The 57,671-nt window shown below is 66.8% G+C and carries 48 protein-coding genes, 1 tRNA gene and 1 pseudogene (2 of these 50 only partly in view); 22 read left to right on the top strand and 28 right to left on the bottom strand.

All coding sequences use genetic code 11. From position 1 onward, the window contains the following. The 8 genes from ACMAUO_RS09065 to ACMAUO_RS09030 all read right to left on the bottom strand — a co-directional run. Positions 1-205, bottom strand: the beginning of a protein-coding gene (locus ACMAUO_RS09065) for a TonB-dependent receptor (RefSeq protein WP_420356587.1). 2,192 nt of this gene lie to the left of the window's left edge; the window shows 205 of its 2,397 coding nt (coding positions 1-205); the start codon lies at positions 203-205; the stop codon falls past the left edge of the window. A 253-nt stretch (positions 206-458) separates the two neighbouring features. Then, a complete protein-coding gene (locus ACMAUO_RS09060; protein ID WP_420356586.1) occupies positions 459-1,175 on the bottom strand; it encodes an MgtC/SapB family protein in 717 nt (238 codons plus the stop codon). 169 nt (positions 1,176-1,344) lie between these two features. Next, the gene (locus tag ACMAUO_RS09055; protein WP_420356585.1) at positions 1,345-1,974 is read right to left on the bottom strand and encodes a 2OG-Fe(II) oxygenase; all 630 of its coding nucleotides are present in this window, start codon (positions 1,972-1,974) and stop codon (positions 1,345-1,347) included. Positions 1,975-2,034: 60 nt separating this feature from the next. Continuing rightward, positions 2,035-2,397: a hypothetical protein gene (locus ACMAUO_RS09050; RefSeq protein ID WP_420356584.1), complete on the bottom strand. Its 363-nt coding sequence runs from the start codon at positions 2,395-2,397 to the stop codon at positions 2,035-2,037. Between the two features lie 283 nt (positions 2,398-2,680). Continuing rightward, positions 2,681-3,427 carry a pirin family protein gene (locus tag ACMAUO_RS09045; RefSeq protein WP_420356583.1) on the bottom strand — a complete coding sequence of 249 codons (747 nt, stop codon included), beginning with the start codon at positions 3,425-3,427 and terminating at the stop codon, positions 2,681-2,683. A gap of 19 nt (positions 3,428-3,446) precedes the next feature. Then, positions 3,447-4,991, bottom strand: a complete 1,545-nt coding sequence (locus tag ACMAUO_RS09040) for an efflux transporter outer membrane subunit (protein WP_420356582.1) — start codon at positions 4,989-4,991, stop codon at positions 3,447-3,449. Beyond that, the gene (locus ACMAUO_RS09035; RefSeq protein ID WP_420356581.1) at positions 4,978-6,054 is read right to left on the bottom strand and encodes an HlyD family secretion protein; all 1,077 of its coding nucleotides are present in this window, start codon (positions 6,052-6,054) and stop codon (positions 4,978-4,980) included. The genes ACMAUO_RS09040 and ACMAUO_RS09035 overlap by 14 nt, the downstream gene beginning before the upstream one ends. 19 nt (positions 6,055-6,073) lie before the next feature. Then, complete coding sequence (locus ACMAUO_RS09030; protein WP_420357243.1) at positions 6,074-7,651, bottom strand: MFS transporter; 1,578 nt, start codon at positions 7,649-7,651, stop codon at positions 6,074-6,076. A 238-nt stretch (positions 7,652-7,889) separates the two neighbouring features. Between ACMAUO_RS09030 and ACMAUO_RS09025 the strand changes: the two genes are divergently transcribed. After that, on the top strand, positions 7,890-8,810 hold the full coding sequence (locus tag ACMAUO_RS09025) for a LysR family transcriptional regulator (protein ID WP_420356580.1): 921 nt from the start codon (positions 7,890-7,892) through the stop codon (positions 8,808-8,810). A 378-nt stretch (positions 8,811-9,188) separates the two neighbouring features. Further along, positions 9,189-9,890: a DUF6624 domain-containing protein gene (locus ACMAUO_RS09020; protein ID WP_420356579.1), complete on the top strand. Its 702-nt coding sequence runs from the start codon at positions 9,189-9,191 to the stop codon at positions 9,888-9,890. A 90-nt stretch (positions 9,891-9,980) separates the two neighbouring features. Here the strand turns inward: ACMAUO_RS09020 and ACMAUO_RS09015 are convergent, their stop codons facing one another. The 3 genes from ACMAUO_RS09015 to ACMAUO_RS09005 form a co-directional block, all read right to left on the bottom strand. Further along, on the bottom strand, positions 9,981-10,325 hold the full coding sequence (locus ACMAUO_RS09015) for an acyl-CoA thioesterase (protein WP_420357242.1): 345 nt from the start codon (positions 10,323-10,325) through the stop codon (positions 9,981-9,983). 108 nt (positions 10,326-10,433) lie between these two features. Continuing rightward, on the bottom strand, positions 10,434-11,891 hold the full coding sequence (locus ACMAUO_RS09010) for an AMP nucleosidase (RefSeq protein ID WP_420356578.1): 1,458 nt from the start codon (positions 11,889-11,891) through the stop codon (positions 10,434-10,436). A 60-nt stretch (positions 11,892-11,951) separates the two neighbouring features. Then, positions 11,952-13,097: an energy transducer TonB gene (locus ACMAUO_RS09005; RefSeq protein WP_420356577.1), complete on the bottom strand. Its 1,146-nt coding sequence runs from the start codon at positions 13,095-13,097 to the stop codon at positions 11,952-11,954. A gap of 212 nt (positions 13,098-13,309) precedes the next feature. Here ACMAUO_RS09005 and ACMAUO_RS09000 point away from each other — a divergent pair, with 212 nt between their 5' ends. Continuing rightward, complete coding sequence (locus ACMAUO_RS09000; protein ID WP_420356576.1) at positions 13,310-13,969, top strand: DNA-3-methyladenine glycosylase family protein; 660 nt, start codon at positions 13,310-13,312, stop codon at positions 13,967-13,969. A 49-nt stretch (positions 13,970-14,018) separates the two neighbouring features. Here ACMAUO_RS09000 and ACMAUO_RS08995 read toward each other — a convergent pair whose 3' ends face one another. Next, entirely contained in the window at positions 14,019-14,810 is a 792-nt protein-coding gene (locus tag ACMAUO_RS08995) for an alpha/beta fold hydrolase (RefSeq protein WP_420356575.1), read from the bottom strand. Between the two features lie 73 nt (positions 14,811-14,883). Then, the gene (locus tag ACMAUO_RS08990; RefSeq protein WP_420357241.1) at positions 14,884-15,870 is read right to left on the bottom strand and encodes an NAD(P)H-quinone oxidoreductase; all 987 of its coding nucleotides are present in this window, start codon (positions 15,868-15,870) and stop codon (positions 14,884-14,886) included. Between the two features lie 180 nt (positions 15,871-16,050). On the opposite strand from ACMAUO_RS08990, the gene ACMAUO_RS08985 reads away from it, so the two are divergent. Then, positions 16,051-17,901 (top strand): chloride channel protein, encoded by a 1,851-nt coding sequence (locus tag ACMAUO_RS08985; protein ID WP_420356574.1) that lies wholly within the window; start codon positions 16,051-16,053, stop codon positions 17,899-17,901. A gap of 174 nt (positions 17,902-18,075) precedes the next feature. Here the strand turns inward: ACMAUO_RS08985 and glnA are convergent, their stop codons facing one another. Both glnA and ACMAUO_RS08975 read right to left on the bottom strand, forming a co-directional pair. Next, the gene (gene glnA / locus ACMAUO_RS08980; protein ID WP_420356573.1) at positions 18,076-19,536 is read right to left on the bottom strand and encodes a type I glutamate--ammonia ligase; all 1,461 of its coding nucleotides are present in this window, start codon (positions 19,534-19,536) and stop codon (positions 18,076-18,078) included. Positions 19,537-19,681: 145 nt separating this feature from the next. After that, positions 19,682-20,020, bottom strand: coding sequence for a P-II family nitrogen regulator (locus ACMAUO_RS08975; protein ID WP_420356572.1), 339 nt, complete (start codon positions 20,018-20,020; stop codon positions 19,682-19,684). A 201-nt stretch (positions 20,021-20,221) separates the two neighbouring features. Here ACMAUO_RS08975 and ACMAUO_RS08970 point away from each other — a divergent pair, with 201 nt between their 5' ends. From ACMAUO_RS08970 to ACMAUO_RS08960, 3 genes are all read left to right on the top strand, one after another. Further along, positions 20,222-21,394, top strand: coding sequence for an aminotransferase (locus ACMAUO_RS08970; protein WP_420356571.1), 1,173 nt, complete (start codon positions 20,222-20,224; stop codon positions 21,392-21,394). Positions 21,395-21,488: 94 nt separating this feature from the next. Further along, a tRNA-His gene (locus tag ACMAUO_RS08965) sits at positions 21,489-21,564 on the top strand. 253 nt (positions 21,565-21,817) lie between these two features. Further along, positions 21,818-24,433, top strand: a complete 2,616-nt coding sequence (locus tag ACMAUO_RS08960; protein ID WP_420356570.1) for a hypothetical protein — start codon at positions 21,818-21,820, stop codon at positions 24,431-24,433. A gap of 18 nt (positions 24,434-24,451) precedes the next feature. On the opposite strand, the gene ACMAUO_RS08955 is transcribed toward ACMAUO_RS08960, so the two are convergent. Beyond that, on the bottom strand, positions 24,452-25,321 hold the full coding sequence (locus tag ACMAUO_RS08955; protein WP_420356569.1) for an SDR family oxidoreductase: 870 nt from the start codon (positions 25,319-25,321) through the stop codon (positions 24,452-24,454). Beyond that, positions 25,321-26,664, bottom strand: coding sequence for an aq_1923 C-terminal domain (locus tag ACMAUO_RS08950; RefSeq protein WP_420356568.1), 1,344 nt, complete (start codon positions 26,662-26,664; stop codon positions 25,321-25,323). Before ACMAUO_RS08950 ends, ACMAUO_RS08955 begins: the two co-directional genes overlap by 1 nt. A gap of 216 nt (positions 26,665-26,880) precedes the next feature. On the opposite strand from ACMAUO_RS08950, the gene rplM reads away from it, so the two are divergent. From rplM to ACMAUO_RS08925, 5 genes are all read left to right on the top strand, one after another. Further along, entirely contained in the window at positions 26,881-27,363 is a 483-nt protein-coding gene (gene rplM / locus ACMAUO_RS08945) for a 50S ribosomal protein L13 (protein ID WP_182949949.1), read from the top strand. Positions 27,364-27,367: 4 nt separating this feature from the next. Further along, complete coding sequence (gene rpsI, locus ACMAUO_RS08940) at positions 27,368-27,868, top strand: 30S ribosomal protein S9 (protein ID WP_182949950.1); 501 nt, start codon at positions 27,368-27,370, stop codon at positions 27,866-27,868. A gap of 271 nt (positions 27,869-28,139) precedes the next feature. Next, the gene (locus ACMAUO_RS08935) at positions 28,140-29,363 is read left to right on the top strand and encodes an MFS transporter (protein ID WP_420356567.1); all 1,224 of its coding nucleotides are present in this window, start codon (positions 28,140-28,142) and stop codon (positions 29,361-29,363) included. Positions 29,364-29,532: 169 nt separating this feature from the next. After that, positions 29,533-30,312: an AraC family transcriptional regulator gene (locus ACMAUO_RS08930; protein ID WP_420356566.1), complete on the top strand. Its 780-nt coding sequence runs from the start codon at positions 29,533-29,535 to the stop codon at positions 30,310-30,312. A 269-nt stretch (positions 30,313-30,581) separates the two neighbouring features. Beyond that, the gene (locus tag ACMAUO_RS08925) at positions 30,582-32,795 is read left to right on the top strand and encodes a TonB-dependent siderophore receptor (RefSeq protein WP_420356565.1); all 2,214 of its coding nucleotides are present in this window, start codon (positions 30,582-30,584) and stop codon (positions 32,793-32,795) included. Positions 32,796-33,035: 240 nt separating this feature from the next. Here ACMAUO_RS08925 and ACMAUO_RS20920 read toward each other — a convergent pair. Further along, positions 33,036-33,140, bottom strand: a pseudogene (locus ACMAUO_RS20920) (hypothetical protein); the annotation flags it as partial. 315 nt (positions 33,141-33,455) lie between these two features. Between ACMAUO_RS20920 and ACMAUO_RS08920 the strand changes: the two are divergent. The 3 genes from ACMAUO_RS08920 (at position 33,456) to gst (ending at position 39,133) form a co-directional block, all read left to right on the top strand. Next, on the top strand, positions 33,456-35,879 hold the full coding sequence (locus tag ACMAUO_RS08920; protein ID WP_420356564.1) for an ABC transporter permease: 2,424 nt from the start codon (positions 33,456-33,458) through the stop codon (positions 35,877-35,879). Between the two features lie 5 nt (positions 35,880-35,884). Further along, entirely contained in the window at positions 35,885-38,317 is a 2,433-nt protein-coding gene (locus tag ACMAUO_RS08915) for an ABC transporter permease (protein ID WP_420356563.1), read from the top strand. Positions 38,318-38,431: 114 nt separating this feature from the next. Further along, positions 38,432-39,133, top strand: coding sequence for a glutathione transferase, Atu5508 family (gene gst, locus ACMAUO_RS08910; RefSeq protein ID WP_420356562.1), 702 nt, complete (start codon positions 38,432-38,434; stop codon positions 39,131-39,133). Between the two features lie 66 nt (positions 39,134-39,199). Here gst and ada read toward each other — a convergent pair whose 3' ends face one another. Both ada and ACMAUO_RS08900 read right to left on the bottom strand, forming a co-directional pair. After that, on the bottom strand, positions 39,200-40,288 hold the full coding sequence (ada, locus tag ACMAUO_RS08905) for a bifunctional DNA-binding transcriptional regulator/O6-methylguanine-DNA methyltransferase Ada (RefSeq protein ID WP_420356561.1): 1,089 nt from the start codon (positions 40,286-40,288) through the stop codon (positions 39,200-39,202). Between the two features lie 74 nt (positions 40,289-40,362). After that, positions 40,363-40,596 carry a hypothetical protein gene (locus tag ACMAUO_RS08900; protein ID WP_420356560.1) on the bottom strand — a complete coding sequence of 78 codons (234 nt, stop codon included), beginning with the start codon at positions 40,594-40,596 and terminating at the stop codon, positions 40,363-40,365. Here ACMAUO_RS08900 and ACMAUO_RS08895 point away from each other — a divergent pair. Beyond that, positions 40,561-41,649 carry an MFS transporter gene (locus tag ACMAUO_RS08895; RefSeq protein ID WP_420356559.1) on the top strand — a complete coding sequence of 363 codons (1,089 nt, stop codon included), beginning with the start codon at positions 40,561-40,563 and terminating at the stop codon, positions 41,647-41,649. The two genes, ACMAUO_RS08900 and ACMAUO_RS08895, sit on opposite strands and share 36 nt — an antisense overlap. 41 nt (positions 41,650-41,690) lie before the next feature. Here the strand turns inward: ACMAUO_RS08895 and ACMAUO_RS08890 are convergent, their stop codons facing one another. The 5 genes from ACMAUO_RS08890 to pxpB form a co-directional block, all read right to left on the bottom strand. Next, complete coding sequence (locus ACMAUO_RS08890) at positions 41,691-42,866, bottom strand: MFS transporter (RefSeq protein WP_420357240.1); 1,176 nt, start codon at positions 42,864-42,866, stop codon at positions 41,691-41,693. Positions 42,867-43,024: 158 nt separating this feature from the next. Beyond that, complete coding sequence (locus tag ACMAUO_RS08885; RefSeq protein ID WP_420356558.1) at positions 43,025-43,948, bottom strand: DMT family transporter; 924 nt, start codon at positions 43,946-43,948, stop codon at positions 43,025-43,027. A gap of 74 nt (positions 43,949-44,022) precedes the next feature. Next, positions 44,023-44,790, bottom strand: a complete 768-nt coding sequence (locus ACMAUO_RS08880) for a LamB/YcsF family protein (protein WP_420356557.1) — start codon at positions 44,788-44,790, stop codon at positions 44,023-44,025. Continuing rightward, positions 44,790-45,791, bottom strand: coding sequence for a 5-oxoprolinase subunit C family protein (locus ACMAUO_RS08875; RefSeq protein ID WP_420356556.1), 1,002 nt, complete (start codon positions 45,789-45,791; stop codon positions 44,790-44,792). Before ACMAUO_RS08875 ends, ACMAUO_RS08880 begins: the two co-directional genes overlap by 1 nt. Next, positions 45,788-46,474, bottom strand: coding sequence for a 5-oxoprolinase subunit PxpB (gene pxpB / locus ACMAUO_RS08870; RefSeq protein ID WP_420357239.1), 687 nt, complete (start codon positions 46,472-46,474; stop codon positions 45,788-45,790). The genes ACMAUO_RS08875 and pxpB overlap by 4 nt, the downstream gene beginning before the upstream one ends. A 347-nt stretch (positions 46,475-46,821) precedes the next feature. Here pxpB and ACMAUO_RS08865 point away from each other — a divergent pair, with 347 nt between their 5' ends. Genes ACMAUO_RS08865 through ACMAUO_RS08850 form a run of 4 tightly spaced genes read left to right on the top strand, consistent with a single transcriptional unit; the run spans position 46,822 to position 49,809 of the window. After that, entirely contained in the window at positions 46,822-47,577 is a 756-nt protein-coding gene (locus ACMAUO_RS08865; RefSeq protein ID WP_420356555.1) for an SDR family oxidoreductase, read from the top strand. A 5-nt stretch (positions 47,578-47,582) separates the two neighbouring features. Then, on the top strand, positions 47,583-48,020 hold the full coding sequence (locus tag ACMAUO_RS08860) for an acetyl-CoA carboxylase biotin carboxyl carrier protein (RefSeq protein ID WP_420356554.1): 438 nt from the start codon (positions 47,583-47,585) through the stop codon (positions 48,018-48,020). Beyond that, entirely contained in the window at positions 48,017-49,384 is a 1,368-nt protein-coding gene (gene accC, locus ACMAUO_RS08855) for an acetyl-CoA carboxylase biotin carboxylase subunit (protein ID WP_420356553.1), read from the top strand. Before ACMAUO_RS08860 ends, accC begins: the two co-directional genes overlap by 4 nt. Next, the gene (locus ACMAUO_RS08850; protein ID WP_420356552.1) at positions 49,381-49,809 is read left to right on the top strand and encodes a biotin/lipoyl-containing protein; all 429 of its coding nucleotides are present in this window, start codon (positions 49,381-49,383) and stop codon (positions 49,807-49,809) included. Before accC ends, ACMAUO_RS08850 begins: the two co-directional genes overlap by 4 nt. Positions 49,810-49,949: 140 nt before the next feature. Here the strand turns inward: ACMAUO_RS08850 and ACMAUO_RS08845 are convergent, their stop codons facing one another. Then, positions 49,950-51,152, bottom strand: coding sequence for a pyridoxal phosphate-dependent aminotransferase (locus ACMAUO_RS08845; RefSeq protein ID WP_420356551.1), 1,203 nt, complete (start codon positions 51,150-51,152; stop codon positions 49,950-49,952). A 198-nt stretch (positions 51,153-51,350) separates the two neighbouring features. Between ACMAUO_RS08845 and ACMAUO_RS08840 the strand changes: the two genes are divergently transcribed. Then, a complete protein-coding gene (locus tag ACMAUO_RS08840; protein ID WP_420356550.1) occupies positions 51,351-52,778 on the top strand; it encodes an aspartate ammonia-lyase in 1,428 nt (475 codons plus the stop codon). A 75-nt stretch (positions 52,779-52,853) separates the two neighbouring features. On the opposite strand, the gene ACMAUO_RS08835 is transcribed toward ACMAUO_RS08840, so the two are convergent. Then, complete coding sequence (locus tag ACMAUO_RS08835; RefSeq protein ID WP_420356549.1) at positions 52,854-53,789, bottom strand: LysR substrate-binding domain-containing protein; 936 nt, start codon at positions 53,787-53,789, stop codon at positions 52,854-52,856. A 342-nt stretch (positions 53,790-54,131) separates the two neighbouring features. On the opposite strand from ACMAUO_RS08835, the gene ACMAUO_RS08830 reads away from it, so the two are divergent. Then, positions 54,132-56,825, top strand: coding sequence for a TonB-dependent receptor plug domain-containing protein (locus ACMAUO_RS08830; protein ID WP_420356548.1), 2,694 nt, complete (start codon positions 54,132-54,134; stop codon positions 56,823-56,825). Positions 56,826-56,840: 15 nt separating this feature from the next. Here ACMAUO_RS08830 and ACMAUO_RS08825 read toward each other — a convergent pair whose 3' ends face one another. Continuing rightward, positions 56,841-57,671, bottom strand: partial view of an IS110 family RNA-guided transposase gene (locus ACMAUO_RS08825; protein ID WP_420356547.1) — the 3' portion only. 150 nt of this gene lie beyond the right edge of the window; the window shows 831 of its 981 coding nt (coding positions 151-981); the start codon falls outside the window, past its right edge; it ends in the stop codon at positions 56,841-56,843.

The following is a 57,671-nucleotide window of genomic DNA, read 5'->3' as shown; positions in this document are numbered from 1 at the left end:
CGGCGCGCACTGGGGTGCCGGTCGCCGGAACGGCGCGGGCGGGCACCGGCGCGGCGGCGGACGGAGTCCTGGTCGTGGCCTGACTGTTCTGCCCGGTCGCCGCGCGCGCGCCCTGCGGCGCGGCGGCGATACAGAACACGCCGGCCAGGCAGGTCATCGCCTGCAACCGGCCCCGCAGTCCGGGCATGCGGGAGAGATACGTCATTCCACGATCCTTTTCAGTTCGTCCTTCGCGCGTCCGGTGCGTGCCGGCCGCGGGTCGCGCCACCCATGATGCCGAGACGGGCGAGGCTGATAGCCCGTCTTGCTACGAAAGGCGAATGATCGCCCTCCGGATCGGTTCGTCATCGAAATTACGGAGGCGGCGCAGGCACCTCAAGGATAAAAGAAACATCAGTCTGTTGCCGTTTTGAGCACGCCTGTCGGCCGGGCCCCGGGGCCCGCCGGCCCGGCCCCGATCAGGATTCGGGCGTCACCAGCCAGCTCGCATGCGCCACCGCATGCGCGGCGCTCAGATGGGCGATCACCCGTTGCAGTTCGGCCCGGTCCACGGCGGTGCTGGTCAGCGTGGCGGCGATCTCCACCTGGTCCGCGCCCCGCTCGGTCAGTTCGACATCGGCCACGGGAAAGCGGGCCTGCTCCAGATGCGCCACCAGCAGGTCGCGCAGCGTGTCGACATGCGCGCGGTCGGTCAGCAGGCTGACGGTATAGCTCGCCTCCACCCCGCGCCCCTGGAGCGGAATGCGGTCGATGGCATTCACCAGCGGCCGCAGCAGCGTGTTGCCGGCAATGACGAACACCGTCAGCAGCCCGCCCTCGGCCAGCATGTCGCAGCCGGTGCAGGCGCCCACGGCGGCCGAACACCACAGGGTGGCGGCGGTGTTCAGCCCCTGCACATTGGTGCCGTCCTTCATGATCACCCCGGCGCCCAGGAAGCCGATGCCCGACACGACGTAGGAAATCACGCGCACGGCCTCCACGTCGCCGGCAATCCGCTGCGCCAGGTCCACGAAGGCGGCGGCCCCCACCGCCACCAGCACATTGGTCCGCAGCCCCGCCGTGCGCTGCCGGTACTGGCGCTCGGCACCGATCAGCGTGCCGAACAGGAAGGCCGAGAGATAGCTGACGATCGTGTCGAGGAAGGCCGGCCCGTTGAATGTCTGGATAAAATGCATCGCGTGAGGGCCTCCTGGAGGCAGTTTCAGGAATGCCGGTTGGCGTCGACGGTTACTATTACGGTGGCGCGGGGCCGTAAATGAAGGTCGACAGCGCCCGTGGACGAGGGGCCGCGCGAGCAGTTCGCTCTCGCCGATGATTTCGATCACCGCCCTGGCCGGCTGGCGTTCAGGGGGCGGGCGCTTCGGTCTTGAACACCAATGTCACCCGCAGGGCCGGGCATGTGCGCGATACGCCCCGCGCGACATGCGGCATGTCGCCCCGGAACAGTACCAGCCGATTGGGTTTCGGATAGATCGAGGCGATGACATCGCTGTGGTCCCGGTCGAAAAAGACCGTCTCCCCCGCCCAGTTCGGATGCCATATGCGATGGGGATAATAGATGCAGGTATGGCTGGAAGGCGCCGTCGAATCCGTATGCAGCGTGCCCTCCGCCCCGAACGGCATGGCATTGGCATAGCAGCGCACCAGCGAATGGCCCTTCAGCAGCGTGCCGTTCAGCAGCGTCCAGAACCGGAACAGCAGGTCGGAGGTCTTCCGCAGTTCGTCCGCACAGTCCGGCGGCGGCCACCGGCCATCCTTCACGCTGTACAGCCCGGTTTTCCGGTAGCCCGCGAAATGCTTGTGCCAGAACGAATAGACATCGGTCCTGGAGCGCGACTTCCACCCGAACTCCCATTCCGGGGCCTGAAGAAAACGGTCGATCCGCTCCCGATCTGCCTCGCCCAGAATATCGTCATGGCATGCGACGCGCGGAATGCCCGCGTCCTCGCCACTCCCGTCAGCGGAAGCTGTCATGTCCGCACGCACGCCACGGCCCGGGCCATCGCCATGTCGCATCAGGCCGCAGGATCTGCTCTAGCCGTCATCTCCGTCATCGCCGTGATGGCGGGCGCGATGATGGCCGGAATCATCGCCGTCATCGCCGTCTCCATCGTCGCCGTCATCCCCATCATCGCCGTCGTCCCCGTCGTCACCATCATCCCCATCCTCTCCGTCATCGCCATGCCGGGCATGATGCCGCCGGGCAGGGGCTTGCCCGCCGGTATCGCCCGATCCGGCGCGGCTCTGCGCGGTGGTGCCATCCGTGGAACTGGCAGGGGAGGGCTCCTGGGCGACCGCGTCCACGCCGTCCGTCATGGCGGATGCGCCGGGGGCATAGAGTTCGCCCAACATGCCCACACTGACGACGACCGTCGCCATATAGCGCCGTTTCTTCATGTATTCCGCCTTTCGCTGTCTGGCGTGGGCCGGGAGCCGAACCTGTTCGTTAAACAGGTCGGACGTCCAGAAAAAGGCAGCACAGGACAATTTCCGGTGAACCGGGCGATAGACTCCTGGAGCCTGACCGAAAATGCGGGCTGGTGAGCGAGAGCGGCCCGCCAGGGCCGCGCCCGGCGTGTGTTTCCGAGCATCGGAGTGGGGCGGCCCTGATGGCCGTGAACACCGAAGCACAGGAAATGCGCGGAGGACACGCCGCCAGACCGCATTTTCGGCCAGGCTCCTACAGGTCGCGATCCTGTGCCGCCGTATCCGCAAGCAGGATCACCGCATCCTCGCTCGCCATGACGACGAACTGCTGCTCGCCATCGATGCGCGCCCCGTCGCCGGGGCCAAGGCCGGCATTCTCCAGCGTAACGGCGCCGCGCACCACCACCAGGTAAAGCGCGCGGCCCGGCGTCGTCTGGTAGCACGCCCCTTCCCCTTCCGGGATGGCCGCATGCAGCAGGCGCGCGCGGGCCCGCAGCACCACCGGCGCGCCATCGGTAATGGTGCCGCTCTCCTCGGGATCATCCTCCGGAAAGCCGGAGGCGAGAATGCGGAATCCCCCATCCTCCAGCCCGGCAAAGGCCGGCCGCGCCTCCTGCGCCGGCGTGCCGCCCTCGTCGTCGGGCAGAAACCAGAATTGCAGGAACGACGCCCCGGCCGCCCCCGCCCGCCAGTCCATCGACAGGCACCCGGCGGCGGTCGAGAGCAGATGCAGCCCACCAGCCCCGATGGCCTCGTCGGGGAACAGGTCGCTCCGCGCCGTCAGCGCGCCGTCCACCACCCAGGTGGCGATATCGACATTGCGCTCCGGCCCCAGCACGTATTCCGCATTGGCCGCCAGATGCCCCGCATTGACCACGCGCAGCCGCCCGTCATGCACATGAAGCGGGTCCTGAAACGAGGCGAAGGCAAAATGGCAGTGCAACAGCGCATCGCCCTGCCGCACATCGCCCAGAGTGCTCGCCCGCCGGATGCTGATCATCGGGTCCCGATCCTTCTCGTCAGCCGTGCGATGCCGGGGTGGCGTCAGGATAGGTGCCCTCCCACCCGCCGCCAAGCGCGCGGTAAAGCTGCGTCACCGAGCGCGAGATCTCGGTCGTCGCATCCACGAAGCGCGCCTGCGAGGCCAGAAGCTGGTTCTGCACCGTCAGCACGGTCAGGAAGTCCGAGGCCCCGGCCTTGTACTGCATCCGCGCGGTATCGACCGCGATCTCGTTCTCCCGCACCGCCTCGCGCAGCCGGTCGCGTTCCGATTGCGCGGTCGCCAGATCGGCCATCGCGTCATCCACTTCCTGCCACGCCTTCAGCACGGTCCGCCGCAGCATGATCGCGGCCTCCTTCTGCTGCGCCTTGCGCAGACGAAGCTGCCCCGTCAGCCGCCCGCCCTCGAACAGCGGCAGGGTCGCCGTCGGCCCGAACCCGTACTGGCGCGAGGCCCACGACCCCAGCCCGCTGAATTGCAGCGCCTGGATATCGAGGCTGCCCGACAGCGTGATGCGCGGGAAGAAATCCGCCACCGCCACGCCGACGCTGGCGGTCGCGACATGCAGCCGCTCTTCCGCCATGCGGATATCCGGCCGCCGCTCGGCCAATTGCGACGGCAGCCCGACCGGCAGGTCGGCCGGCACCGGCGGAATCGGCGCCGGCTTGCCAAGCCGCGCATTCAGCGCCCCCGGCTCCCGCGCCACCAGAAAGCTCAACGCATTGAGCAGATGCACCTGCTGGCGCTCCAGTGGAGACCGCTGGGCCTCGAAGCCACGCAACTGCCCCGTCGAATCCGCCACATCCAGCCGCGTGGCGGCCCCCCGGTCGAAGCGCATCGTCGTCAGCCGCACGCTGTCGCGCGCAATGGCGATATTGTGGTCCAGAATCTCCAGCCGCGCCTGCACCCCCCGCAGATCAATGTAGTCCTGCGCGGTCTCGGCCATCAGCGACACCAGCACGTCGCGGCGCATATCCTCGCTGGCCCGCATGGCCGCCGTGGCCGCCTCGACCTGCCGGCGCACATGGCCCCACAGATCGACTTCCCACGACGCATTCATGCCGTATTGCGGCAGGTTGAACGACGGATTGCCCACACTGCCCGGCAGCGCGGTCGGCCCGAACCCCTGCGTGCCGCTGGCGACGGTGCCGGCCTGCTCGCGCTCCATGGTGCCCAGCAGGCCGAGAATACCGTTGGTGCTGGCCCGTTCCCGCGCGTAGGACGCATTGGCCTCGGCATGCGGAAACTGCGCCGCGCTGGCAATCCGCCGCTCGGCCGCACTCTCCATCAGCCGCAGCGACGCGGCCTGAAGGTCCAGGTTCGCCGCCGCCACATCCTGTTCCAGCGCCGTCAGCACCGGGTCGTTGAACTGCCGCCACCATTGCGGATCGGTCGAGGCCATCACCGGATGGCTCGGCGCCGGCGCCACGCTCTGATGCCACGCGGCCGGGCTCTGCACCGCCGGCTTGTGATAATCCGGTCCGACCGTGCAGGCGCTCAGCGCCGCCAGACAGAGGGCAGGGGCCAGACGACGCACGGCCGGCAGCATCTCAGCGCCAGACATAACGCGCGTCATTGGCATGGGGCCCGGAGGGTTGGGAGGCGGTATCGATGCTGACTTCCACCGACATGCCGACACGCACCTTGGCCGCCAGCGGCTGGCCGGGGTCGAAGGTCAGCTTCACCGGCACGCGCTGCACCACCTTGGTGAAATTGCCGGTGGCGTTATCCGGCTGGATCGGCGCAAACGCCACGCCGGTCGCCGGCGCCAGCGAATCCACATGCGCCTTCAGCGGATGGCCGGGAAAGGTATCGACCCAGATGGTCGCGCTCTGCCCGGTCTGCACATGCGTCAACTGGGTTTCCTGGTAATTCGCCAGCACATAGGCCGCCTGCGTCGGCACCACGGCCAGGATGGCGGTACCCGGATGCACATAGGCCCCCACGCGCACCCCGCGCTCGCCGACAACGCCGTTCACCGGGGCCGGAATAGTGCAGTAGGACAGGTTCAGTTCCGCCTGCCGCGCATCACCCTGCGCCTGCAACACCTCGCCCTGCGCCCGCGCAAGCTGCGCCTTCAGCACGTCGACCTGCCGCACGGCGCTGTCGGTCGCGGCCTCGTCGCGCGCCATGGCGGCTTCGGTTTCCTTCTCGCGCGCCTCGGTGGCCTGCTTCTGCTCCACCGTGCCCGCCCCGCCCGACGACAGGTCGCGATAGCGCGCCATGTTCTGCCGCGCGAATTGCAGCGTCGCCTGGTCGGCCTGCACCGCCGCCCTGGCCCCGGCAATCACCGAATCCTGCCGCGCCAGCTCGGCCTCCAGGTTCGCCACCGCTCCTTGCGCGGCCTGCAACCGGCCACGGGCCACATCCAGCGCCGCGCGGTAATCGTCATCCTCGATATGCGCCAGTTCCTCGCCGGCGCGCACCGCCTCGTTATCCTCGGCCAGCACGCGGTCGATCCGGCCGGAGACCTTGGGGGCAACGGCGGTGAAATCGGCGGTCACATAGGCATCGTTGGTATATTGGTCGATACCGTTGCCCATCACCAGCCGGCTGCCGCCCCAGGCGGCAAGCGCGAGCACGATGGCGGTACTGCCGGCATAAAGCAGGGGTTTTCTGTAGATCATGCGATAGGGTCCGCGAGGTTCAGTGGGCGGGAGCCGTCGCCGACGGCGGGCGAGGCGGATAGACGCGACGGGGCAGGACGACGTTCAGCACGGCGTAGAACAGGCAGACCCAGATCAGGATGAAATAGATATCCGCCAGCCCGAGCACGAGCGCCTGCTCGTGGATAAAGGTGTGAAAGACCTCCAGCGCATTGCGCGCCACATGCCCGGCATCGGGCGAGGTCCCGGCAAGCTGCTGGCCGATCGGCTCGCCCAAGCCCTGCAACGCCAGCCCGTGCGTGCCGTGATGGTCGAGCAGCATGGTGGAGTGATATTGTTCCCGCCGCCGCGTCAGCGCGGCGAACAGCGCGAACGCCACCGCATTGGCCAGTCCCTTGAGCATGTTGACCATGCCCGAGATGAACGGCCCGTCCGCCGGCCCCAGCGCCAGTGTCGCCAGCATCAGGGTCGGGATCACCGTCATCGGCTGGCCGAACACCTGCAAGATCTGGATGATGTAGAAATTGTCCCGCACCCAGTCGGGCGTCAGCCAGGTGCCGAACCACGCCGCCGCCGCCAGGCACAGCATCCCGCCGGCCAGCACATAGCGGCAATCGACGCGCCGGCTGTTGCAGATGGCCGCGATCAGCGGAAGCATGATCAGTTGCGGCAGCGCCACCACCAGCGAGACGGGCGCCATCTGGATCGGCCGATAGCCGCGCACCTCGGCCAGATAGGTCGCCGGCAGCTCCGCCATCAGGCTACAGATCGCCAGAATGCCCACCAGCGACAGCAGCGAGGCCTGGATATTGCGCGACAGCCAGTAACTGATCTTGAAATACGGGCTGGGATGAAAGGATTCGTTGACCAGGAACACGACGAACGCCGCCCCGCCCCAGAAGGCCAGGTTCGTGATGACGGGCGAGCGGAACCAGTCCAGCCGGTCGCCCTGATACAGCACGATCACCAGCGAGCAGATCGAAGGCAGCCCGACCAGCAGCCCGAACCAGTTGAATTTCTCGAACCGCTCCAGATGCATCGGGTCGCGCGGCAGGCCATAGGCAAGCATGGCGATCGCCAGCGCGGCCATGGGAATGATCTCCCAATACAGCCAGTGCCAGCCGACATGCTCGAACCAGAAGGCCTCCAGCGGCAGGCCCAGATTGGGGCCGAAGGTCGCACTCATGGCATAGCCGCCGATGCCGAAAACCCGAATTTCCGCCGGCAGATATTTCAGCATCACGGTCATCAGTACCGGCGGCAGGCACCCCCCCGCCAGCCCCTGGAAGGCCCGCAGCACGCACAGCGACGTAATGTCGGGCATGAAGGGTGCCGGAATCGCCAGCAGCGCCATCACCGCCGTGATGAAGATCGAAAAGCGATAGATCGAGAACGTCATGTAGAACCACGGCGTGAACGCCATGGATGCGATGTTGAACGCCTCGTAGATGGTGGTGACCCAGGTCCCCTCGTCGTGGCCCAGATGCATGGCCCCGCGAATGTCCGACAGGCCGATCTCCGTCACATGCTCGTTGAAGCCCGCGACATGCACCGCCAGCAGCATCCCCAGACAGCCGATGACCGTCCGCAGCCCGAAGGGCGGAATGTAGGACGGCATCGGCGGCGCGGCATGGATCACCGGCGCCACGGGCGCGGGCGAGGCGGCAGCCGGCGCCGGCCCGGCCGGCCCGTCCGGCGCCGCCGCACCGCCGCGCATGTCATGAGGGTCCGAAATCATGCCCGGATCATCATCGAAATCGAAACCCGGAATACCTCCATTCCGATTAGGTCAGGCTTCCACTTTCCGGAAGTGTTTCCGCTGGCCTTTTCCCTGCGTGAAAAGATAGGGTGCCCGGATGCGTGGATACGATCTCGACCTGTTGCGCTTCCTGCAGGTGCTGATTGAAGAGCAGAGCGTCTCCATCGCCGCCCGCCGGATGCATGTCAGCGAACCGGCAATGAGCCGTCATCTCGCCAAACTGCGCACCGTGTTCGGCGACCCGATCCTGGTGCCCTCCGGCCGGCACCTCATCGCCTCGGCCTTCGCGCTGGGCATCCGCGACCGGGTGCAGGCGGTCGTGCGCGCCGCCGACGGGCTGATCGAAACCCAGGTCCTGGCCGACCTGCGCAACATGGCCCCCAAATTCACCATTCGCGCCAACGATGTCGTGGTCGCCCCGCTGGCCCTGCCATTGATGCGCGCCCTGCGGCATGACTGCCCGAACTGCGAACTGGTCTTCGCGCCCGAAGTCGACGACGCCGCCAACCAGGCCCTGCGCGAGGACGCGATCGACCTCTATATCGGCGCGACCGACATGCTGAAGCCGGAAATCCGGCGCCAGACCGTCTTCTACAACATCATGAAGGCGCTGGTGCGCAAGGACCACCCGATCTTCGCCGAGGGCATCACGCCGGAAACCCTGACCCATTACGACCATATCAGCGTCTCGCGCCGTGGCCGCGCCCACGGCCCGATCGACCGCATCCTGCGCGACCAATATGGCCTGTCCCGCCGCGTCGTCCTGGTCGTCCCGCATTACAAGGCCATGATCGACAGCATGCGCGACACGGACCTCATCGTGACCCTGCCCGACATGGCCCTCTACCGCGTACCGCTGGCCGAGCGCGGCCTGGCCCTGTTCGACTACCCGTTCCCGCTCCCCCGCGTCGAAGCCTTCCAGGCCTGGCACCCCAGGCGCGACAACGACCCGGTCCACCGCTGGCTGCGCGAAACCATCTTCCGCGTCGCCCGCCAGATCCAGAGCGAACTGAACTGACCGGGTCTTGATCGGTGCGATCCTGACATGGCACGATCGGGAAACGATTTCTTTCAGGGCGCGGTCTGGATGGTTTGTTTTCGCAGGGCTTTCCGTTCCGCCGGGATCGGTGCGTTTTCCCTCATTCTAGGGGCCGCCGCGCCGCCGTCGCAACTCTCTCCCTTCGTCCATGACGGTAGCTTCGATCCCGGCGACTACGCTTTCCTGAGCGGGACCTTCCCCGGTGCTACATCCGGGCAGATCGCGGACTGGCAGTCCATCGAACATTATATCCACGCATGCCTGCATGACGCAGCACTCGCCCAAGACGCGGCACTGAAGGCAATCGGCGTCACCGCGTCGGTCCCGGAGCATTCCGGTTACCAGGATCATCTCTGCATGCAGGTCAGCATGGCGGCCGCGGCAGCAGAAGGTTTCAAAAGCCGCGATGCCTTCGAAACCGCGCTGTCCCGCAGCCAGCCCTATTTCCAGACCTACGAGGCAGCCGTCAGTACGGCCGGAAAATCCCTGGAAAGTAATCCTGAAAAGGACACGCTCGAAGAGCAGATAACCGCCCGCATCATCCCGGACCAGATGTGGCGTTTTCCCATGATGATGGGAACGATGGAGCACCTCCCCGGGCTCGATGCCGCGACATACAAGGTGCTGAGCAACCGCATCGCGCTGGCGGCCATCAATGTAGACTGGAACAATAGCCGGTGGGCGCGCCATGTTCTCGAAACCCGGGGATGGTCGGCGGTTCTCGAAGCAGGCCACAAATCGGCAGAAAGAATGTGGCTTCTCGTCCAGCACGCGGATATCGACCCGGTCTTTCAGGTCACGACGCTGCGTCAGCTCGAACCGCTTGCCCGATCAGGAAAGTTTTCCAGGCCCGGTTATGCCATGCTCGATGACCGTGTCATGCTCGCCACGACCGGAAAGCAGCATTACGGTTCCCAGCTCTCCTGCCAGAACCACCACTGGGCGCCCTATTCTCTGGATGCTGGCGGAGAAGATCCGAAAAGACTGGATGCGCGACGGGCCGAGATGGATCTTCCGTCGGAAGCCGCCTATCTCAAATATCTTCCCGCACATTGTTGAAACGCGCCTGCGCCGGGCGGCGACGCCGTCACGTCACGCGCCACCCGGGCGCCGGCAAAGGGGAGGAGCCCATGGTTGCGCGCCGCGCGCTCAGCGCGGCATCTCCGGCGGCAACGGCCGGGGCCGGCGCTCGTCATCAATGGCCACGAAGGTGAACACCCCCTCCGTCACCTTCACCGTCTCATGCGAATGGCGCGCCCGGCGCCAGGTCTGCACATGGATCGACATCGAGGACCGCCCGGTGCGCACGATGTCGGTATAAAGGCTCACCTCGTCGCCGATCAGCACCGGCTGATGCAGGATCACCTTGTCGATCGCCACCGTCACGCACCGCCCCCGCGCCCGCAGCGCGGCGGCGGTGCCGGCGGCCAGATCCATCTGCGACATCAGCCAGCCGCCGAAGATATCGCCCGCCGCATTGGCATCGGCCGGCATCGCCACCACGCGGATGGTCGGCTGGCCGGCCGGCGGCTGGGGGGCGGCTTCTGGCTGGTCTGAATCGGTCACGCAATCATCTCCCTGGCTTGGCCCGAAGCCATGCACTCAACGAAACGGGGGCTCGTCGAAACCGCGTAGCTTGCGTGAGTGCAGGCGGTCCACCCCCTGCGCGCGCAACTGCCGCATCGTCTCGATCCCCACCGTCAGATGCTGGGCCACGCGCTCGCGATAGAAGGCATTGGCCATGCCCCGCAATTTCAGCTCGCCATGCAGCGGTTTGTCAGACACGCACAGCAAGGTGCCGTACGGCACGCGGAAGCGGAACCCGTTGGCGGCAATGGTGGCGGACTCCATGTCCACCGCGATGGATCGCGACATGTTGATCTGCGTGAACAGCGCCTTCAGCCGCAATTCCCAGTTCCGGTTGTCGGTCGTCATCACCGTGCCGGTGCGCAGCCGGGTCTTCAGTTCGGAGTCGTGTAGCCCGGTCACCCGGGCCGTCACGTCCTGCAACGCCACCTGCACCTCGGCGATCGGCGGCACCGGCACCCAGGGCGGCAAATCGTCGTCCAGCACATGGTCGTCGCGCACATAGCCATGCGCCAGCACGTAGTCGCCCAGCCGCTGGGTCCGCCGCAGGCCGGCGCAATGGCCCACCATCAGCCAGCAATGCGGCCGCAGCACCGCCAGATGGTCGGTAATCGTCTTCGCATTGGCCGGCCCCACGCCGATATTCACCAGCGTGATCCCGTCACCATCCGGCCGGCACAGATGATAGGCCGGCATCTGCGGCAGCGATCCGCCCAGGGGCAGCCGGGCGGCATCGCCCCGCCGATGGATCTGGTCGCCGGGCTCCACGAAGCGGTCATATTCGCCGCCCAGATCCACCTGCGCGCGCCCGTAGTCGCGAAAAGCGTCCACATAGCGCTGGTAGTTGGTCAGCAGGATAAAGCGCTGCACATGGCGCGGCGCGGTGCCGGTATAATGATGCAGCCGCGCCAGCGAATAATCGGTGCGCTCGGCGGTAAACAGCGACAGCGGCCGGGCCTCGTCCGGGTGCGGAATCAGCGCGCAATTGGCGATGCTGTCGTCGGTGGCGTGCAGGTCCGGCAGCGCGTAATGGCGCTGCAACAGCCGCAGGTCGTCCTCGGTGATGGCGGTCACGGCCTCTTCCATCACATAAGGCAGCGGGATCGGCCGACGCGACCGCCCCACCAGCACCGGCTGGCGGTAATGATGCAGCAGGATGCCGATCTGCTCGCGCCAGTAATCGCGGAACAGTTCCGGGTGGGTCAGGGTGGTGCCGTAGAATCCCGGTTCCAGCACCACGTCGAAGGGCGGCCTTGTATCCTCGGCCAGCGGCGCGCGGCTGACGGCGAAGGCCAGGTAGGGATAGGTCGGCACCACCGGCCCGGCGGGCTGCCGCCGGCCGAAGGCCGCGCGCAATTCATGCACGGCCGCTTCATAGAGGTCGGCAATCCGCCGCACCGCCGCGTCGGCATCGTCGAAGGCTTCGAAATCCGTGCCCACACGGTCGCGGATCGCGGCGAAATCGTCACGCATGCGCCATTCCTTCCGCTGCAAGCGCCCCCCGGCGCCCCCCGGGCGCCCTCTGGCCAGGGTTCAGCGCCGGATCAGGATGTAGTTGATCGTCACGTCGATATCGAAATGGTCGCCCGTCATGTCCGGCGGCACCGGCGGCAGCTCGGCACCGTGGAACATGCCGGTGGTCGCGGCATCCAGATAGTACGATCCCGACTGGCCCGTCAGCCGCACTCCGCGCACGCGCCCGCTGCGGTCCAGCACCACATGCACGGTAGAGGCCCCGTCGTCGCCCGCGCGGGCGGCCTCCTCGGGATAATACATATGGCGGCGGATCCAGCGGTCGATTTCCTCGCCATAATCCTCGCTGACGCCCCGCACCTGCGTCTGGCTCGAATAGGGGGCGTTCAACTGCCCGTTGCGCACCACCGGCCCCACCGACAGGTCGATCGGCCCGCCGGAGCCGCCCGCGCGCCCGCGCCGCTGGCGCACCGGCCCCGGCGACGGGGCGAAGGACAGGTCCATCGGATGGTCGAACGGCGAAGGCGCATGGCTGGGCGTGCGCTGCCGGTTCGGCTGCGTATGGCGCGGCGTCGGGTGCGCCGTGGGGTGGGCCGCCTGGCCGGGGCTCTGCATCGCCGGGTTGGGCGGCTCGGCGGAAGGCTGGTCGGGCAGGGTCTCGTCCGAGGGCGTGCGCGGCAGCGTGGGTGCGGCCGGCGTCTGCGGCGACGGCACGCTGGGCGAGGGCGAGGAATCGCTGGGCTGCGGCTCGTCGGGCTGCGGCGTGGTCGGCGTCGGCTTGGCGTGCGACCCGCTGCCCCCGGCCTGGTCGGGCGAATTGCGGCCCTGCAGGCCGCTGGAGGCCGGCGGGGTGAACATCATCTCCACGGTCGGCGCTTCGGGCGCGGACGAGCCCCCGGCATGATGCCGCGCCGCCTGGAGGATGATCGCCAGCAGCACCAGATGCAGCGCGGCGGAGATCGCAAGCACGGTCGCAACGCCCGGTTCCGCCACCGTATCCGGCCGGATCATCGGCGCGCCGGACTGTTTCAGCGGGTGGTAGCCGGCGGGGCGGGCAACGGGCTCGGGGCGCAGGCCCTCGCGCCCGTGGGGGCGTTCCGGCGGTTCCGGCGCGCGTGCCGAACGCGCCCGAACATCCGCGCGCGGGATCAGGACGGGCTCCTCGGCCTGGCGATGGCGGGAGGAAGGACTGAGTGTCACCGTCATGAAGTGCCGGGAGTCTCCGCGTGGTCGCCTGCGGCGCGTGGTCTTTCGGGACCCTAGCCGCTGGCGGTCCCGTTGTCATGATATCTTGCCGTCATGATATCGTATCATGATGTCACCGTCGGCCCGGCGTTGCCACGCCGATCTCGGACTCCGGCCGAAAATACCCACCGCATCGCCGCCCATCCCGCCGTTCCGCCAGGCTCTCACCCATCATGCCATCCGCCATTCCCACCCCCGACCACACCCTCCGCACCCATCTCTCCGCCGCCGACCCCGATCTGGCGGCGCTGGTGGCGCGAACAGGGCCCTGCGGCCTGCGCGTGGAGGCCGACCGCGCCCCCTACGAAGCACTGATCAGCGCCATCGCCCACCAGCAGCTCCACGGCCGGGCGGCGCTGGCCATCCTCGGCCGGCTGGTCGCGCTGGCCGGCGGCGCCTTCCCCACGCCCGAGGCGCTGCTGGCCCTGCCGGAGGCCGACCTGCGCGCCTGCGGCCTGTCCGGCACCAAGATCCGCGCGATCCGGGGCGTCGCCCAGGCCCGGCTCGACGGCGTGGTTCCCTCGCGGCACGAGGCCGAGTCGATGACCGACGAAGACCTGATCGCCCGCCTCACCACCCTGCGCGGCGTCGGGCGCTGGACGGTGGAAATGCTGCTGATCTTCTCGCTGGGCCGCACCGACGTCATGCCGGTCGACGATTTCGGCGTGCGCGAGGGCTGGCGGGTGATCAAGCGGCTGGACACCCAGCCCCGCCCCGCCGAACTGGCCGCGCTCACCCGGGACTGGAGCCCCTACCGCTCCGCCGCCGCCTGGTATCTCTGGCGCGCCGCCGAGGCCGCGAAAGCGGCAGCCGGCCGATATGTGGGACCCTGATCGAAAACGCGCGCCGGATCGTCACCAGCGCGCATTTGCGGTCAGGGTCTCAGTAGCGGTTCGTGAAATCTTCCAGCAGTGCGGCAAAGCGGGTGGGATTTTCCACATGCAGCCAGTGGCCGGCATGCTCGATCAGTTCCAGATGGTAGTTGGGGAACAGCCGGCGCATCACCGCATAATGTTCCCGCCGGATATAGGGTGAATTCCCGCCGGCCAGGAACAGCGTGGGGCCAGGATAGGTGTAACCCTCCGGAATATAAGGCCAGCTCTCGATATTGGTCATCGAGTCCACGATCTCCTTCAGCCCGATCACCCACCCCGGATTCTCGCCCAGCCGGATGTTCTGCAGCATCAGCGCCCGCACGTCGGCATTCGGGATCTCGGGCAGCAGCAGGGCATCGGCCTCGGCCCGGTTCAGATAGTGCGGAAACCGCACCCGCAGCATCTGCTCGCCCAGCGAGAACTGCCCATGGCCGGTGCGGGCGGGCGGAATGTCGGCCACCACCAGGCTGTGCACCATCCCCGGCCGGGTCAGCGCCAGCGTCATCGCCACCTTGCCGCCCATCGAATGGCCCACCAGCGTCGCGGGCAACGCCGCGTGATGGGCCAGCGTGTCCAGCAGATCGCCGGCCATGGTGTTGTAGTCCATTGGCCCATGCGGGCTGTCGCCATGGTTGCGCAGGTCGATCGCCAGCGTCCGCCGGGTCCGCGCCAGCCGCCGCTGGAAAAAGCCCAGATTGCGGGCCCGGCCGAACAGGCCATGCAGCAGCACGATGGGCGGACGCGCGGAATGAGCGTCCGACCGGTCTTCAGGTCCGCGCTCGATGACGTTCAGCAGCACGATGGCATGGTCCTTTACCTTGATCCGCGCCGGAATCCGCAGCGGGCCGGATGATCAGGTCGATGTTATAACACTAACGCAGATCGAGCACGATCTTGCCCGCATGGCTGCCCGATTCCATCAGCTTATGGGCCTCCACCACCTCGGCAAGCGGGAAAGTGGCATGGATCAGCGGTGCGATGGTCCCATCGGAGAGCTTCGGCCACAGCGCCGCGCGCAGCCCCTCCGCCACGCGGGCCTTGTAGGCCCCGTCGCGCGGCCGCAGCGTGGTGCCGGCCACCGTCAGGTGCCGCGTCAGGATGCGCCCCACGCCCACTTCCTGCGCCTTGGCCCCGCCTTGCAGCGCGATGATCACCAGCCGCCCCCCCGGCGCCAGACAGCGCAGGTTGCGGTCCAGATAGGGGCCGCCGATCACGTCCAGCACCACATCCACGCCCCGCCGCCCGGTCAGTGCGTCGATCCGCGCGACGAAATCCTCCTCCCGGTAGTCGATCGCGGCCTCCGCACCCAGCTTCAGGCACAGCGCCGCCTTCTCGGCCGAGCCCACGGTCACATAGGGCACGGCCCCCAGCGCCCGCACGGTCTGGATCGCCGCCGTGCCGATGCCCCCGGCCCCCCCATGGATCAGCACCTTCTCCCCGGCCGCGACATGCGCGGTCATCACCAGGTTCGACCATACGGTAAAGAACGTCTCGGGCAGGGCGGCGGCGCGGATGGCATCGAACCCGTCCGGCCAGGGCAGGCACTGCCCCGCCGGCACCGCGCAATATTCGGCATAGCCCCCACCATTGGCCAGCGCGCAGACCGGCGTGCCGATCTCCGGCCAGTCCGGCGCGTCCGGCCCCCTGGCCACCACCTCGCCGGCAATTTCCAGTCCCAGCAGCGGGCTGGCCCCCGGCGGCGGCGGATACAGCCCCTTGCGCTGCATCAGGTCGGGCCGGTTCACCCCCGCCGCCCGCACCCGCACCAGCACCTCGCCCGGTCCGGGCACGGGCAGGGGCAGGTCGGCCAGGACCATCGACTCGGGCGCGCCGGGCTCGCGCACGATCACGGCACGCATGGTGGGGGGCAGGGCAGGGGACACGGGCATTTCTCCGCGATCGGGGGGCCGCAGGCGCGACGGGGCGGCATGGTAAGACCGAATTCCGGTTGATCCGACAGGCACATCACTTCAAATAGTCGCTACGGGCGCCCCGGTGCCGTACACCATCCGCCGGCCGCCGCGCGAAAGTGACCTGCCGTGCCGTCCTCCACTCTCGGCCTGCTGAACCATCTGCGCCGCCATCGCGGTGCATTCCTGCCCCCGGATGGGGCAGAAGGCGGCGTACGCGAAGACCGGGTATCCTACGTCCCGCGCCTGCTGCGCGCCCTGGTCCGCGCCGACGAACTATGGCTGGTGGTGCTCGCCGCCTGCGTCGGCTGCGGCGCTGGCGTCCTGGTCAGCGTCATGAACCACGCCACCCTGCTGGCCCACCGTCTCCTGTTCGCCGCCCCCGGCGAGGGCCGCATTTCCGGGCTGGCCGCCATCATCCCCCTCCGCGCGGTCCTGGTGCCCACATTGGGCGGCCTGGCCCTCGGCCTGCTCGGGATCTTCATCGCCCGTTGGGCCCCCGGCCGCCCCGTTGACCCCATCGAGGCCAACGCCCTGCATGGCGGCCGCATGTCGATGCGCGACAGCGCGATCGTCGCCCTCCAGACGGTCCTGTCCAACGCCGTCGGCGCATCGGTGGGGCTGGAGGCCGGCTTCAGCCAGATCGGTGCCGCCACCGGCTCGCGCCTCGGCCGCATGTTCCGCGTCCGGCGCGAGGATCTGCGCCTGCTGGTCGGCTGCGGCGCGGCCGGCGCCATCGGGGCGGCCTTCGACGCGCCGCTGGCCGGCGCGTTCTATGCGTTCGAGCTGGTCATCGGCACCTACTCGCTGGCCAACCTGGCCCCGGTCGCCGCCGCTTCGATCTGCGCCATCGGCGTCACCCGCCTGCTCCACAGCGCCGCCCCCGGCGTCACCGTGGTCCTGCCCGCCATCCTGCGGGTGGACGACTACCTGCCCATCGCCACCCTGGGCATCGTCGCCGCCCTGCTGGGTGTCGGGCTCATGTATTGCGTCACGCTGGCCGAGGCCCTGTTCCGCCGCTCCGGCCTGCCGGCCTGGATGCGCCCCGCTGTCGGTGGCCTGGTGGTCGGCCTGCTGGCGCTGGTCTCGCCCACCGTCATGTCCTCCGGCCACTGGGCAATGCGCATCGCGCTGGAGCACGACTACCCCACCGGCTGGCTGCTGGCCCTGCTGGCCATGAAGGCGCTGGCCTCCTCGGTCTCCATCGGTTCCGGCTTCCGGGGCGGCCTGTTCTTCGCCTCGCTCTATCTGGGCGTCCTCACCGGGGCGGCCTTCGGCGGCATCCTGGCGCTGATCTCCGCCACCCCCCTCTCGGCCGAACTCTGCGCCCTGGTCGGCATGAGCGCCATGGCCGTCGCGGTGGTCGGCGCCCCGATGACCATGGTCTTCCTCGCGCTGGAAATGACCGGCAGCCTGCCCCTGACCGCCGCCGTGCTGGTGGCCTCTGTCATCGCCAGCCTCACCGTCCGCCGCACCTTCGGCTATTCCTTCGCCACCTGGCGCTTCCACCTGCGCGGGGAATCGATCCGCTCGGCCGTCGATATCGGCTGGATCCGCACCCTGACGGTCGGCAGAATGATGCGTCAGGACGTCAAGACCCTGTGCCAGGATACGACGGTTCAGGCCGCCCGCTGCGTCTTCCCGCTGGGGTCGGCCCAACGCATCGTGCTGGTCGACCAGGCCGGCCGCTATGTCGGGCTGGTGCAGGTGCCGGATCTGTACGTGGACACCGCGCTCCCCGACGAAACCCTCTCCCGCTTCGCCCAGTATCGCGACCAGATGCTGGTGCCGCAGATGAACCTGCGCGACGCCATCGCCCGCTTCGAACAGGCCGAAAGCGACGCGCTGGTGGTGGTCGACAGCACGGAAGGCCGGCAGGTGCGTGGCATGCTCACCGAGCAGCACGCCCTGCGCCGGTATAGCGAGGAACTGGATCGCTCCCGGCGGGAACTGGCAGGCGAGAAGGGGCCGCGCGGTTAAGTCTTCTTTTTCTGAAGAAAAAGAAGCAAAAAGACTTTGACTCGGTCAGGTGCCGCGGAACGCGCAGGCATAAAACTCCTGAACGGATCAGAAGTTTTTTGGTTCTTTTTTTCAAAAAAGAACGCCGGACCCTCACGGATCCGGCGCCCATTCTCCAATCCCGTAAAGCAGGGATCAGACGGAGTAATACATCTCGAACTCGACCGGATGCGGCGTGTGTTCGAACTTGTACACTTCCTGCCACTTCAGCTCGATATAGCTCTCGATCTGGTCCTTGGTGAACACGCCACCGGCCAGCAGGAACTCGTGATCGGCGGCCAGCGCGCCCAGCGCTTCGCGCAGCGACCCGCAAACGGTCGGGATCTGCTTCAGCTCCTCGGGCGGCAGGTCGTACAGATCCTTGTCCATGGCATCGCCGGGGTGGATCTTGTTCTTGATGCCGTCCAGGCCGGCCATCAGCATGGCGGCGAAGGCCAGGTACGGGTTGGCGGTCGGGTCGGGGAACCGCACCTCGACGCGCTTCGCCTTGGGGCTGGTCGCGTACGGGATACGGCACGAAGCCGAACGGTTGGCGGCCGAATAGGCCAGCAGCACCGGCGCCTCGAAGCCCGGGATCAGGCGCTTGTAGGAGTTGGTGGAGGGGTTGGTGAAGGCGTTCAGCGCCTTGGCATGCTTGATGATGCCGCCGATGTAATACAGCGCCTGGTCCGACAGGTCGGCATAGCCGTTGCCGGCGAAGACGGGCTTGCCGGCCTTCCAGATCGACTGATGCACATGCATGCCCGAGCCGTTGTCGCCATAGATCGGCTTCGGCATGAAGGTCGCGGTCTTGCCGTAGGAATGCGCGACGTTGTGCACGCAGTATTTGTAGATCTGCATGAAGTCGGCGGATTCGACCAGCGTGCTGAACTTCGTGCCCAGCTCATGCTGCGACTGCGCGACCTCGTGGTGGTGCTTCTCGATCGGCAGGCCCATCTCGCCCATCGTGGTCAGCATCTCGGCGCGCAGGTCGCTCTCGCTGTCCACCGGCGGCACGGGGAAGTAGCCACCCTTCACGCCGGGCCGATGGCCCATGTTGCCTTCCGGATAATCCTTCAGCGACGCGCCGGGGCCTTCGATGCTGTCGAGCTGATAGATGCCGAAATTCGGGCCGGTGCCGAACTTGACGTTGTCGAAGATGAAGAATTCGGCTTCCGGGCCGAAGAAGGCGGTATCGCCCAGGCCGGTCGACTTCAGATAGGCTTCGGCCAGCTTGGCGGTCGAGCGCGGGTCGCGGTTATAGAACCGGCCGGTCGAGGGCTCGATGATGTCGCAGATCAGGATCAGCTGCGGCTTGGCCGAGAACGGGTCCATCACGGCGGTGGTGGGGTCCGGCAGCAGGACCATGTCGCTCTCGTTGATGGCCTTCCAGCCGCCGATCGACGAGCCGTCGAACATGAAGCCGTCGCGGAACGTGTCCTGTTCGATGGTCGACACATGCTGGCAGGTATGGTGCCACTTGCCGCGCGGATCGGTGAAGCGCAGGTCCACCAGCTCCACGGAATGTTCCTGGATCAGGCTGAAGACCTTGGCGACAGCCTCAGCGGAAGGGGACGGAAGGGTGGTCGGAGCTGAACTCTGGGCTTTCTTCGCCATCGATATACCTGCCTTGAACTGAAGGTGCCGCACGACACGGCGGTGGAACGGTTACGAAACTAGGGGCCCGTTGTCGATAGGATGACAGGTCCCGCCATCGTCCGCAGGCTTGCGCCGGACGGAGAAGGGATGGGGTGGCCGGGGGTCAGATGGCGTCATTGCCCCTTTCCCCGGTGCGGATGCGGATCACGTCCTCCACCGGCATGATGAAGATCTTGCCGTCGCCGATACGGCCGGTGCGCGCGGCGGCCACGATCGTCTCGACCGCGCGATCGACCATGTCGTCGGCGCAGACGATCTCCAGCTTCACCTTGGGCAGGAAATCCACGATGTATTCGGCGCCGCGATACAGCTCGGTATGGCCCTTCTGGCGGCCGAACCCCTTGGCCTCGGTCACCGTAATGCCCATCAGGCCGATTTCGTGCAGCGCGTCCTTCACTTCGTCCAGCTTGAACGGCTTGATGATGGCCTCGATCTTCTTCATGCCCGCGTCGCCACATCCTGGGGCGGTGCCGGGGGCCGGGACCGCGCTGTGCCTGGGCCGACCGGCCCGGCCGGCCGCCCCCGATACCGTGGCACGGGTCGCGCCCGCAGGCAATCGGAGCGGATTGCAAAATGCCGGGATTTTCCGCACATCTGCACGCGCGCGGCCGCAAGGGTGCCCCTCCGCCAGGAAAGAGCGATCATGAAACCGTTGAACAGCCTGCTGTCGGGCCTGCCGACGACCATCTTCACCGTGATGTCCGCCCTTGCCGTGCGCCACGATGCGATCAATCTCGGCCAGGGCTTCCCCGATACCGAAGGCCCGGCAGACCTGATCGAGGCCGCCGCCGCCGCCCTGCGCGACGGCCGCAACCAGTATCCGCCCCTGACCGGCGTGCCCGAACTGCGCGAGGCCGTGGCCCGCTCCAACGCCCGATTCTACGATCTCGCCATCGACCCGGCCAGCGAGGTCATCGTCACCTCGGGCGCCACCGAGGCCCTGGCCGCCTCGCTGATGGCGCTGCTCGATCCGGGCGACGAGGTCGTGGTGCTGGAACCGCTCTACGACACCTACGTGCCGATGATCCGCGCCCTGGGCGCGATCCCCCGCCCGGTCCGGCTCACCCCGCCTCACTGGTCATTGCCCCGCGCGGAACTGGAGGCCGCCTTCGGCCCCCGCACCAAGGCCATCCTGCTCAACTCGCCGATGAACCCAACGGGCAAGGTCTTCACGCGCGACGAACTGGCCGTGATCGCCGACCTGGTCGCCCGCCACGATGTCTACGCCATCTGCGACGAGGTTTACGAACACCTCACCTTCGGCGCCCGCCACATCCCGCTGATGACGCTGCCGGGCATGCGTGAGCGCTGCCTGCGCATCGGCAGCGCGGGCAAGAGCTTCTCGCTGACCGGCTGGAAGGTTGGCTACATCACCGCCCCGGCTACGATTGCGGGCTGCGTGGCCAAGGCGCACCAGCTCCTCACCTTCACCACGGCGCCCAACCTGCAACGCGCGGTGGCGATGGGGCTGGACAAGGACACTGATTATTTCGCCACCCTGGCGTCCGACATGCGGGCGAAGCGCGACCTGCTGTCCGACGGCCTGCGCGGCGTAGGCTTCGACGTGCTGCCCTGCGACGGCAGCTATTTCGTGGTGGCCGACATCCGCCCCACCGGTTTTGCGGGCGACGACGTGGCCTTCTGCCGCGCCATGACCGAACGCTGCCGCGTGACCGCAATCCCGGTCTCGGCCTTCTACAGCACGCAGGACGCACCGAGCCACCTGGTGCGATTCGCCTTCTGCAAGCGCGAAGAGGTCCTGACCGAGGCCGTCGCGCGCCTGCGCCACGGGCTGGCCGACCTGCTCGCCGTATAGTGGGTTCACACCGAAGGGGGGATTTTTTCCTCCCCTGATGTGTCGTGGGCGATTGACGGGCGGGAATCAGTTCTCTACATGACAGCCCGCTGTGGCGGACGTAGCTCAGCTGGTAGAGCGCCGGTTTGTGGTACCGGTGGTCGCGGGTTCGAGCCCCGTCGTTCGCCCCAGCGGTTCAGGTAAATCTGAAAAACCCTGCTGACGCATCAGCGTCACGGGTTCCTGCCCAGGCGGTCCCGTCAGGTCGCCGGTCGCGGCGTCCCGCAGACAGATCAGAAAAAACAATACCCGGCCCCGCCCGCCGCGTCACCACGCGCGCATGGCGCCCGCTTTCGCGCCATGCCGCGATTCGTTATGACAGGGCCGGATGCGGCGCCCGTCCGCCGATCGACAGCCCTCATGCCGGAAGGATATGGCATCCAGGTGCGACGCCGCCCAAAGCCTTCGTCACACGGCTTCGTTCCCCTGTGGATCATGGCCGCCGCCTGGGCGGGTACCGTCGGCACCCGGCAGGCGATAGCCCAGACCAGCAGCAACCTGGCGGTCGCGCCCCTGGCCGTATCCTCCCCAACCCCGGCGGATCATGCCGCCGAGGCCATCACCGTCACGGGCAAACGCATGGCGGGCACTGTCCTGGGCGACGACAAGCCGATCACCCGGATCGGCCCGGAGGAGGTTCGCGCCTATGGGGTGGATACGGTGTCCGACCTGCTCACCGCCATCTCGCCCGAAACGCGCTCGGGGCGCGGCACCGGCACCAATCCGCCGGTCGTCCTGCTCAACGGGCAGCGTATATCCGGCAATCAGGAACTCCAGGACCTGCCGTTCGAAGCCATCGCGCGCGTCGATATCTTCACCGAGGAAGAAGCCCTGCGCTACGGCTATCCGGCGGACCAGCGCGTGGTGAACATCGTGACCGTCCGCCGCTTTCATTCGGGGCGCCTCAATCTTGCGGCCGGCCAGTCCACCGATGGCGGCGCGCAGAATATTGCCCCCTCCCTCAGCTTCACGCATCTGAACGGCGACCGGCGCATCAATCTCAGCGCCCGCTACAGCGCGAACGCCTGGCTGCGGGACAGCGCGCGCGGCGTCGTGCCGCCACGGGCCAGCGGACTGTACGACAATACCGGCAATCTCGTCGCGGCGGATGGCGGCAGCCTCGATCCGGGGCTCGACGCCCTTGTCGGCAAACCGGTCACCGTCGCGGGCATCCCCACGCTGGCCGAGGGGGAGAGCCCCGCACTGGCCGACTTCCTGCCCTATGCCGACACACCCCGTTCCAGCACTGATTCGTCGGCCTATACGCTACAGCCCCGAAAGCATGTCGGCACGCTGAACGGCGTTCTGGCCGACCGCCTGTTCGATGACGTCTCCGCCTCGCTCAATCTCACCTACACCCACCAGGATCAGGAAAGCCTGCAAGGCCCGGCGCGCGGCATCCTCGACCTGCCTGCCGACAATCCGTTCTCGCCGTTCGAAACCGACACCCGCCTCTACAGGAACTTCACCGAGGTCTCGCCCCTGCATCAGCGCGCGCGTACCGATTCCGGCCATGCGGGGCTGAATTTCAACGGCCGGTTCGGCACATGGAAATGGAACGCCAATGCCAGCTACGATCATGGCGTGACCGTCACCCGCACCGAAACGGGCCTCGATCTCTCCACTGTGCAGGGCCTGCTCGACACGGGCGATGACGGCCTCGATCCCTATGCCCGCTTTCCAGGCCGGTATCTGGGGGCACGCACACGCAATAGCGGCCGGTCGGTCAGTTCCGCAGGCAAGGTCAGCGGCCTTCTGTCGGGCACGGTGGCCCCTCTTCCGGCGGGCGATCTCTTCATCAGCGTCGGCCTGGCAGGCAACCTCACGGCCCAGAACGCCACGTCGCGTATCGGCGGCACGACCGAACGCGGCGACATCCAGCGCGATGTCGGCAATCTCCACCTCAATGGCGATATCCCGGTATTCGGCAAGGATTTCTTTCCGGCTGCGGGAAAGCTCGGCGCCAACGTCAACGGCTCCGTCAGCCGCGTGTCGCATTTCGGCACGCTGGGCGCCATCGGCGGCGGCCTGACATGGTCGCCCCTCGACTGGGTGCAGTTTCCGCTCTCCTACACCACGCGGCGCGATGCCCCCACGGCCGCGCAACTTGTCTCGCCGACCATCCAGACGCCCAACGTCACGACCTACGATTACGTCCGGGGCGAGTCCGTCCAGGTCACGACGCTCACCGGCGGCAATCCCGATCTGGTGGCGACGCGGCGCCGGGAACTCAGCCTCGGCGCCATCGTCAATCCACCCTTCCTGAGCGACGCGCGCCTGCATGTAAACTATGTGCGCACCCGCACGGACAATGCCGTCCAGTCCCTGCCCACCGCGACCGCCGCCATCGAAAGCGCCTTCCCCGACCTGTATCGCCGCGATCAGGCCGGCATGCTGGATATCGTCGACCTGCGGCCGATCAACGTGTCGCGCGAGACGCGCAACGAATGGAACGCCACCTTCGTCTATTCGCGACCGTTTTCATCGAACGCGAAAGACAGGAAGGGCGGCAGGAAGAACGACGGCGGCCGGATCTATCTGATCGCGACCCAGGTCTGGCGCCTGAAGGACGAGATCCTGCTGCGGCCCGGCCTGCCCGCGATCGACCTTCTCAACGGCGGCACGGTCGGCGCCTCGGGCGGGCAGCCGCGCCATGAGGCCACGATCCAGGCGGGCCTCTACGATCAGGGCTTCGGCGTGCGCCTGGTCGGGAAATGGCAATCCGGCACATCGGCCATCGCCTCCAGCGCAGCGAACAGCCTTTTCTTCAGCGACCTCAAGACGCTCGATGCGACGGTCTTCGTCGATCTCGGGCGCACCTCCAGGGGCAGCCGCATGAAATGGGCGCACGATCTGCGCCTTTCGCTGGCAACCGTGAATCTCTTCGACACCCGCATCCGCGTCCGCAACGGCGCGGGCGCGACCCCGGCAGGGTATCAGCCCGCCTTCATGAACCCTCTGGGGCGCACGGTAACGCTGACATTGCGCAAGGCCCTGTAGACGGCTTCTCGCCGACAATCAGCGCCCGAACAACCGCCCCAGCCCGTCCTCCAGCCCGATCGGCACCACGCCCAGTTCCCGCTCCATCGGCCCGGTCTCGAACGCCTTGTCCTCCAGCAGCCGGCGGATTTCCGCTGTCCCCACGGGCGGCAGGCCCGGCAGCACGCGCGTGACCCAGGCGGCCGCCATCATCGCCACCACCGGCACCGGCACCACCGGGCGCGCCCGCAGGCCCGCAAGCCGCGCCACCATGGCGGCGAAATCCCGGTAGGAGAGGGCGGTCCCCCCCGCGATCACCAGCGCATGCGGCCCGTCCCACGCCCGGCCCAGCGCCGCCAGCATGCCGCGCGTCACGTCGTCCTGATGGATTGGCTGCACCAGCGCGTGCCCGCCACCGGGCAGGGGCGCCACCGGCAGCCGGCGCAGCAACGCCGCCAGCCGGCGGACATTGTTCTCGCCCTGCGCGCCATAGATCATGGTGGGGTGCAGGATCACCCCGTCGCGGCCCGAAGCCATCAGTGCCGCCTCGCCGGCCAGCACGCCATTGCCGTGCGCATCGGGCCAGCGGGTGAATTTGCGCGTGCTGCCCAGGCACACCAGCGCGGCATCCTCCGGCATCGCCGCCAGCAGGGCGGGCACATGCCGCGCATGGGCGGTGCTGGCCACCCGTGTCGCACCGGCCAGCGCCCGGCACAGCATGTCCGCCGGCCCGGTCAGGTCCGCGATCACGGGCTCGCCGGGCAGGCCGGTCGCCCGCCAGCGCGCGGCATCGCGCACCACCGGGACAAAGGGCGTGCCCTGGCCCAGCAGCGCCCGGCACAGGGCCACCCCCGACCGGCCGGAGGCACCGATGACATGCACGGGGCCGCCAGGGGCCGGGGAAAGCATCACGGGATGCTGATCGACAGGCCCAGCATGCCCGCCGTGGAGGGGGCGCCGGCCATCGACAGCGCCACGCCCAGCATCAGCACGCTGATCGGCCGGGGCGGCCGCAGCATCACGCGCAACCGCTGGTCGGGCTGGGCCAGGAAGTGGCCCAGCGCCTGCATCGACGGGTCGGGCGTCTCCGCCAGCGCGGTCTGGATCTGCTGGCGATAGGCATCGGGCGCCACCTGCCGCGCGCGGGCCAGCCCGTCCAGCACATGGTCGGTCAGCGAGTGGTCCTGCCAGTCGATGGTGGCGGAGACGATCCGCGCGGTCTCGGGCAGGTTGGCCAGGTCATCGACCGGGATCTGGTCCAGGTCGGCCAGCACGGTCATGTGCCCCATGTCTGGGGCGTCGATATCCAGCGGATGCAGGGTCATGGTCCCGCTCTGGCGCTGGAGGGTGCTGACGGCATGGATGCGCCCGGCAAAATGGTCGTAGCCGATCATCCGCAGCAGCGACTGGTCCTGCGGCGGGCTGGGCCAGGCGGTCAGGTCGGTGATGGTGGTCTCAAGCTCGTCCTGGCTGGTGCTGGCTTCCTGCTCGGCCTCCAGATGCCCCACGCGCAGCAGCGGGCTGGCGGTGTCGATGGTCAGGGCCGAGATGTCGAACCGGCGGCGGCCGACGGTATGGATCAGATGCCCCGATTGCAGCAGGCTGGCGAGCTGGCCGGCAAAATCCGGCCCGTCGATGCGCAGATGGCCGACGCCGATGCGGCGCGACGGCGCCAGGCGGATCTGCACGGCAAGCGTATCGATATCCAGGTGCGAGGTCCGCCCCAGCCCGTAATCGCGGACGGTGGCATTGGCGATCGTGAGGTCGGTCTGCCCGGCGGGCACCGCCACATGCAGGTCCGTCAACTGCGCCGAATCCAGCACCAGCGAGTCCAGGCGCGGCGGGGTGGGGGCGCGGAACAGGTCGGGGCCGGTATTGGGCAGCACCAGCCCCTTCAGCACCAGCGACGCCGCCGAGGCCGTGGCGCCCGGCTCCATGATCTGGACATGCCGCAGCGTCAGGGCGCCGATATGCTGGCCATCGACCACGTTACCGGTCACGCGGCCCACGATCGCCTCGGAAGCCGTCAGGGTCAGCCCGGGGTTACGATAGGTCACCGCCGTCAGCCGCGCGCCACGGGCGAGAATGCGCGGCGAGGCGGTGGCGTAGGTGAAGCTGGCGCCGGAGCCGATCGCCGCCCGCAGGTCGGCAATGGCGGATTCCATTCGGCTCTGGGCCAGGTGCCGCAGGCCCAGCCCTCCCACGATCACGATGATCAGCAGCAGAACAAGGGCGGAAGTCAGTTTTTTCACGTATGGGGCACCCGTCTATGGCCGGTATGACAGCTATAACATTCCCATGCGGATGGGCAATCTCCGGATGGCAGCCGGGATGTGGTATGGGGATACCGCACGGCTAGTTGCCCGAAAAATCGGCGCAAAACCCGTTTTTTTCTTGACGGGATGACCGCCTGCGCGGATAACGCGCCACCCGTTACCGCTCCCTATCATCAGACGGAACACAAACAGATGAAGACCACCCTCTCGCTGAAGCCCGCAGAGGTGACGCGAGACTGGATCCTGATCGACGCCGAAGGCCTCGTTCTGGGACGTCTCGCCGCCATCATCGCGCAGCGCCTGCGCGGCAAGCACAAGCCGCAGTTCACCCCGCACGTCGATTGCGGCGACAACATCGTCGTGATCAACGCCGAGAAGATCAGCCTGACCGGCAACAAGGTCGGCCAGAAGCTGTTCCACTACCACACCGGCTATCCGGGCGGCATCAAGCAGCGCACGATCACCCAGCGGCTCGAGGGCAAGAACCCCGGCCATGTGGTCAAGAAGGCGGTCGAGCGCATGATCACGCGCGGGCCGCTGCAGCGCGCGCAGATGAAGCACTTGTATGTCTATGCAGGCACCGAGCATCCGCATGCCGGCCAGCAGCCCACGACGCTCGACGTCGCGGCGCTGAACCGCAAGAACACCATCAACACCCAGAAGATCGGGGCCTGATAGAATGTCTGAAACCCAAGAGCGTACAGGCACGCTGGCCGACCTGAAGGGTGCCGTCGCAACCGGCCAGGTCGTCTCCACGCAGGATGCCCCGGTCTACGAAGCCAAGCGCGACGCGCAGGGCCGTTCCTATGCCACCGGCCGCCGCAAGGACGCGGTTGCCCGCGTCTGGATCAAGCCGGGCAAGGGCGACATCACGGTCAACGGCCGTCCGGTCGGCACCTACTTCGCCCGTCCGGTGCTGCGGATGCTGATCACCCAGCCGTTCCTGGTGGCCGACCGCTACAACCAGTTCGACGTCTACTGCACGGTCACGGGCGGCGGTCTGTCCGGCCAGGCCGGCGCGGTCCGTCACGGCATCAGCCGCGCGCTGACGCATTACGAGCCCACGCTGCGTGGCATCCTCAAGGCCGCCGGCTTCCTGACCCGCGACTCGCGCGTTGTCGAGCGTAAGAAGTACGGCCGCGCCAAGGCCCGCCGTTCCTTCCAGTTCAGCAAGCGCTGATCGCCCGACCGGCCGGCGGCGCAACCCGCGCCCCGGCCGGCGGACATCAAACGGGGGATATCCGGCCCATGCGGCCGGGTATCCCCCGTTTTTTTTGGCGCTCATACCAGCATCCGCGCACCATCCTGCCCCTCGCATCCCCGCTCCGCGCTGCTTTCGCTGGACGCCGCCCCCCACGCGGCCATGATGACCCCTCAACGCCCCGTCGCATGACCCGATCCGCGAGACCATCAATGCACCGCCATGCCGGCCACAGTCCGGAGCCGACGTAATGCGGCGCCTCCCGCGCGTCTTCCGGTCGCTGCGCAACGTCAATTACCGGATCTGGGCTGTCGGCGCCTTCGTCTCCAATGTCGGCACCTGGGTCCAGCGCACCGCCCAGGACTGGCTGGTGCTGACCGAACTGACGCACCACGACGCCTCCGCCGTCGGGCTGGTCATGGCCCTGCAATTCGGGCCGCAGATGCTCCTGCTGCCCTGGACGGGCTACGCCGCCGATCATTTCAACCAGCGCCGCCTGCTCATGATCACCCAGGCGGCAATGGGCCTCCTCGCCCTGGCCCTGGGCGCGCTGACGGTCACCGGAATCGTCCAGCTCTGGCATGTCTACGTCTTCGCCTTCCTGTTCGGCTGCGCCGCCGCCTTCGACGCCCCGGTCCGCCAGACCTTCGTGGCCGAACTGGTGGGCGAGCGCGATCTGCACAACGCGGTGGCGCTCAACTCCACCTCGTTCAACGCCGCCCGCCTGATCGGCCCCGCCGTCTCGGGGCTGGTGATCGCCGCCACCGGCACCGGCTGGTCCTTCCTGATCAACGGGGCCTCCTTCGTGGGCGTGCTGGTCTCGCTCGCCACGCTGCGCGTCGCCGCCCTGCGCCCAAATGCCCGCGCCCACCGCCGGAAGGGCAGCTTCATCGAAGGGTTCAGCTATGCCTGGGGCCGGCTGGATCTCCGGGCGATCCTGATCATGCTGTTCCTGATCGGCACATTCGGCCTCAATTTCCCCATCTTCATCTCCACCATGGCCGTCACCGTCTTTCACGCGGGGGCACGGGGCTACGGCATCCTGTCCTCCATCATGGCGCTGGGCTCGATGGCCGGCGCCTTTCTCGGCGCCGCCCGCAAGGCGCCGCGTTTCGAATCGCTGCTGACGGGCACGGGCGTGTTCGGCCTCGGCTGCGCGCTGGCCGCCATCGCGCCGGGCTACTGGCTCTTCGCCGCCGCCCTCGTCGTCATCGGCGTGGCGGCCCTCACCGTCACCAACACGACCAACAGCCTGGTGCAGCTTTCCACCCCGCCGGAAATGCGCGGCCGGGTCATGGCCCTGCGCGTCGGCGTGGTCCTCGGCGGCACCCCGATCGGCGCCCCGATCGTCGGCTGGGTCGCCAACAGCTTCGGCCCCCGCTGGGCGCTCGGCGTCGCCGCGGCTGCCGGACTGGCCTCCGCGCTCGTCGCCTTGCTGGCCCTGTCGCGGAGGGAAGCAGGCGGCCCCGCCTGAACCCGTGCATGGGAGACGCAGGCTCCGTCGATTGCCGAACATCCCCGGATCATCTTGGCAGGGTGGTAACAACGAGCGATAGTCGCCGCCACCGCAAATTCCAACGAGGTAGGCGGTTTCTCTCTCGCCGGGTCGTGTTCGCGAACATAGGGATGGGAATCGTGGTGTCATGAAACGCACGGCTGATTTTCCGCACCATCCGCCTCCCGTCGTGGGCTTCGCGGACTGCTATGTCGGCGGGTTCGTGGATGGGTTCCATACGCATGACCGGGGGCAGCTATCCGTGTTTCTGGCCGGCACTGTGACGGTCAGCACCCATAACAGCAGCTTCACCCTCCGCCCCGGCCAGGGCCTGTGGCTTCCCGCCAACATGCTCCATCAGGCGACATGTCGCACCGATCTGGTGTTCCAGGTCGTCTATGTCGATCCCTATCTGACCGGCGCCGATCTTCCGCCCAGGATGTTCGATGTCTCCTCCCTCATGCGCGGGCTGGTGGACGAGATCATTGCCATGAAATACGATTTCACCATGGACGACCGCATGTCGGCCATCGCCCGGCTCCTGGTCGATGAAATCGGACGTGCCCCCAGGATTGCCGAACGCCTGCTTTTTCCACAGGACCACAGGTTGCGTCGCGTGTGCGAGGCCATTACCGCCCGGCCAGGAGACTGCCGCGACATCGACCATTGGGCGCGGGAGGCCGGTATGGCGCGGCGCACCTTCACCCGCCTGTTTCAACTGGAAATGGGGATGGGGTTCGCGGCCTGGCGTCGCAGGGTGCGGGTGATCGAAGCCGCCTCCCGTATCGCGGCGGGCCAGTCCATCGCGGAAGTCGCGTTCGATCTCGGCTATGAGAATGCTGGCAGTTTCAGCACGATGTTCCATCGAACCTTCGGCGTCGCGCCCAGCACGCTGCGATCCGGCGCGGGGCCGACACCGCGTCCATAAAAGAACGTGTGCCCCGCCGCACCGCCCGTGCGGCCTTTCCCTCCCTCCGCAATAAAATCGCCCCCCTGACGGCGGCCCGATCATGGGGCCTTCCCCGCAAAACGGGATGTCGGCGATCAGGCGGAATGTGCTGGCGTTCGGGCCAAGCGGAGGTTCGTCGCTTGATGCGGCTTCCAAATGTGGCTAAGCGCGCAACTAAGTCTCATTCTTAATATGAATATCGATCACCTTCTTCCTGTGGGAGAAGCGGGTCACGAAACGAGTCGGGCATGCAGCGCAGCAGGATTGTCTACACGGTTCTTTTTTCCCTTGTCCTGACCGACGTGGCCTTCGCCGCCGATCAGGAGAAAAAGACCGACAAGCTTCAGGAGGCCGGAACGACCACGTCCGGCCAGACCGCCACCAGTCAGTCCAAGGCACATGCCCTGAAGGCAGAGCAGATCGAGGTACGGGGTCACACGGCCTCGACCGTCGCGTCTTCCGCGACAAAGACCAATACGCCGCTTGTCGAGACGGCCCAGTCGGTCACCGTCATCACGCGCGACGAAATGGATGCACGCGGCGTGCTGACCCTCAATCAGGCCGTGCGCTACGCCGCCGGCATCACCGCCGATACGCGCGGCGGCGAGGGAACACGCTATGATCTCTTCGACCTGCGCGGCTTCACGGTGCCGACCTTCCTCGACGGGCTGAAATTTCAGGATAGCCCGACAGGTTTCGCGGTTGCCCAGACCGATACCTTCCGCCTGGATCGCGTCGAACTTCTCAAGGGACCGGCCTCCGCGCTTTACGGCCAGTCCAGCCCGGGCGGCCTTACCGCACTGTCCAGCAAACTGCCGACCGACAAGAGATCCTATGGCAGCGTGAACACGACCGGCGGCATGTTCGATCTCTATCGCGTCGATGCCGATGTCGGCGGATTCGCGACTGACGACGGCCTCGTCCGCTATCGGATATACGGAACGGTGAACGGGCAGCACACCCAGCTCAGCAAGACGGGAAGCCGACGCTTCAGCATAAGCCCCTCCTTCACGTTCGGAGGAGACGGGCCGACCACCCTCACCCTGCTGGGCAATTATCAGTACGACCCGGAGAGCGGCTCCTATGGAGGTGTCCCGCTGATCGGCTCCCTCAAGCGGGCATCATACGGCTACCTGCCGCGAAATTTCTATGATGGCGACGTGCCTTCGGAAAAATTCAACCGCAGGCAGGGTTCGATCACCTATATCTTCAACCATCGCTTCAATAACGACTGGAGTTTCAGCACGCGCGGACGGTACGACGATATCATGACCGAATATCGCAGCGTCTATGACAACGGCTATTACGACAGCGACGATGGCACCACCGGTGAAATGCTGTCCCGCTCCGCATACGGAACGCAGGAGCATACCTACAATCTGGCATTCGACAGCCAGTTCAAGGGGCATGTCCGCACCGGGCCGCTGCGCCATACGCTGATGTTCGGGTTCGACTACATGCAGCAGAGAGCGAACGACAAGGAAGCCTACGGCGATGCGCCCGATCTGGATGTCCTGCATCCCGATTATCACATGGTCATCCCCGCCCTGACGCCTCACCTGAACTACGTCACGGATTCCCACCAGATCGGCACCTACGGCCAGGACGAGATCCGCTGGAACCGTCTGATTCTAACGGGCAGCCTCCGTAACGACTGGTACCGGTCTCATCAGGTCGAGTCTCTTTCCCCATCCGATACAAGGCAGAATGCAAGCCAGATCACATGGCGCGCGTCCGGCCTCTATCATTTCGATTTCGGCCTTGCTCCCTATATCAGCTACTCAACCTCCTTTCAGCCGCAGGCAGGCACCGTCTCCAACGACGGCGGCGCCACGTTGCGCCAGGCGAATCCGTCCATCGGAAAGCAGCTCGAAGGGGGCCTGAAATATCAGCTTCCGGGCACGTCCCTTCTGCTCACCGCGACGGGCTTCCATATCGAGCAGAGCAACGTCCTCGTGTCCGTCGCCAATACGGGCTACAGCGTGCAGAGCGGGCTGGTCCATTCGGACGGGTTCGAGTTCGAGGCTCACGCCGAACCGTTCCGCAACTTCATGCTCACGGCAGCCGTCAGCGTCCAGAAGGTCCATGACGATTCCACCGGCAAGCCGCTGATCCAGTCGGGCAAGGGCAATGCCTCACTGTTCGCCTTCTACACGATGCCGTCGGGCCCGGTGAAAGGCCTCGGTTTCGGCGGCGGCATGCGCTATTCGGCAAAAACCTATGGCGGAGAAGCGACGTACGGCAGCGTGTGGCTTCCGCAATATGCCCTGTTCGACGCGTCCGTCAGTTACGATCTGTCGAACCTATCCCGCTCGTTCCGTGGATGGAAGGCATCGGCCAGCGTCCGCAACATCTTCGACAGGCATTATATCGCCAACTGCTTTGCCTACGGCTATGACGGCCAGTACTGCTATTATGGAGAGCGCCGCAACGCCCAGGCCAGCATAGGATATAGCTGGTAGATATCCCTTCCGGGAGGGATGCCGCGCCATGACGCCATTGTCGCGAAAGCGGCTCCCGGCGTCATGAAGCCCGGGCATCTTTATCCAGAGACCGGGTCCGCCCCGCCCGATATGGAAAACATATCCGGCTTTCGCGGCAGCTTTTCCCGTTCCAGCAGAGTGCCCATACGGAACATTCCCCAACGATACCCACGAAACCGTGCCGTCATGACGCATAACGCGATGGCACGGTATGGCAACGGTCAGCGCCTTGGCGCCACAGGCATTCGCAACCGCTTGTCTTGCTGCTCTGTTTCGGCCGCCCGCTGAACAGCCACATCGAAAATACGATCCGCGCGGCGGCAGGCCGCGACAAGGCCCCGCACCCGCCGTGGCCTTCGAGACGTTGCGAATACGTTCATTCCTCGCTTGACAGCTTATTCATGGATGTCCGATCGCGGACACTCTGTCCGATTTCGAACGGCTCCGTGCCGACGAACTAAAATACCATTCATTTTCAATCGGATGCACTTCGTTATGTTGGTGATACGCTATATCCTCAGAGGAGAAGCAGCGTATGGATCGCCCGATCTCGAGTGGTTTCCCGGCAACTGACACGCCCCGTGTCCTTCCGGATGCACACGCCGAACCGACGCGGGCTCCGGGAATGACGGGGGCAACATGAATATCGCATTGATCTTCAAGGCGTTCCTGCGCCAGATGCGCGGGCATCGGCTCTATACCGCGATCAACGTCGCCGGTCTGGCGCTCGGCCTGGCAACCTGCATCACGCTGGGGCTGATCGTGCGCTACGAGTTCACCTATGACCGATGGCTACCCGGCGCGGACACGCTCTATCGCGTGGATGAGGTCGAGGTCATCGGCGGCAGCCCCGCCGAACGCGCGCTGGCCCCCTTCGTCCTTTTCGATCCCCTGAAGGCGGCTTTTCCCGAGATCGCGCATATGACGCGCGTCCGCCTCGACGCCGTAACCGTGATCACTGCGTCGGACGTCCTCTCCGTGGATGCAACCTATGTCGATCCGGACTTTCTCCAGACCCTGCCTTATCCGCTCATATATGGTGATGCCCGGACGGCCCTGTCCCGACCGGGCCAGGTTGTCCTCTCCGAGGAAAAGGCGCGCGCCTATTTCCATACCACCGACGCCGTGGGGCGGACGCTGACGGTCGATCATGCGGGACGCAAGACCGACCTGCTCGTCACCGGCATCCTGCGCGCGCTTCCCGCCAACACCACCCTCCAGCCCGGGATGCTGATCCCGCTGGATTCCGCCATGCTCGGTTCGGCCGTCTTCACCCAGTGGGGGATGACGGGTGGATATCTCTTCCTGCGTGGCCACGACCCGGCCGAGGCGCGGCGTCTTCAGGCCGCTATGCCCGGATTCCTTGCGGCCCACGTGCCGGGCGAGATCAGGAAAAGCGGCATGATGCGGGACCTGCGCCTGCGCTCACTGCCCTCCCTGCATTTCCTCGACGGCAAAATCGGCGAGAGCACCGCAAGCCGGCACGCGGTTCTCGCCCTGGGGCTGATCGGCCTGCTGGCGCTGCTCTCCGCCGTCATCAACACCGTCAATCTCTCGACGGCGCGTGGCCTGCTGAGGGCCCGTGAAGTCGCCATGCGCAAGACCCTCGGCGCATCGCGACGCGACCTCGTGGCGCAGTTCCTGGGCGAGACGCTTCTTCTCGCCGCCTGCGCCGCCATTCCGGCCCTGGCACTCGTCGAACTGGCGCTTCCGGCGGTCAACGCGCTCGGCGGCTGGGGGGCTGCGATCTCCTATCCGCTGGTCCTGCCTGGCCTCGCGGTGCTGACCCTGCTGGTCGGGCTGCTGGCGGGCGCGTATCCGGCGCTCTGGCTCTCGGCGTACCAGCCAGCGGCGGTCCTGGCGGCGTCGCGCCTGCCGGGCATGGGGCGACGGGGCGCGTTCGTGCGTCTTGCGCTGGTCGTCGTGCAGTTCAGTTTCGCGATCGGCCTCAGCGTTTCGACCGTCGTGGTCCTGCGCCAGTCCGCTTTCGTGCGCGATCTCGACCGGGGATTCGAACGAAACGGCCTGCTTTTTACCCCCGTGATCGATCATGTCGGAACGCCCTCGGCGCGCGAGGCATTGATGGATGCCTTCCGGACCGTGCCGGGCGTGACGGCGGTGTCCGATTTCTATGCCATGCCCGGCAATTCCGGATTCCTGACCCATGACAATTTCGCACGGGTCAAGGCGCCGGACCATCATGGCTACATGCAATGGCAGGATGTCGGACGCGACTATTTCCGTCTCTTCGGTCTCCACCTGCTTGCGGGGCGTCTGTTCGACGATGCGCATGGCGAGGACGACCGACAGCATGAAAGCGCCGAACATTCGGCGCTCATCGACGCAAGCAGCGCCCGCGCCCTGGGTTTCGCGACACCGCAGGACGCGCTCGGACAGGTCCTTCGGAAGGACCATGGCAATCACGCGCTCTGGCGCGTCATCGGTGTCGTCAACGACGTGCGGCTGGGCTCGGCGCGCGATGCCGTGCAGCCGTCGGTCTATTTCTACACCTCCGAGCCCGTCAGCTTCATGAGCGCGGGCATCCGCTTCGCAGGACGTGCGGAGCGCGACGTGGAAGCCGACCTGCGGACGATCTGGCGCCGCACGGCCCCCGATGTCGCGTTCAGGCCGCTGCGCGCGACGGACCTCCTGTCGAACGATTATCGCGACGACGAAAAACGCGGCCGGCTTCTTGCGGCCGGCGCGGGGGTCGCGATCTTCATCGCGCTCATGGGGCTATACGCCCTGTCATCCTTCACCGTCGCGCGGCGGATGTTCGAGGTCGGCATCCGCAAGACGCTGGGCGCCACGATGGGCCATGTTCTGGGCCTCCTGATCGGACAGTTCCTCCGCCCCGTGCTCGGCGCGGGCCTGATCGGCTGCGCGCTGGCCTGGATGGCGATGCGAAGCTGGCTGGCCGGGTTCGACGCCCGCATCGCGCTGTCTCCCGCCTATTTCGCCGGTGTCGTGATCATGGCGGTGCTCGTGGCCGCGCTCACCGTCCTGTCCCAGACCCTGCGTGTCGCCCGCGCCGAACCGGCCCGCGCCCTCCGAGCGGAGTAAGAATCATGCTCTCCCACATCGCCATCATGTTCTGGCGCGGCATCGCGCAGCGCCGTCTGTTCACGGCCCTGAACGTGGTCGGCATGGCGCTCGGCATGGCCACGTTCCTCACGCTGGCGCTGATCGTGCGCTACGAATTCAGCTTCGACCGATGGATTCCCGACGCGGCGAACATCTACCGGCTCGATGCCTTTCGCGTAAAAGAGGCTTCCGTCTCCAGCATCCGTCTGTTCGACGCCATTCAGGCCGAGCACCCCGAATGGCCTGCCTCGGCCGTCGTGCGGGGTTTCTCGGATGCCACGGTCATCGTCGGCTCAAAGGTGCGCGACGTCACCATCGCCCGCACGGATACCCATTTCTTCGACGTCTTCGACCTCCCGCTCGCCGAAGGTGACCGGGCGACGGCGCTCGTTCCCGATGGCGCGGTCCTGACGCGGACGTGGGCGCGGGGTCTGTTCGGCACCGATCGCAACATTGTGGGGCGAAGCTTCGATATCATCCAAAGGGGCGAGCGGCAGCGGTTGCATGTGACGGGCATCCTGGACGATCCCGCGCCCAACACGACGCCGCATTTCGACCTGCTCGTGCCGTCATCGTCCAAAAGTCTTCATGGCTATGATATGTGGGCGATGCAGGACACGGAGGTCTGGGTCCGTCTCGCACCCGCCGTGGCGGCCCGCCTGCCGGATCTCCTGAACGGGCTGGTTCAGCGCCATGCCGCCGGGCTCACGGCCGACGAGGCCAGGCCTTACGTTGTTCGCGCCCGCCCGCTCACCAGCCTGCACTTCTTCGATGCGACCATCGGCTGGGGAGGGGCGGACAAGCGGCTGCCGGTCATTCTCGGCCTGGTGGGGCTCCTGGCGCTTGCGGCGGGGCTGATCAACTTCGTCAATCTCTCCACGGCGCTGGCGGCGACGCGGGCGCGGGAAGTGGCCATGCGCAAGGTGCTTGGCGCGACGCCACGGATGCTGGGCCTGTCCTTCACGGCAGAGGCCGTCGGTCTGGCGCTGATGGCGGCGGGCCTGGCGATCGTGATGACGGAACTTGCGCTGCCCTGGGTCGCCACGCTCAGCGGCTGGCCCCTGAGGCTCGATTTCTCCTTCGCGCTGCCGCTTCTCGTGCTGGCGGCCGTCATCGGCGGGGTCTGCGCAGGCGCCTATCCCTCCTGGCTGCTGTCGCGGTTCCGTCCAGCGTCCGTGCTGGCCTCCGCGCGGCTGCCCGGCAGTGGCCGCCTCGGCAGCCGCCTGCGCGAAGGGCTGGTCGTCGTCCAGTTCGCGTTCGCCATCACGCTGACCATCTGCACGTTCGTCATCTGGCGACAGACCCATCTGCTCCAGACGATGGATCGCGGGTACCGGCAGTCCGGTCTGCTCGTCGATCTGCTGCCCGACGAGCCGTTCGCCCGACAGCGCCAGCAGCCCCTGGCCGATCTCCTGCGCGGCGTCCCCGGCGTCACGGGCGTCACGATCTCGGACAACGCGCCGGGCGGCGGATCGGTCAGGATGACCTACGGTGCGACCCGTCCGGGCCATGAGAAATACGTTCGTATCGCTCTCGTCGGAACACAGGCTTCGACGCTGCCGCTCTTCGGCGCCCGTCTCCTGGCCGGCCGTCTGTTCGACGCGCGGAGCGACCGCGACAGCCGTCCCATGCCCGTCGCACCGTTCGACGCTGCCTTCAGCATGCCGGACTACAATTTCGGCACGCACACCATCGTCCTCAACGAAACGGCCACCCGCACCCTGGGCTTTCCCGACCCCGCCAGCGCGATCGGCCAGCCGATCTATCTCGAAGGCAGGATGATGCAGACCGTGATCGGCGTGGTAGCCGACATGCGTCTCCAGGCGGGCCGCGCGGCCGTCGACCCCGCGCTGTATTACGCCGTATCCGGCCCGATCGCCCACGGTGTTCTCTCTGTCCGCTACGACCACGCGCCCGAAAACGCCGTTCGCGCCGCCATCGCCGCCGTCTGGAAACAGGTCTTCCCCGAAGCCGCGCTCAACCTTCGCGGCGTGGACGAGATCGTTGGCGAGGATACCAGGCCGGAGCAGCAACGCGGCACGCTGATGATCATCGCCTCGCTGCTCACGTTGTCCATTTCCTGCATCGGGCTGTACGGCATCGCCGCCTTCAACGTGCAGCGGCGCCTGTTCGAGATCGGCGTGCGCAAGGTTCTCGGCGCAACGGCAGGGCAGGTGACGGGCCTGCTGGTCTTCCAGTTCCTGCGCCCCGTGCTGCTGGCCAATATCGTCGCGTGGCCGGTCGCGTGGTGGGCGATGCGGGGATGGCTGGCCGGCTTCGACCGGCGCATCGGCCTCTCGCCGCTCTATTTCGTCGCCACCGCCCTGCTCGTCACCCTGCTGGCGGTCGTCACGACGCTTCTCCGCGCCAGCAAGGGCGCACGGAGCGTACCAGCCATCGCGCTCGGCTCGCCGTGAACTCGCGATATGGTCCCATAATGCGAATCTGCCGAATTTCACGGACGGGCGGGCGTCATCTGACGGCAGGCAGGCGTTGCGCTGAGGAGACCCGCACGATCAGGAGCCCATGAAATGTCCGATTACGACCTCTATTACTGGTCCGTGCCGTTCCGTGGCCAGTTCGTGCGCGCCGTCCTGGCCTACGCCGACAAGAGCTGGACCGAGTGCGGCGACGCGGCGATAGCGAAGCTGATGGAAGGGCCGGTGGAAAACATGCCGGTCCCGTTCATGGGCCCACCCCTGCTGATCGACAGAAAGGCGGATTTCGCCATCGCCGAGACGCCGGCGATCATCCTCTATCTCGGCGAAACGCTGCACCTCCTGCCCACCACCCCGGCCCTGCGCGCCCTGAGCATGAAAATCGTCAACGACGCCAATGATGTGATCGACGATATCACCCTGGATGGCGGCCGTGAGATGTGGACGCAGAAAAGCTGGCAGGCTTTCGTCCCGCGCCTGCGCAAGTGGATGTCCCTCTGGGAGGAAACCGGGCGACGCCGGGGCCTCAAGGCCGAAACCGGCTTTCTCCTCGGCGGCAAGGCGCCGGGTATCGCCGACATCGTGACGGCCACCCTGTGGTCGACCATGACAGAGCGTTTTCCCGCCATCGCGACGATCCTCGAGGACACAGCCCCCCTGACGGCAGCCCTGACACGGCGGGTCGCAACCGTGCCGGCGCTGGCGGCACTCGCCGCCAAGGCGCGACAGGATTATGGCGACGCCTATTGCGGCGGCCAGATCGAGGCCTCGCTGCGCAGGGTCCTGAACGCCTGACTCTTCAAGAGGCGGAAAACCGGCCAGCGCACCTCCCGCCCAATGCGGAAAACACGCCGCGATCTATCAGGATTTCTCCCGTTCCAGCAGCCTCTTCTTGCGCGCGACACCCCACCGATACCCCGAAACCGTGCCGTCATGGCGAATGACGCGATGGCAGGGTATGGCAACGGCCAGCGCATTGGCACCACAGGCATTCGCCACCGCCCGTACCGATGCGGGGGCACCGATCCGGCGCGCGATGTCGCGATAGGTCGCGGTACTCCCGGCAGGAATCTCCCGCAGCGCATCCCACACGCGCTGCTGAAACACCGTGCCGCGAATATTGAGGGGCAGATCCAGCCCGATGGCAGGCGCTTCCACAAACCCGACCACCCGCGCCACCAGTTCTTCGTAATCCCGATCTCCCCCGACAAGCTCCGCCCGGCAAAAACGATCCTGAAGATCGCGCACAAGCAGTTCGGGATCATCCCCCAGCAGAATGGCCACGATCCCCCGTTCGCTGGAGGCCACAAGGATCGCCCCCAGCGAACAGGCCCCAACGGCAAAGCGCAGCCGCTCGGCCGGCGCGCCCCGGCGCAACGCGGTCGGCGTCATGCCCAGCATCCCGGCGGCCTTTTCATAAAAGCGGCTGCTGGAGCCATATCCGGCGGCATAGATCGCCTCCGTCACGCTCGGTGCCGCGCGCAGGGCATCGCGCAGGCGCCCGCTCCGGCAGGCATCGGCATATTGGCGGGGCGAAAGCCCGATGGCGTGCGTGAACACACGCTGGAAATGGCCGGGGCTCAACCCGACCGTGCGCGCCAGGGCGGCCAGGGTCGGGCGCCTGTCACTGGCTTCGATCAGACGACACGCCCGCACCACCAGCGCCGTCCGGCCATCCGCGCCCGCCGCCGCGTCGGGGTCGCAGCGCAGGCAGGGCCGCGCCCCGGTCGCCCGCGCGTCCTCGATCGTGTCATGAATCCGCACATTCTCCGGCCGCGCCATCCGCGAAGGGCAGGAGGGTCGGCAATAGACCCCCGTGGTGGTCACGGAATACCAGAACCACCCATCGGCCCGCCGGTCCCGATCGGCGATCCCGCTCCAGCGCGGGTCCCGCTCGGCGGAGCCCCCGTTCCCGTCCGATCCGTTCATGCGCAAAAGAGGGCGCCCCATCTCCGCCTCCCGTCAATTGTGATTGACCCTGAGGGTATGTCCGTCAACCATGCCGCACACTCCGAACCTTGCGATCAAATCCCGATCATCATGCCGGTATCGTCATCCCGGCCGCGCCTGTTAAACAGGCCGGCCACGCTGGCCGGCAGCCGGATGCGCACGCCGAAAAAGGGAAAGAAGCCGTTTTGTCGAAAGCCGATCACTCGTCCAGTCTTGCATTGCTGTCTCTGGCCTGCGGAGCCTTCGCGATCGGGGTGACCGAATTCACCCCCATGGGTCTGCTGCCCGTCCTGGCCGAGGGCGTCCATGTCAGCGTGCCCAAGGCCGGCAGCCTGATCAGCGCCTACGCCTTCGGCGTCATGGGCGGCGCCCCCTTCGTCACCCTGCTGCTGGCCCGCTATCCGCGCAAATACGCGCTGATCGGGCTGATGGTCCTCTATGCCATCGGCAACCTGACGTCGGCGGCCAGCGCCGACTACACGCAGTTGCTGCTGTCGCGGGTCCTCACCAGCATGGCCCATGGCGCGTTCTTCGGCCTGGGCGCGGTCGAGGCCGCCAGCCTGGTCGCCCCCAACCGGCGGGCCAGCGCGGTGGCCAGCATGTTCATGGGCCTGACGGTCGCCAATATCTTCGGCGTTCCGGCCGCCACCTGGCTGGGCGACACGCTGGGCTGGCGCAGCGCCTTCGCCGCCATCTCGGTGCTGGGCGTGGTCGCGGCGGCGGCCCTCTCCATCGTCCTGCCATTGGCCGAAGCCGGCCCAAGGCCCGATGCGGCGGCCGAACTGAAGGCCATCCTGCGCCCCAACGTGCTGATGGCGCTGGGCGTCACCGTCATCGGCGCCGGCGCGATGTTCGAACTCTACACCTATATCGTGCCGATGCTGGAGCACATCACCCAGGCGGGCCCGGCCCTGACGACGGCGGCCCTGATGCTGATCGGCGTCGGCTTCAGCATCGGCAACGCCATCGGCGGCCGGGCGGCGGACCGCTCGCTGGCCGGCACGCTGCTGGTGTTCTTCCCCATCCTCGGCCTGATCATGCTGGCCTTCCCCTTCGCGGCGCAGACGCCGGCCGGGGCGCTGATCGGCGTCCTGCTCTGGGGCACCGCCAGCTTCTCCCTGATGCCGGCCTTGCAGATGCGCACCATGCAGGCCGCGCACGACGCGCCGGGCCTGGCCTCGTCGGTCAATATCGGCGCGTTCAACCTGGGCAACGCGCTGGGCGCGGCCTTGGGCGGTGCGGTCCTGTCCTTCGGCTTCGGCTACCCGATGGTCTCCGCCGCCGGGCTCGGGATCTGCCTGCTGGGCGTGGTGCTGGTCCTGCTGTCGCGCACCGGTCGGCTGTCACCGCAAGCCGAATAAGGCGCTCGGGTCGCCGCCAGCGCGCAGGCGACCCGATGCCATTACGGCTCGCCCGTCATCACGATCGGCCGATCCACCAGCAGGATCGACAGAATCCCCGCCACCACCAGCGCCACCGCGCACATATACCACGCAATGTCGAACCGCCCGGTCCAGGACACGATATATCCGGTCATGATCGGCGCCAGCAGCCCCAGCGAGTTGCTGAAGGTCAGGGTCACGCCCGTCACGGCCCCGATCCTGCGCCCGTTTTCCACCAAGTCGGTCAGCAGCGCGGTATTGGCCCCATTGGCGGCGATCAGGCAGCACAGCGAGATCGAGAGAACCAGCAGGATCGGCGCCATGGTATGGAAATGCGGCAGCAGCCCGATGCTTGCGGCCCCGGTCACGCACGCGGCCACGATAAAGCGCCGGCGCGGCGGATGCAGTTCGCGCCGGAACACGATCCGCTCCAGCACCCGCCCCACGACCACCGCCCCGGCGGCGGCGGCAAGATAGCACAGCGCGGTACGGGTGCCCGATCCTGTCACGTCGATATGCAGCTCATGGATCAGATAGAGCGGCATCCACGACATGACGAGGAAGTTGAGGTAATTCTGCGTGCACTGCACGGCCAGAATCCCGAAGAACGAGCGCGAGCGGAACAGCGCCCGCACCTCACGGAGCGAAATCGGCGTCTTAGGCTGCCGGTGCACGCCCTCGGCGGGATTGCGGTAGATCAGCCACCACGCCACCGCCCACACCAGTCCGATCACCCCCAGCGCGATGAATTCAAGCCGCCAGCCGAACAGTTCGATCAGATACGCCCCCGCGATCGTCCCGCCCGCCAGGCCAAGCTGCATGCCCGTCAGCAGCACGGTCATCACCGACCCGCGCTCCTTCGGCAGCGCCCAGTTCCGCACCACCGTCGCCCCCACGCCGAAGGTCGGCGCCTCGCCGACACCCAGCAGCACGCGCGTCATCAGAAACTGCGAGACAGTCTGCACCATGCCGCCCAGCAGCATCGCGCACGACCACAGCGCCACCGCAAGGCTGCCCACCAGCCGCGCCCCCACCATGTCGAGCACGATCGTCGAAGGCAGGTTCAGCAGAAAATACGACCACAGGAAGCTGGACGAAACCCAGCCCATCTCGACCGGCGTGAGCGAAAACTCCTTCCCCAGCGCCGGCAGCGCGATCGAGAGCGCCGCCCGATCGCCATAGCTGATGACGTACATCAGAAACACCAGGCCGAAGAACACATAGCGCGAGGCATGCGGCCCCCGCGCCGGCGCCGTAAACCCGGCCGGCGCAGGCAGGTCGGCAATCCCGTCCGGACTGCTCCGCCCGTCAGACATCGCAACGGAGCCGGCGGAAGGCGTGCTGGAAGCGGCGCTCATGACTGTGCTCCTTCGACGGAGGTTGAGGGCAGGGGGGCACGGGCGGCCGCCTTCGGCCGGTCATGGCGCAGCATCCAGACGCCCGAGCCGACGATCAGCAGTCCGCCGGCCAGCATGGCGAGACCCGGAATCTCCCCGAACCCCAGCCAGCCGATCATCGCCGCCCACAGCAGGCCCGAATAGGCAAACGGCCCGATGGCCGAAACCTGCGCCGAGGCAAAGGCCTCGGTCTGCAAGACCTGGGCGATTCCGGCAAAGGCCCCCACCGCCACCAGGCACAGCCCATCGGCCAGATGCGGCGTGGTCCAGATGAACGGCAGCGGAATCGCGGTCGCCAGCGTCATCAGGATCGCCTGCCACAGGGCGATCGTGGTGCTGGATTCCGTCGCCGACAGTTGCCGTATCTGCATGGTGGTCAGGGCGCCCACCGCGCCCTGCGCCAGCGCCACCAGATAGGCCCAGCCTGCCACGGCCCCCACCACCCCCGCCTGGGGCGCATTCCGCCCCATGGCCACGACGACAACGCCGCAGAATCCAAGAAAGACCGCAATCCACCGATGTCGCGACGGCCGCTCATGCAGCAGCGGAATCGACAGCAGCACCAGAAACAGCGGCTGGGTGTAGGACAGCACCTGCTGCTCGGCCAGCGGCAGCCGCGTCACCGTGACCACGATCATGATCATGCTGATCAGGCCCACGACCGAGCGCGTCAGATGCCCGGCGAAATGCTGCGTCTTCAGCGTCATCTTCGTCCGCGCCGCAATCATCATCACGAACGGCAGCGAAAAGAGGTTGCGGAAGAAGATGATTTCCAGAACCGGCAGGCGGGGCCCCGTGACCTTCTGCAAGGCATTCACCATCGCCGTAAACAGCATGGCCGACGCCAGCAGCATGGCCCCGCGCTTCAGGTCATGCCTCATGCCGCCACCGTAATGATGGGCGCGCTCGTCGCAGGCAGGGCGGGGCGGTCTGGCAAGATCGGGATATCCCTGTGTCAGTCGGTCAGCAGATGCGCGGGCGTCAGTTCCGCCCCCGTCGCCTCGATTTCCGCGCGGACGGCCCGCGCCAGTGCCAGCGATCCGGGCGTGTCGCTATGCACCAGGATCGAACGCGCCTTCACCGGCAGGCGGGCACCATCGATGGTCCGCACCGAACCATCCTCCAGAAACTGCCGCACCCGCCCCCGCACCGCCGCCAGGTCATGGATTACGGCGCCGGGCTGTCCACGCGGCACCAGCGCGCCCTCCGCCGTATAGGCCCGGTCGGCCAGAAACAGCGTCAGCGTCCGCAGCCCCGCTTTCTCCGCCGCGCGCTCGCTCGCCTGTCCGGGCATGCAGAACACGGTCAGCTCCCGGTCCAGCGCGGCAATCACCCGCGCCAGCCGCAACGCCCGCCCGTCATCCGCATTCGCCATGGTGCCGAAGGCGGCATGATAGCTCACATGCGTCACCCGGTGTCCGTGCCGCGCCGCGATCCCTTGCAGCGCCCCGATCTGGCAGGCCAGCATCGCCTCCATCTCGGTGTCGGAAACCGCCATCGGCCGGCGCCCGAACCCCATCAGGTCCGGCAGGCCGGGGTGCGCCCCAATCCCTACCTGCCGCGCCTTCGCGGCCTGCACCGTGCGGTCCATGATGGCATAGTCGCCGGCATGGAATCCGCAGGCGACATTGGCGGTGGAAATAACATCCATCAGCCCGTCATCGTCGGCGATGCTCCAGCGGCCGAACCCTTCGCCCATGTCCGAATTCAGGTCGATCTTCATCATTTCGCTCCGGCTGCGCGGGGCGCCCGACGCCGGGCGGAGCCGCCATACAGGTCCACCATCATCCGCAGATCATCGAGATACGCGGCAATCGGTCGCATCGCCGCGACGCCTTCGTCATGGTCGCAATACTGAAAACGGATTTTCCGTCCGATGCGCGCCTGCGCCAGCCGCCACAGATCGGCCTCGATCACGGTCGCGATCCGGGGATAACCACCAGCCGTATTGGCATCGGCCAACTGCACGATCGGCACCCCGGCCGGCGGCACCTGCACAATGCCGGGCACGATCCCGTAAGACCGCAGCTCGACCGGCTCCAGCAGGCTCAAGGGCTCGCCCTTCAACCGATACCCCACCCGGTCACTCTGCGGCGTGATCTGCCACTCCGTATCCCAGAACCGCTCGCGCGACGCCTCGGTGAACCGATGGAAGTCGGTGGCCGGAATGGCGCGCAGCGTCACCACGCCGTCATCCCCATCGCACGCCCGCCGCAGCACCACCGCGGGCGGCAGCGCCCCATAGCCGGATACGACCGGCCCACCCACCACAGGCAGGCTATCCCCGGCCTCCAGCGGCCGCCCCGACAGTCCACCGAACCCGCCGCGCAACTGCGTGCTGCGCGAGCCCAGCACCACCGGCACATCCACCCCGCCCGACACGCACACATAGCCCCGCGCACCCTGACGGGGAGGCGAGACCGTCAGCACCTGCCCAGCCTGCGCATGCGCCGCCGCCCAGGGCAGCACGGGCCGCCCGTCCAGTTCCAGCACCGCGTCGATGCCCGTCACGGCAAAGCTGCACGCGGCGTCGAAGCGCAGCACGAACGGATAGGTCTGCAACTCGATCCCCGCCGCGCCCGAAGCATTGCCCAGCAGGATATTGCCGATTTCCAGCGCAAGAAAATCCATGGCGCCCGACGCGCCTACGCCCAACTGGCGATAGCCCGGCCGCCCCAGATCCTGCACCGTATTCAGCGCGGAGGTTTCCAGAATCGTAATCACAGCTCAACGCTTTCCGGATAGAAGCGGATACGGTCTCCGATCGCGAACAGCGCCGGCGGCTCCCGGTACGGATCGAACAGCGCAATGTCGGTAAACCCGATCGAATTCCAGCCATTCGGCCCGGTCAGGGCGGAAATGCCGGCCTGCATGCCGCCGATCGTCACCGTGCCCGCCAGCATCTTCAGCGACGGCACCGATTTGCGCGGCGTGGCAATGCGCGGGTCCAGCCCATGCAGGTAGCCGAAGCCGGGCGCGCTGCCCAACGCGCAGACGGTGTAGTCGCCCGCATGATGAATCGCGATCACCTCGGCGGGCGTCAGCCCGGTATGGGCCGCGACATGGGCCAGATCCTCGCCCAGCGCCCCGCCATAGCGCACGCCGATCTCGAACAGCCGCCCCTCGATATGCCGCTCCGGCAGCGTCTCCCACGCATGGCGCAACCATTCGGCGACAAGGGCAGGCTGTTCCGGCGGGGTGGAGAACACCAGCATCAGGTTCGTCACACCGGGGATCAGTTCGCCAACGTCGCCGCGCGCGCCGGCCGCTTCCATCAGCGCCCAGATCCGCCGCTGCTGCGCCAGCGTAAAATCCCCCGGCGCCTCGAACAGCATCGCCCGCGTGCCGATCATGCTGATCACGGGCCGGTCGCCCGCGGCGGTCGTCTCCGGTCGGGCGCTGTGCATCGTGTCGCTGTTCACCTGATGTCGTCTCCAGCCCGATCGGCACATATACGCGGAGGGCCGGATCTAAAACCGATATCGCAACGATATGGGGTCCGATCATCCCGCCGATGGCCAAACCTATGGCGATTCATTGGCCCCTCGCCAGAGCCATTTTCAGTGTGATGTCATCGGATAATCTTATGGCTCCGGCCCGCGATCCCTTCCATCGCATTATCTTATGACGCGAGAACGAACCACTCTTGGCGCTCTGGTCGTTACGCTACTAGCATCAAAAAAAGAACGTCCGGCCGACGCGCCACGATCCCCGCCGCGCGGCAATTTTTCCTTGCAGGATCAGGATTCAGTCCATGAGCACCCAGCCCTACAAAACCGCTCTCGTCACCGGCGCATCCTCTGGCATCGGTGCCGCGATCGTGGGCCGGCTGCAACAGGCCGGCATCACGGTCCACGCGGTCGCCCGTAACGAGGAGCGCCTGGCCCGGCTGGCCGAGGAAACCGGCTGCATCCCCCACGCCGTCAGCGTCGCTGACCACGCCGCGATCGCGGCCCTCGCCGAAGAGATCGAGATCGACATCCTGGTCAACAATGCCGGCCAGTCCCGCACCGGCAACATCGTCAAGACGACACCGGACGATATCGACGCGCTGATCGACGTCAATCTGCGCGCGGTCCTGCACCTTACCAACCTGGTCGTCCCCGGCATGGTCCAGCGCGATCGCGGCCATGTCGTCAATATCAGCTCGATTGCCGGCCATTACGCCTTCGCGGGCGGCAACACGGTCTATCACGCCACCAAGGCCGGCGTGCATTCCCTGTCGCAGCAACTGCGGTGCGATCTCTACGGCTCGCACATCCGCGTCACCGAAATCTCTCCGGCCCGCGTGGAAACCGAAGTCTTCGGCCGGCTGATCGGCGACATGGAGGAGGCGAAGCGCCGCTTCTTCGACGAATATGACTCCCTGCTGCCGTCCGACATCGCCGATTCCGTCGCCTTCGCCGTCCTGGCCCCGCAGCGCATGAATGTCAGCTTCATGGAAGTCCTGCCGACCATGCAGGTCGTCGGCGGCCTGAACTTCGCGAAGAAAACACCCGGCGCGGCCTGACGCCAGTGGACATCCAGCAGCTCAAGCGCCTGATCGACCTGCTGGCCCGCTCCCCGATCCAGGAACTGGAGATCGCGGAGGGCGGCCAGTCCATCCGGCTGACCCGCCGTCCGGCCGGGGAAGCCGCCGGAGCAACGGCGGCGGCCCCAATCGCCGCCCCGCAGGCGCCCGCGCCATCGACCCCGGCGCCCCCGCCGGCCGCCGAGGCCCCACGCATCATCACGGCTCCCACCTACGGCGTCCTCCATCTCTCTCCGTCACCGGACACGCCGCCTTACGTGGAGGTCGGGCAGGAGGTCCAGGCGGGCCAGCAGGTAGGACTTGTGGAAGCGATGAAAGTCTTCAACGCCGTCAAGACGGCCCTGTCGGGCCGGGTGGCGGAAATCCTGGTCGCCGACGGCGCGGAAGTCGAGGCAGGCCAGCCCCTGTTCCGCCTGGCATGAGCACGCCGCGACGTTTCGACAGGGTGCTGATCGCCAATCGCGGCGAAATCGCCCTGCGCATCCAGCGCGCCTGCCGCGCTCTCGGCCTCCAGACGGTCGCGGTCCATTCCGAGGCCGACGCCGAAAGCCGCCACGTCCGCCAGGCCGACATCGCCCTGTGCATCGGCCCGGCCCCGGCAGGCCGTTCCTACCTCGATGCTGACGCCCTGCTGCTGGCCGCCCGCGCCACCGGCGCCTCGGCCATCCACCCCGGCTACGGCTTCCTCTCCGAAAACGCCGATTTCGCCGATGCGGTCGAGGCAGCGGGCCTCACCTTCATCGGTCCCACCGGCGCCTCCATCCGCATGATGGGCGACAAGATCACCGCCAAGCGCGCCATGCGCGATGCCGGCGTGCCCTGCGTTCCCGGCTCCGACGGCCCCCTGCCGGCCGACATGGCGGCCGTCCACGCCCTGGCCGCCCAGGTCGGCTTCCCCGTCATCGTCAAGGCGTCGGGCGGCGGCGGCGGCCGGGGCATGCGCGTCGTCTGGACCGCCGAAGAGCTGGAAGAAGCCGTCACCCTCACGGCCAAGGAGGCCCAGCAGGCGTTCGGCAATCCCACGCTCTATCTCGAACGCTTCATGCAGAAGCCCCGCCATATCGAAATTCAGGTCCTGTGCGACACGCACGGCACCGCGCTCTGGCTGGGTGCGCGCGACTGCTCGCTGCAACGGCGCCACCAGAAGGTGCTGGAAGAAGCCCCGGCACCCGGCATCCCCCCCGACATCATCGCCGAAATCGGCCAACGCTGCGCCGAGGCCTGCCGCCGGATCGGCTATCGCGGCGCCGGCACGTTCGAATTCCTCTACGAAGACGGCATCTTCGCCTTCATCGAGATGAACACCCGCGTGCAGGTCGAACACCCGATTACCGAGGCCACCACCGGCATCGACATCGTCGCCGCCCAGCTTCAGGTCGCCCAGGGCGAAAAACTGGCCATCCGTCAGAGCGACGTCGCCACCCACGGCCACGCCATCGAGTGCCGGATCAACGCCGAAGACCCGCTCACCTTCATGCCGTCTCCCGGCCGCATCACGCGTTGGGACCTGCCGGGCGGCCCCGGCATCCGCGTCGATACCCACGTCACCGCCGGCTACGCGGTCCAGCCCTATTATGATTCGCTGATCGGCAAGGTCATCGCCCACGGCGCCACCCGGCAGGAGGCCATCGCCCGCCTGCGCGTGGCCCTGGCCGAAATGCAGGTCGAAGGCGTCTCCACCAACATCCCCCTCCATCGCGACATACTGGCCGACCCGCATGTGCAAGAGGGCGGCGTGGACATCCATTATCTCGAACGCTGGCTCGCGGAGCGGACAACCCCATGACCGAAGCGCCCCTGCTCCCCGACCTCTCCACCCTCCCGAACGTCGAGGAAATCGCCCAGCTCACCATCTGGCTGGCCGAAGCCGGCCTGTCCGCCATGGAACTGTCCAACGCCTCCGGTGGAAAACTGCGCATCGCCGTCGCCCAAGCCCCGGCAGCAGCCCCCCAACCTGTCCCGGAGGCGCCGGAAACACGCACCGCCACGGCCCCCTATTTCGGCCGTCTCGCCCTGTGCCACCCCCTCCGGCAGGAGCCCTTCGCCCCGGTTGGCGCCAGAGTGTGCAAAGGCGACACCATCGCGCTGCTGACCCTCGACACCCTCCAGCTTCCCGTCACCGCGCCAGCCGATGGCACGGTCGTGGAGGTCCTGGCGCAGGAGGATATGCTGCTTGGTTACGGCGCGGGAATCCTCACCATCAGGCCCTGACAGCTTTCGTTCTTTTTTGAAAAAAAGAACCAAAAAACTTTTGATTCGTTCAGGGGTATCGCGTGTTCCCAGCACAAAACTCCTGAACGGATCAAAAGTCTTTTTGCTTCTTTTTCTTCAGAAAAAGAAGAGAACCTTTCTTACGCAAGTCCCGCGACAAACGCCGCAATCCGCCGGCACCCTTCGCGCAGCGTCTCGGTATCCGTGGCATAGGAAATCCGAAAGAACGGGCTCATGCCGTAAGCCGCGCCCTGCACGCTCGCCACCTGCTGTTCTTCCAGCAGCGCCATGACGAAATCCGTATCGCTGTCGATCCGCCGCCCACCGGCCGAGACCTTGCCCATGCAGGCGCCGATCTCGGGATAGACATAGAACGCCCCTTGCGGCGTATGGCAATGCAGGCCGGGGATGGCATTCAGCAGCCCGACGACAAGGTCGCGCCGCGCCTGATATTCCGCCGCCCGTTCCTTCAGGTAATCCTGCGGCCCGTCCAGCGCCGCGATGGCGGCGGCCTGCGCCAGCGTGTTGATGCCGCTGGTGGCCTGGCCCTGCATGTTGTTCATGGCGGCGATCAGGTCGCGCGGCCCACCGCAGAAGCCGACGCGCCAGCCGGTCATGGCATAGCTTTTCGACACGCCGTTGACGGTCAGCACCCGGTCCTTCAGGCGCGGCTCGACCTGCGCCAGCGTGAAGAATGCGAAATCGTCATAGATCAGATGTTCGTAGATATCGTCGGTCAGCACCCACACATGCGGGTGCTTCATCAGCACGGCGGCAATGGCTTCCAGGTCGGCGCGCGGGCAGCAGGCGCCGGTCGGATTGTTGGGGAAGTTCAGCACCAGCCATTTCGTCTTCGGCGTAATGGCGGCATCGAGGTCGGTGGGCAGCAGGCGGAAATCGTTCTCGGCCAGACACGGCACCTGCACGATCCCGGCCCCGCCAAGCCGGGCGATGTCGGCATAGCTGATCCAGTAGGGGGTCGGCAGCACCACCTCGTCACCCGGATTGCAGGTGGCCATCATGGCATTATAGATAATCTGCTTGGCGCCGTTGGCGATCAGGATTTCATCGGGCGCGTAGTCCAGCCCGTTATCGCGCAGGAATTTCCGCCGCACCGCCGCCTTCAGCGCCGGCTTGCCGGCCTGCGGCGGATATTTGGTATCGCCCCCGCGCGCGGCGGCAAAGGCGGCCTCGACCACATGGTCCGGCGTCGGAAAATCGGGCTCGCCGGAGGAAAGGCTGACAATCCGCACCCCCTGCGCCTTGAGCGCCGAAGCCTTGTCCGTCATGGCGGCGGACGCCGAGATCGCAATCCCATTCAGTCGGTCTGCAAAGCCAGGCATCGTTCAATTCTCCAGGCGCGATGGCAAGATGGCGCACAGGGCGCGTCCGCCAATCTAGGTCGTTTCGCCTCCATCGAGATACTGCCGAAAATAATCTGGCCCCATACAACTATTATATGGCGACGAGGCACCGTTCCAACATTACGATGTGGATACGGTTCGCCCGGCGGGCCACCCATTTTCGGCTCAGGAGCCATCATGGCGGACATGATACGCAATGACGACACCGCCTGCCGCGTCGAATGCGACCTGCTGGGCCCGGCCGAAATCCCCGCCCAGGCGCTCTGGGGCGTCCACACCAGCCGGGCCGTCGCCAATTTCCCCATCAGCGGCACGCCCATCGGCGCGTTCCCCGAACTCGTGCGGGCGCTGGCCACCGTCAAGCAGGCGGCCGCCCGCGCCAATCGCGCCCAGGGCAGCCTCGACCCCGAACGCGCGGCCGCGATCGAGGCCGCCTGCATCAAAATCCGCAACGACCAGTCATATAACGCGCATTTCGTCGTCGATGTCATGCAGGGCGGGGCAGGCACCTCGACCAACATGAACGCCAACGAGGTCATCGCCAACGTGGCGCTGGAGATCATGGGCCGCCCCAGGGGCGACTACGCGGTCCTCCACCCCAACGACCATGTCAACATGGCCCAGTCGACCAACGACGCCTATCCCACCGCCCTGCGCCTCGCCGCCCTGTTCGCGGTCGATCCCCTGCTCGCGGCCCTCACCGCACTGGCCCAGGCGCTGGATGAGAAGGCACAGGCTTTCGCACCGATCCTCAAGGTCGGCCGCACCCAGTTGCGCGATGCGGTGCCGATGACGCTGGGCCAGGAATTCGGTGCCTTCCGCAGCATGGTCGAGGCGGAAATCCGCAACCTGCACACGCAATCCGCCGCGTTCTTCCAGATCAATCTCGGCGGCACCGCCATCGGCACCGGCATCAACACCCGCCCCGACTACGCGCGCCTGGTGACGGAGGAACTGGCCTGCCTGACCGGTCGCCCGATCACCTCCGCCCCCGACCTGATCGAGGCGACATCCGATGTCGGCCCCTTCACGATGTTTTCCGGCGCGCTGAAGCGGCTGGCGCTCAAACTGTCCAAGATCGCGGGCGACCTGCGGCTGCTCTCCAGCGGCCCGCGCGCGGGCCTGGGCGAAATCGTCCTGCCCGCCGTCCAGGCCGGCTCGTCGATCATGCCGGGCAAGATCAATCCCGTGATCCCGGAAATGGTCAATCAGGTCGCCTACCTCGTCGCCGGGCACGACCTCACGATCACCCTGTGCGCCGAGGGCGGCCAGCTCCAGTTGAACCCGTTCGAGCCGATGATCGGCTATTGCCTTCTGTCGTCAATGCAATTGCTCACGTCGGCCATCGACACGCTGCGCACCCGCTGCATCGCGGGCATCGAGCCCGACCGCGAACGCTGCCGTGCCCTGTCCGACAACAGCCTCGGCGTCGTCACCGCCCTGGTCCCGGTGCTCGGCTATGAAACATGCTCCACCCTCGCCAAACGCGCCCTGGCCGAAGGCGGCCGGATCGCCGACCTGGTGCTGGAGGAAGACCTGCTCTCCCGCGAAAGGCTGGCGCACCTCCTCAGCCCCGAACGGCTCACCAGCCCCAATCTCGGATAAGACTATTGGACGCCCGCAAGAGCCTGTCTGGAAACGCGCGTCGGATCGCCGCCAGCGCCCATGTCCAGGCAGGCTTCAGGTCGCCTGCGTGCCCGGCCAGTTACGCGACGTGGCCATGGTCTTCGCCAGATCGACCAGATGTTCCCTGACCGCGACCGAGGCCTCCGTTTCCGGAACCGTCTCGGGAATGCACAGCGATACGTCTTCCTGGATCACCGGGTTGCGCAGCGGGTAGATTTTCGACCGTCCCGGCACGACGATCCGGCTGGCGACGGACCACGGCAGGATGGTGCTGCCGATCCCCTGCGCAATCGCCTCCTGCAAGGTCGGCAGCGCCTCGATCTCGGCGACGATCGTGGGCGTCAACTGCTTGCGCAGAAAGGCCATGTCGATCCGCTGGCGGACGAAATTATGTTTGGGCGGCACCAGAAGCGGAATATCGATGATATCCGCCAGTTGGACCGCGCCCGAGGCGTCCTGCGGAAATTCCAGCGTCTCCGGCGCAAGAAGAAAAAAATCCTCTTTCATCAAGGGCGTGAACAGAACCCCCTTGATCGGCCCCGCACCATGGATCACCGCCATGTCCAGCCGGCCGGTCATAATCAGTTCGCTGTAGATTTCGTCGAAACTCTCGGTCAGATGCAGGATGACGCCGGGAAGGTTGGTCCGCACCCGCTGGAGCAGATCCACCGCCAGTGTCGATCCGGCACTGTAGGGCGAAAGCCCGACCGAAACCTTGCCCACCATCGGTCCCGCGCCGAGCGTGATTTCCGTCATCGCCCGGTCGAGCTGCTTGCTGATGGTCTGCGCGTGCCGGTACAGTTCCACCCCGGCCATGGTCGGGGTCACGCCGCTCTTGCTCCGGATGACCAGTTTCTGCTTGAAGGTACTTTCCAGGGCCGCCAGTTGCTGGCTGAGCGCGGGCTGGGCAATGTTCAGCAGGTCGGCAGCGCGGGAGATGCTGCCAAGATCTATAATTTTTACAAATGCCTGCAGCCGTCTTATGTCCAACTGTCACTCCGTGCCGCGCGCGTAAGGTTCCCCGCGATACTAGGCACCGGCCTGCCGCCCGTCAACGAAACTGCGGCGCCCCGCCGTTTTCGGCGCCGCGCGGCCTCTGCCACCGCCGGTTGTCCCGCCCGTCCGCCCGGCGGATTCAGCGACCCATATGATTTAACTATGCGGCCATATTCATAACTGCACCGTAACTTATGCATACGCGGTTGGTGTCGCTGTCTCGGAATTTCCGAAATGGCCCCGGTTCGGTCCGGGGCCCGGCGCGCGGCGGTGTCGTTGTAAATATCCTGTTTCATAACAGGAACATTCCTCAATCAAACCAGAAGGGTGGCGAATATGCTTCTTCAATATTCCCGGCTGCCGCGACCACAGGGCAATGCCGACATCGATCTCCCGGCGACGCTGCCTGCGGAACAGCAGGGAATTGCGCCAGCCCCCTTCCGATCGTTGTGGAAGGCCGGCACCGCCCTGCGGCCGGTCGCCTGCTGGGCCGTCATCGGTCTCCTTGCCGCGTCGGCCACCGCGCCCGCGCGCGCCGCCACGCCCGATGCCACCGAGGCGGGCAACGTCAAGGCCCCCGCCCCCGCCAAGGCCCGCGCGAAGCCCAAGCACAAGGCCGACGCCGACGAGCAGGTCATCGTCACCGGCACCCGCGCCCCCAACCGCCATGCGCGGCAAAGCTCCAGCCCGGTCACGGTCGTCACCGCCGCCACCCTGGCGCGCACCGGCCTGCCCAACCTGGCCGAGGCCCTGGCCCGCACCTATCCGTCGATCAATATCCAGGCGATGGGCCAGAACGCGGACGCGCTGACCTCCTCCATCCGCATGCGTGGCCTCAACCCCAACCACGTCCTGGTGCTGGTCGACGGCATCCGCCGTCATACGACGTCCAACATCAGCACTGGCGCGGGCGTCAATTTCGGTTCCACCCCCACCGACCTGAACTTGATCCCCGCCGCCGCGATCGACCATATCGAGGTGCTGGAAGACGGTGCCGCCGCCCTCTACGGGTCGGACGCGATCGCCGGCGTGGTCAACATCATCACCAAGAAGAAGCCCTCGGGCCTGCATGTCAGCGCCACGACCGGCGCCAACGCCTATCTGGGCGACGGCTGGACGACGCAGATCGACGCCGACGGCGGCCTCCGCCTGGGCAGCGACGGCTATATCCATCTCTCCGGCCAGTTCATGCACCGCGACGATTCCGTCATCAAGGCGATCGACCACCGGCTGATCGAAGACCAGGCGCCCGCCGGCGCCTATACGGGCAGCGCCTATACCGGCGACGTCAAGGTTCCGCTCTATTCCAACCAGGTGACCAACGTTCCCGAGGAAACGCGGGAATCCATGGCAATCAGCTTCGGCAAGCCCATCACCGACAAGGTCGAAGGCTACGGCCTGATCACCTACGCCCACCGTCATTCGCAGGCGTTCGAGCAGTTCCGCCTGCCCAACGTGCTGCCCTCGGCCTACCCCTATGGTTTCGAGCCCCTCGATGTGGGCGAGGAAAACGACTACGCCGCCACGCTCGGTCTCAAGGGCAGGGATTTCTTCGGTTTCGACTGGAATCTCAGCACCACCTACGGCGCCGACCAGGTCAATCTCTCCACGACCAACAACGTCAATCTCGGCATGCTGAAGTCGACCTGCGTGCCCGCCTCGGTCGATCCCACGTCCATCTATGCGTCGGGCGACGGCTGCGGCTACGTCAAGGACAAGTTCTTCCTAAAGGGCTTCACCGCCGCGCAGTGGGACAACAAGCTCGATTTCCGCCGGGGTTTCACCCTGCCGCTCCACATCCCCCTCAACCTGGCCTTCGGGGCGGAACACCGTCTGGAAACCTATGAGCTGTCGCCGGGCGAGCCCGCGTCGTACCAGCTCGGCGGCCCGCAGGCCATCGTGGGGCTGACTCCCACCAATGCCGGCTCGTGGAGCCGCGACATCTGGGCGGGCTATATCGACACCGACTTCAAGCCCCTGCCGCACTGGGATATCGATCTCGCCGGCCGTTTCGAGCACTACACCGATTCCGGCAACACCGAGAACGGCAAGGTCTCGACCCGCTACGATTTCTCCAGGCGCATCGCCATTCGCGGCACCGTCAGCAACGGCTTCCGCGCCCCCACCCTGGCCGAGCAGCATTACAGCTCCGCCGCCCTGTCGCCGACGGTCGCCGGCGGCCTCCTGCCCGCCAACTCGGCGGCGGCGCGGGAACTGGGCGCCACGCCGCTCAAGCCCGAACGCTCATGGAACCTGTCGGGCGGCTTCGTGCTGGAGCCGGTCGACGGCTTCCATGTCGAGGTCGACGCCTACCAGATCGCGATCCGCGACCGCCTGGTCAGCAGCAGTTCCTATAACGGCCCGGCGGCGGTCAGCGCGCTCGAATCCATGGGCTTCACGGTGCCCTCCACCATCCCGGCCGGAAACGTCACCGCCAACTACATCACCAACGGTGCCAGCACCCGCACGCAGGGCGTGGATATCAAGGCCGACTATACCTTCCATCTGCAACGCTACGGCAACCTGGCCCTGTCGGCGGCGCTGGACCTCAACCGCACCCGCGTCGGGCATATCTCCACCAACGCGGCCGGCAATCCCCTGCTGAACGCGCAGGCTATTTCCCAGTTCACGACCGAATACCCGCGCAGCAAGCTGGTCCTCAATGCCTTCTGGACCATCGGCAATTTCGACGTCAACATCCGCCAGAGCCGCTACGGCGAGACCAAGAGCCTGCTGACCTACCAGGACTGGGCCACCGGCACCTGCGCCGATGGAACGTCCCAGCAATATTCGACAAAGTGCTGGTACGAGTTCAAGGGTTCGCCCCGCTGGCTGACCGACCTGCAGATCGGCTACCGCGTCAACGAGCACTGGCACGTGGCGGTCGGCGGCAACAACCTCTTCAACATCCGCCCGCGCGAAATCCCGCAATCGACCCGCTATAACGGCACGAACATCTACGATACCTACGCGGCAGGCATCCCGATGACCGGCGGCTATTACTACGGCCGCGTCGACGCGAACTTCTGAGAGTATCCGTTGTGATCAAGCGGTTTTTGACGTCCAGAGGCGATTGTCGCGCAACAGCGCGTTGGCGAGGACGATGAGTTTTCGCATGATGGCGGTAATGGCGACTTTGGCGTGCTTACCGGTGGTGGTCAGTCGGTCATAGACCCGCTTGAGATCGGGGTTGAAGCGCATGGCGACGATGGCGGGCATGTAGAGTGCCTGCCGAAGGGCAGCCCTGCCGCCTTGAATGAAACTTCTGCCCCGCCATGTTCCGGACTGGCGGGTGATCGGGGCAAGCCCGGCAAGAGCGGCTGCCTGGCCTTCCTCCATTGTGCCGAGTTCCGGCATGTCGGCCAGCAGGGCGTGGGCGGTGATCATGCCAAGACCCGGAATGCTGGCCAGCACGTCCCGGCGCCGAGACAGGTGCGGGTCTTCTGCCACCAATGCCGCGATGGCGGAATCGAGAGAAGCGATCTGCCCTTCAATCTGCCGCAAACGATGCCGGCCATGGCGTTTCAGCAAATCGATCGTCAGGGTTTTGAGGCGATTGATCGTTGCCGTCCGGTCTCGCATCAGGCTGCGGCGGGCTGCGACCAGTTCGGCCAGGCGGTTCTGCTGGTCCGAACGGACCGGGCGTGCGACCGGCTCCAGCAGCGCGCCATAACGCGCCAGCATCAACGCATCGATACGATCGGTCTTGGCGAGCCTGCCGGTAGCCTCGGCGAAACGGCGCGCCTGCCGCGGGTTGACCTTGATCGCTGGCACGCCGAGGGACGCCAGACGTTCCTCCAGCAGCCGGTGATACGGGCCAGTCGGCTCGAACACCACCCGCGCGACGGTCTTCATGTCGCCGATCCAGCGCAGGAG

Origin of the sequence: Gluconacetobacter brunescens (assembly GCF_048695475.1) — a bacterium.
Taxonomy (GTDB): domain Bacteria; phylum Pseudomonadota; class Alphaproteobacteria; order Acetobacterales; family Acetobacteraceae; genus Gluconacetobacter.
This window is presented reverse-complemented; position numbering and strand designations above follow the sequence as displayed.

What these genes read in the sequence shown, in the direction of transcription:
- ACMAUO_RS09060 (WP_420356586.1), bottom strand. Translation starts at nt 1,175, where the DNA reads ATGCATTTTATCCAGACATTCAACGGGCCGGCCTTCCTCGACACGATC.
- ACMAUO_RS09055 (WP_420356585.1), bottom strand. Translation starts at nt 1,974, where the DNA reads ATGACAGCTTCCGCTGACGGGAGTGGCGAGGACGCGGGCATTCCGCGC.
- ACMAUO_RS09050 (WP_420356584.1), bottom strand. Translation starts at nt 2,397, where the DNA reads ATGAAGAAACGGCGCTATATGGCGACGGTCGTCGTCAGTGTGGGCATG.
- ACMAUO_RS09045 (WP_420356583.1), bottom strand. Translation starts at nt 3,427, where the DNA reads ATGATCAGCATCCGGCGGGCGAGCACTCTGGGCGATGTGCGGCAGGGC.
- ACMAUO_RS09040 (WP_420356582.1), bottom strand. Translation starts at nt 4,991, where the DNA reads ATGTCTGGCGCTGAGATGCTGCCGGCCGTGCGTCGTCTGGCCCCTGCC.
- ACMAUO_RS09035 (WP_420356581.1), bottom strand. Translation starts at nt 6,054, where the DNA reads ATGATCTACAGAAAACCCCTGCTTTATGCCGGCAGTACCGCCATCGTG.
- ACMAUO_RS09030 (WP_420357243.1), bottom strand. Translation starts at nt 7,651, where the DNA reads ATGCCGTCCTACATTCCGCCCTTCGGGCTGCGGACGGTCATCGGCTGT.
- ACMAUO_RS09025 (WP_420356580.1), top strand. Translation starts at nt 7,890, where the DNA reads ATGCGTGGATACGATCTCGACCTGTTGCGCTTCCTGCAGGTGCTGATT.
- ACMAUO_RS09020 (WP_420356579.1), top strand. Translation starts at nt 9,189, where the DNA reads ATGCAGGTCAGCATGGCGGCCGCGGCAGCAGAAGGTTTCAAAAGCCGC.
- ACMAUO_RS09015 (WP_420357242.1), bottom strand. Translation starts at nt 10,325, where the DNA reads ATGCCGGCCGATGCCAATGCGGCGGGCGATATCTTCGGCGGCTGGCTG.
- ACMAUO_RS09010 (WP_420356578.1), bottom strand. Translation starts at nt 11,891, where the DNA reads ATGCGTGACGATTTCGCCGCGATCCGCGACCGTGTGGGCACGGATTTC.
- ACMAUO_RS09005 (WP_420356577.1), bottom strand. Translation starts at nt 13,097, where the DNA reads ATGACGGTGACACTCAGTCCTTCCTCCCGCCATCGCCAGGCCGAGGAG.
- ACMAUO_RS09000 (WP_420356576.1), top strand. Translation starts at nt 13,310, where the DNA reads ATGCCATCCGCCATTCCCACCCCCGACCACACCCTCCGCACCCATCTC.
- ACMAUO_RS08990 (WP_420357241.1), bottom strand. Translation starts at nt 15,870, where the DNA reads ATGCGTGCCGTGATCGTGCGCGAGCCCGGCGCGCCCGAGTCGATGGTC.
- glnA (WP_420356573.1), bottom strand. Translation starts at nt 19,536, where the DNA reads ATGGCGAAGAAAGCCCAGAGTTCAGCTCCGACCACCCTTCCGTCCCCT.
- ACMAUO_RS08975 (WP_420356572.1), bottom strand. Translation starts at nt 20,020, where the DNA reads ATGAAGAAGATCGAGGCCATCATCAAGCCGTTCAAGCTGGACGAAGTG.
- ACMAUO_RS08970 (WP_420356571.1), top strand. Translation starts at nt 20,222, where the DNA reads ATGAAACCGTTGAACAGCCTGCTGTCGGGCCTGCCGACGACCATCTTC.
- ACMAUO_RS08955 (WP_420356569.1), bottom strand. Translation starts at nt 25,321, where the DNA reads ATGCTTTCCCCGGCCCCTGGCGGCCCCGTGCATGTCATCGGTGCCTCC.
- rplM (WP_182949949.1), top strand. Translation starts at nt 26,881, where the DNA reads ATGAAGACCACCCTCTCGCTGAAGCCCGCAGAGGTGACGCGAGACTGG.
- rpsI (WP_182949950.1), top strand. Translation starts at nt 27,368, where the DNA reads ATGTCTGAAACCCAAGAGCGTACAGGCACGCTGGCCGACCTGAAGGGT.
- ACMAUO_RS08935 (WP_420356567.1), top strand. Translation starts at nt 28,140, where the DNA reads ATGCGGCGCCTCCCGCGCGTCTTCCGGTCGCTGCGCAACGTCAATTAC.
- ACMAUO_RS08930 (WP_420356566.1), top strand. Translation starts at nt 29,533, where the DNA reads ATGAAACGCACGGCTGATTTTCCGCACCATCCGCCTCCCGTCGTGGGC.
- ACMAUO_RS08925 (WP_420356565.1), top strand. Translation starts at nt 30,582, where the DNA reads ATGCAGCGCAGCAGGATTGTCTACACGGTTCTTTTTTCCCTTGTCCTG.
- ACMAUO_RS08920 (WP_420356564.1), top strand. Translation starts at nt 33,456, where the DNA reads ATGAATATCGCATTGATCTTCAAGGCGTTCCTGCGCCAGATGCGCGGG.
- ACMAUO_RS08915 (WP_420356563.1), top strand. Translation starts at nt 35,885, where the DNA reads ATGCTCTCCCACATCGCCATCATGTTCTGGCGCGGCATCGCGCAGCGC.
- gst (WP_420356562.1), top strand. Translation starts at nt 38,432, where the DNA reads ATGTCCGATTACGACCTCTATTACTGGTCCGTGCCGTTCCGTGGCCAG.
- ada (WP_420356561.1), bottom strand. Translation starts at nt 40,288, where the DNA reads ATGGGGCGCCCTCTTTTGCGCATGAACGGATCGGACGGGAACGGGGGC.
- ACMAUO_RS08895 (WP_420356559.1), top strand. Translation starts at nt 40,561, where the DNA reads ATGGGTCTGCTGCCCGTCCTGGCCGAGGGCGTCCATGTCAGCGTGCCC.
- ACMAUO_RS08900 (WP_420356560.1), bottom strand. Translation starts at nt 40,596, where the DNA reads ATGGACGCCCTCGGCCAGGACGGGCAGCAGACCCATGGGGGTGAATTC.
- ACMAUO_RS08890 (WP_420357240.1), bottom strand. Translation starts at nt 42,866, where the DNA reads ATGTACGTCATCAGCTATGGCGATCGGGCGGCGCTCTCGATCGCGCTG.
- ACMAUO_RS08885 (WP_420356558.1), bottom strand. Translation starts at nt 43,948, where the DNA reads ATGAGGCATGACCTGAAGCGCGGGGCCATGCTGCTGGCGTCGGCCATG.
- ACMAUO_RS08880 (WP_420356557.1), bottom strand. Translation starts at nt 44,790, where the DNA reads ATGAAGATCGACCTGAATTCGGACATGGGCGAAGGGTTCGGCCGCTGG.
- pxpB (WP_420357239.1), bottom strand. Translation starts at nt 46,474, where the DNA reads ATGCACAGCGCCCGACCGGAGACGACCGCCGCGGGCGACCGGCCCGTG.
- ACMAUO_RS08865 (WP_420356555.1), top strand. Translation starts at nt 46,822, where the DNA reads ATGAGCACCCAGCCCTACAAAACCGCTCTCGTCACCGGCGCATCCTCT.
- accC (WP_420356553.1), top strand. Translation starts at nt 48,017, where the DNA reads ATGAGCACGCCGCGACGTTTCGACAGGGTGCTGATCGCCAATCGCGGC.
- ACMAUO_RS08850 (WP_420356552.1), top strand. Translation starts at nt 49,381, where the DNA reads ATGACCGAAGCGCCCCTGCTCCCCGACCTCTCCACCCTCCCGAACGTC.
- ACMAUO_RS08845 (WP_420356551.1), bottom strand. Translation starts at nt 51,152, where the DNA reads ATGCCTGGCTTTGCAGACCGACTGAATGGGATTGCGATCTCGGCGTCC.
- ACMAUO_RS08840 (WP_420356550.1), top strand. Translation starts at nt 51,351, where the DNA reads ATGGCGGACATGATACGCAATGACGACACCGCCTGCCGCGTCGAATGC.
- ACMAUO_RS08830 (WP_420356548.1), top strand. Translation starts at nt 54,132, where the DNA reads ATGCTTCTTCAATATTCCCGGCTGCCGCGACCACAGGGCAATGCCGAC.